Source organism: Nocardia mexicana NBRC 108244 (assembly GCF_001613165.1).
Classification (GTDB): Bacteria; Actinomycetota; Actinomycetes; order Mycobacteriales; family Mycobacteriaceae; genus Nocardia; species Nocardia mexicana.
Map to the genome: position 1 here is coordinate 57041 of NZ_BDBV01000050.1, position 57003 is coordinate 114043.

Here is a 57003-nt window from a genome sequence, read left to right on the forward strand (position 1 = left end):
AGTACTCTCGGCTGCATGCCTGTGCGACCGATCCTCATCGCCGGAGATCCCCGGCTCACCACACCGGCCGTTCCCGTCACCGAATTCGACGGCGAGCTCGCCGAGTTCGTGGACGTCCTGTTCGAGACGAATACCGCGGCCAACGGTGCGGGCCTGGCCGCCAACCAGATCGGCGATCCGCGGTCGGTATTCGTCTACGACCTGATCGACGGCGGCGTCCGGCACCGGGGCTACGTGGTGAATCCGGTGCTCGAGACGTCGGCGATCCCGGAGACGATGCCCGATCCCGATCTGGACGGCGAGGGCTGCCTGTCGGTGCCGGGGGAATGGTTCCCGACCGGCCGCGCCGACTGGGCGCGGGTCACCGGCGTGGACGTCGACGGGGCGTCGCTGCAGGTCGAGGGCACGGGATACCTGGCGCGCTGCCTGCAGCACGAGACCGACCACCTGGCCGGGAAGCTCTATCTGGATCGCCTCGTCGGGCGCAATCAGCGGGCCGCACGCAAGGTGGTGAAGCGGCGCGACTGGACGCGGCCCGGTCATTCGTGGCTGCCGGGTGCGGATATCGACCCGTTCCACGGCTGAGCCGGCCGCCCGGCCGATAGCTGGCAGGTAGCGGTGGTGCAAAGTAGGTTAGGCTGACCTATCTACCGCAGCCGACGCGAGTGAGGACGGGTATGACATCTGCCGATGTGGGGACGCGGCTGACCCGCCGCGGCCTGTTCGCGGCCGCCGGGGTCACGACCGTCGCGGCGGTGCTGGCCGCGTGCGGCCGCGCGCCGGACGATGCGACCGGATCCGGCGACTGGTCGTTCACCGACGACCGGGGTAAGACGCTGCGCGCCAACGGGATTCCCTCCCGCGTGGTCGCCTTCACGGGATCGGCGGCGGCGCTGGCGGACTACGGCGTGGCGCATCGGATCGCCGGGGTGTTCGGGGATGCGACGGCGGCGAACGGCGCCAAATCCGAACTGGCCGGGGACCTGGACCTGAACAACCTCACGGTGCTCGGCAACGCCTGGGGTGATTTCCCGCTGGAGAAGTACGCCGCCCTGGAACCCGACCTGCTGGTCACCGACACGTATACGCCGGACCAGCTCTGGTACATCCCCGACGACAGTCGCTCGAAGATCGAATCGATCAATCCGAACATCGCGGCCATCGCGGTGGCGAGGCAGCCGCTGCCGGTGACGATCGGCCGATACGAGCAGCTGGCCACGGCGCTGGGCGGCGACCCGAACGCTCCGGCGGTCGCGCAGGCGCGGGCGAGGTTCACCGCGGCGGGGCAGGCGGTGCGGGACGCGGTCGCGCAGCGGCCCGGCCTGCGCGTGCTGGCGGCCTCCGCGGCACCGGACACGTTCTATGTATCCGATCCGCGCGCCTCGGCCGACCTCCGATACTTCCAGGAGCTCGGAGTGGATCTGGTCGTGCCCGAACGCGTCGACAGCCAAGGGTTCTACGAGAGTCTCAGCTGGGAGAACGCCGACAAATATCGCGCCGACCTGATTCTGCTCGACGGCCGGTCCAACGCCCTGCAACCCGACGCCCTGGCCGGAAAACCGTTGTGGCGCACCCTCCCGGCGGTCCGCAGCGGCCAGATCACGCCCTGGAGCACGGTGTTCCGGTACTCCTACGCCGGGGTCGCGCCCCTGCTCGAGCGGTTCGCCGCGGCGCTGCGGTCGGCGCGCGCCGCCGCCTGACCGAAATTCCGTCCTCGAACCGCTCGCCGCGCGTAGCGAAACCCGCACGTGGTGCGATACATTCGCGAGCGGCAGTGCTGCCTCTCTCCGAACCGATGATCCGGGCTGCGACCGGGCTTGCGGAAGGACGACGAGCGTGGGCGAGGCCGGCGCGGGGGTGGGTGCCGAGAACATCCGGATACTCATCGAGAACGGCGAATACTGGCTGCGCAACCGCGGCGATATCGCCATGATGGCGGTCACCGTACAGCGGCTGCGGGAGCACTGGCCGGGGGCCCGGGTCGGGATGCTCACCGAGCAGCCGCGCGTGCTGCGCGCCCTGCTGCCGCGGGCCGAGCCGATCTACCTGGGCACCGGCGGGCACTGGGGACACCCGGGCGCACTGGACCGGATTGCCGCCGGAGCGGCACTGCGCTGGCGCGCCGCCACCGACGGGCCCAAGGCGCGGGTGCGAGCGGCGCGAAAGACGCTGCGCGGCACCGCCGGACAGCACGACCTGCCGGAACCGCCGCTACCCGCGGCCACCGTCGACGCGGGGCTGGTGCTCGCCCAGGGCGGCGGCTATATGACCGACGTCGACCTCTACCAGGCCCACCGCACGCTCAATCTGCTGGAACAGGCTCGGTCGCTGGGCATTCCGACCGCCATGATCGGCCAGGGGTTCGGCCCCATCGATGATCCGCGGCTGCTGGAGCGGGCCGCACAGGTGCTGCCGGGAGTCGGGTTCATCGGCCTGCGGGAGGGGCGGCGCGGGCCGAAACTGCTGCAGGAGCTCGGCGTCGCACCGGAGCGAATCATGGTCACCGGCGACGATGCGGTGGAACCGGCCTACCGGCTGCGGCAGGCCCGGATCGGCGGCGACCTCGGGGTCTGCTTGCGGATCACCTACTACGCCCGCGTCGGCGAATCCGCGCGATCGGCGCTGTCCGACGTGATCCGCACTCGCGCAGCTGAATTCGGGGCCGCGGTGGCTCCGCTGATCATCTCCGAATACGACTCCGAGGATCGTGACTGCACCCGGCGGCTGCTGGCCGGAGCCGGACGGACGCGCGCCCCGGTCGGGCGCGGCGGCACGGCCGAGGAGGTCATGCGGCAGGTATCGCGGTGCCGGGTCGTGGTCACCAGCGCGTATCACCTGGCGGTTTTCGCCCTGTCACAAGGAATTCCGGCCGTGGGGCTCACGGCCTCGCGCTACTACGACGACAAGTTCCACGGCCTGGCCGACATGTTCGGCACGGGCCTGCGCGTGGTCGATATGGACGATCCCGATCTGCGGCGCACCCTCACCGCCGCGGTCCGGGAGCTGTGGGAGTCCGCACCCGAACTGCGAGATCCGTTGCAGCACCGGGCCGTCGCCCAGATCGACGCCGCCCGCGCCGGGATGCGGCGGGTGTACCGCCTGGTCGAGGGCGAACACAGCGCGGCGACGCCGTCGGACACCGCACCAGCGCAGGGGAATCCATGAGTACATTGTCGGTCTGCGTGCCCGCCTACAACGCCGGGCGCACCCTCGCGACCACCATGCGGTCGATCCTGGAGCAGGACGCCGATTTCGAGCTGTCGGTGCTCGACAACGCCAGCTCCGACGACACGGCGTCCGTCGCGCTGTCGTTCGCCGATCCGCGGGTGCGCCTGCACCGCAACGAGACGGTGCTGCCGATCGGCGACAACTGGAACAAGGCCGTCGCCGTGTCCTCGGGCGAGCTGGTGAAGGTGGTGTGCGCCGACGACATCCTGCTGCCGGGCGCGCTGAAATCTCAGCTGGAACTGATGCGCGACACCGGCATAGCGATCTGCTCGGCCAAATTCCAGGTGATCGACGAGGCGGACGCCGTCGAGGAGGCGGACCTGGGCCTGCCCGGCCTGCTCGGCGCGCATTCGGTCCGGACCCTGATGCGCACGATCGTGCGGCGGGGGCCCGCCGATTTCGGCCCGACCGCCGCGGCGATGTTCCGGCGCACCGACTTCGAGCGCGTGGGCGGGTTCCGCGGCGACCTGGTGTTCCCGATGGATGTGGACCTGTTCGCGCGGGTGTGCGAGTTCGGGGAGTTCTATGGCATGCCGGAAATGGTTGCGGCCTGGCGCAATTCGTCGTTCAACCTGTGCAGCCGCACGTCCACGGTATCCAAGCTGACGGAGATGGCGCGCTTCCATCACCGGCTGGCGCGCGAATACCCGGACCTGATCACCCGGACCGACGTGCTCGCGGGTGATCTGCGCCTGGTGCGGCAGGCGGGGGAGCGGCTGCGGATCCGGACGATGGCGACGGTGCGCCGCCGCCCGGAGCTGCTGCGCTGAGTTCAGATCGTCCAGACCGGGCCGTAGGTGACCACCGTGTCACCGGCGGCGCTGACCACCTTCACGAACGGGCGGATCGTGGTCTGGCCGAGTACGCCGGTCACCGAGCCGTGGAAGCCGGACATCTGGATGAACCCGTCGCGGCCGAAGATATCGCCGCCCGCACACTCGATGGTTTGGATCCCCGGGCCGAAGCCCACCTCCAATTCGACACCCAGCTGCGGGATCAGGTCGAACAGCTGCAGTTTCGGCTCGTTGCCGAGCTCCACGCCGAGTCCCGGTGTGTAGTACTGGAATTTGATCTTGCCGTTGAACGTGGCCGGATAGCCGACCATGTAGCCGATCGTGATGTGTCCCTGCCAGTTGTCGGCGTCGGGTCCGGCGACGCGATAGCTGGCCCGACCGTGGTGGAACCACTCGCGGCTGAGCGGATTGCCGTCCAGCGGCGGCACGAAGTCGATCCGGGTGTCGGACTGGATGGCCTCCACGGACCGATCGCCACGGTCGACGATGCTGTTGACGCTGTCGACTCCGGCGCCCGCGGTGCCGCCGCCCAGTGCCACGGCGAGCGTGACGGCGGCAGCGGCGGCGGTAGCGCGGGCGACGGTGGCGGTGCGTACGGTGGCACGCCGAGATTTATCCCTCATGATTCCCCTGCTTCCCTCATCAGGTTTGATCGGATGCGCCGTAACCCCTACGGACGCAGTCGTATTCCCCTGTAATTCGTTGCGTGGCCACCCCCGGATCCTTCCGGCGACCAGCGTGTCGGGATTACGGCGGCTGCGGCACCTGCACGACCCACCGGCCGCTCAGCGCGGGCAGCCGGACCTGCACCTCGGGCAGCAGATCGGGCAGGGTGAGCAGGACCCGATGCGGCCGGGCCGCGACGAGCTCGGCCGGAGTGATGATGGGGATATCGGTGCCGGGCATGCGGCGGCCGTGTTTGGCGGGGGAGGCGTCGGCGACACCGGCCAACCTGCTCCGGTCCAGTCCGGCGCGGGCGAACAGTGCCACCGCCCGCGATGCGGCGCCGTAGGAATAGATCCGATTCCCCTGTGCGGCCTCGTATTCCAGCCACGTGCGCAGGTCGCGCACCTGCGAGTCGGCGGCCTCCTGCAAGGGCTCCAGCGCGGCCGGATCGGTGAGCGTGCGCTCGGTGGCGAGGATGCGCCGCACCGACTCGCCGGGTTCGGTGGGGTGGGGCACCGCGGCCACCAGCACGGTGCCGCCGTAGAGATCGAACTCCCACGCATCGGCCGGATGCAGCCCGGCCGTGCCGAGCAGGTGCCGGAGGGCGGTGAGCGAGTAGTAGGCGAAGTGGCCGTGCCGCAACGCATTCCACTGCCGCTGCGCGACGATCGTGCGCAGCGAATGGAACTGCAGCAGCAGTACGCCGTCGCGGCGGGTGGCGGCCGCCCGATCGGCGAGGGCGGCGCGCTGGTCCGGCTCGTGCATGAGCCCGAAGCTGTCGAGCACCACATGGGCGGGCCGGGAATGGATTTCGGTGAAGCCGTGCTCGGCCAGCAGCGGCAGCCAGGTGCCACCGTGTGGGCTGCCGAACTCGCGCGCGGTGGCACCGCGCAGCCAGCCGTCCCCGGCGACCCGGTGCACGGCCGCGGCGGCCTGATCGCGCAGCGCCTGCGGTTCCAGGCCGCGCGGTTCGGCGACGGCGGTGTCGTCGTCGGCCAGCTGCGCCAGCCCGCAGCCGCGGCACAGGTCCATCGCCAGGGCGTGGACGGGATCCACGCCGACCGGCTCGTCGACGAGCGGGAAATGATTGGCGGCCGGAACCTTCCCGAGGTCCAGCACCCGGGTGAGTTCCATGCTCCCGCAGGCACGGCAACCGAGCGCGCTCACGGTCCGACGTCCCCGAGCGCGGCGCGCAGCGCGGCCCAGCTTCCGGCCGCGCGGTCGCGGTCGGAGACCGCGGTCACCGGCTGCGGCCACGCGATGGCCAGCTCCGGATCGTCGAAGGCGACGGCGAGATCCTCGGCCGGATCGTGCGCTCGGTCGATCCGGTAGCACACGTCGGCGGTCTCCGTCAGCGCCTGGAAGCCGTGCAGGAATCCGGGCGGCACGTACAGATGCCGGAAGTCGTTGTCGTCGAGCAGGAATTGCTGCCGGTGGCCGAAGGTCGGCGAGCTGGGGCGGATGTCGACGAGGACGTCGTGGACGGCGCCGTGGGCGCAGCGCACCAGTTTCGCCTCGCCCCGCCCGGCCCGGCCGTGCAGCCCGCGCACCACGCCGCGCACCGATCGCGACTGCGAATCCTGGACGAACGAGGCCGCCGCGCCGCGCACGCCGAGCCGGGCGTCGAACTCCGCGGCGTCGAAGGTGCGGGTGAACACGCCGCGGTCGTCGCGGAACGGATCGGGTGTCAGCACCAGCACATCGGCCAGCTCGGCGCCCTCGATGCGCACGGCCTCACGCTCCGATCCGCACGCGGCGCAGGCTCTCGTCCAGCACCCCCGCATCCCGCAGCGCCCGCAGCCGCGCGAGCCGGGTGAACCGGTCCGAGAAATCGGCGGCGGTGAGGCCGCGCGCGACATACTCGCGGGCCAGCTCGACGGCCCCGTCGGCGACGCTCCAGCGCGCCGAGAAGCCCAATTCCTCTCGCGCCCTGCCGAAATCGACCCGGTAGGAGCGCGGATCGGCGCCGGTCTCACCGGTGATCGCCAGTCGCGACCGCGGCACCGCCGCCACCACGGCCTGCGCGATATCGGCGACGGTGAGATTGTTGGCTTCGTCGCCGATGTTGTAGGCGCGGCCGGAGATTCGCTCGGCCGGAGCGGTGAGGCAGGCCGCGAACGCCTCCGCGATATCGGCGGCGTGCACCAGCGGCCGCCACGGGGTGCCGTCGGAGAGCACCCGCACCTCCCCGGTGAGCACCGCGTAGCCGACGAGATTGTTCAGCACGATATCGGCGCGCAGCCGCGGCGAGAATCCGAAGGCCGTGGCGTTGCGCAGGAATACGGGGCAGAACCCGCTGTCGGCGAGCGCGGCCACCGCCGCCTCCACGCGCACCTTGCTCTCGGCGTACGGGGTGATCGGTCGCAGCGGCGCTCGCTCGCCGACCAGGTCCGGACCGGCCGCGCCGTACACCGAACATGTCGACGCGTAGAGGAATCGGTGTACCCCGGCGGCCTTCGCCAGCCGGGCCAGCCGCACCGAGGCGTGGTAGTTGATGTCGTAGGTGATCTGCGGCGCCAGGGCGCCGAGCGGATCGTTCGACAGCGCCGCCAGATGGATGACGGCGTCGAAACCGGTCAGCTGTTCGGCGGTCACGTCGCGGAGATCGGTGACGATCCCGGAGGGGTCCGCGGGCAGGGCGCCGAGCACGCAGTCGGCATAGTAGCCGATATCCAGGCCCACGACCTGATGTCCGGCCGCGCGCAGCACGGGCACCATCACGGTGCCCAGATATCCCTGATGCCCGGTGACGAGCACGCGCATGGGTCACACACCTCCGAAAACGACTGTGGCCTTGTCGATCACGAACGCCTCCGCATGCCCGGTGCGGCACTGGACACCGCGCAGCCGGGACAGGCCCAGGAAGGCGTGCTCGTCGAACCAGTCCCGATCCCGTTGCGAGGGATAGTGTTTGACGAGCAGTTCGGCCTTGTGCCGCGCGACCTCCGTGGTGAGCGGGACGTACATCGTGGGCTGTGGCGTATCGGTCTCCCACTTGAGGACCTCGTAACCGAGCACGAGGTGGTCCCGGAATTCGGTGGGTACCAGCTCCGCCAGCAGGCGGTGGTCCTGGTGGGCGTCGCCCCGCTGGGGTGCGAACACCAGATCGGGTTCGCCGCTGCGGCGCAGCCGTGCGACGCCGGTCTTCACCGACTCCCAGTGCGCGGGGGTGCGCCCGTCGGGCAGGTCCAGCACCGTCAGCCGCACATCCGCGCCGGGGCAGAAGGATTCGAGTGCGGCGCGCTCCTCGGCGGCGCGCTCGCCCCCGCCTCCGCACAGCACCAGCGCCCGAACCTTCAGTCCGGCAACGGATTCGGCGAGGGTGAGCAGGGTGCCGCCCGCCCCGATGGTGAGGTCGTCGCAGTGCGCCGCCAGCAGCGCGATCTCGCGAACGTGGGCGGCCAGCCTCAGCATGCCGCTTCCTTCAGGCTGCGCTCCCACACCATCCACGGCCGGTCGCCGCCGTGATAGGCCGCGTCGAGCTCGGCGCGCTCCTTGAAGGTATCGGCCGGTTTCCAGAATCCCAGGTGCTGGTAGCCGAACAGCCGCCGCTGCGCGGCCAGCGCACCGCACGCGTCCTCCACCAGGTCGCCGCCGGGCGGAAGCAGATCGAACACCTCCGGGGTGAGCACGAAATACCCGCCGTTCTCCCAGATCTGCAGCCGCGACACCGGCGTGATCTGCTCGACCTCGCCGGCGGCGTTGACGTCCACGCAGTGGAACGACGACTGCGGCGGGACGATCATCATCGACGCCGCGGCGCCGGACGCCATGCACTTGTCGATCATCTCGTCCAGCGGCGCGTCGGTGAGCACGTCGGCGTAATTGGCCAGGAAGTACCGCTCGCCCGCCAGGTGCCCGCGCACCCGGCGCAGCCGCTCGCCGATCGCGGACTCGACGCCCGTGTCGACGAAGGTGATGGTCCAGTCGCTGATATCGGACCCCAGCAGCTCGACCTGCCCGCCGCGGATGACGAAATCGTTGGAGGCCGACTCCTCGTAGGTGAGGAAGTAGTTCTTGATATGGGCGGCACCGTATCCCAGGCACAGGATGAAGTCCTTGTGCCCGAAGTGCGCGTAGTAGCGCATGACGTGCCAGATCAGCGGTCGCGGGCCGACCATCTGCATGGGCTTGGGCACCGGATCGCCGATGCCGCCGCGCATGCGCATGCCGTAACCGCCACAGAACAGGACAACTTTCATCTCCGGCCCCCGGATAAATCGGCGTGATGCAGGATGGGCAGCGGATACACCAGGTCCGCGCCCCGGTCGCCGAGATGCCGCAGCTGTGCGGTGATCTCGGCCTCGAGATTCCACGGCAGCGCCAGCACCACGTCCGGCCGGTCGGTGTCGAGGCGCTCGGGCGGGTGGATCGGGATGCGGGTGCCCGGGGTGTAGCGGCCGTGCTTGTACGGGTTGCGATCGACGGTGTAGGACAGCAGGTCCGGGCGGATGCCGCAGTAGTTGAGCAGCGTATTGCCCTTGCCCGGGGCGCCGTATCCGGCCACCCGCCGCCCCTCGGCGCGGCAGTCCAGCAGGAATCGCAGCAGCTCGTGGCGGACCTGCTCGGCGCGCAGGCGTAGGCCGGAATACCCTGCCGCACTGTGCAATCCGGCCTGACGCTCGGTCTCGAGGAGGCGGTCGACCCGCACCGTCGGGGTCGCGTCGGGCAGCGGCCGCGCCCACAGCCGCAGCGAACCGCCGTGGGTGGGCAGCTGCTCGACATCCACCACCGTCAGACCGCCGGACGCGAGCGCGCGCTGGGCCGACAGCAGCGTGTAGTACTGAAAGTGCTCGTGGTAGATGGTGTCGAACTGGCCGAGCCGCACCAGGTTCAGCGCGTGGTGCACCTCGACCGAGACCCACCCGTCGTCGGCCACGAGCGCGCGCAGCGACCGGGTGAACCCGCGCAGATCCGGCACGTGCGCGTAGACGTTGTTGGCCACGACCAGATCGGCGGCGCCGTGCTCGGCGCGGATCTTGGCGGCCAGCTCCTCGTCGAGGAAGGCGGTGACCGTCGGCACGCCGTGCTCGCGCGCGGCGGCGCCGACGTTGACCGAGGGCTCGATGCCCAGCGCGCCCACCCCGGCCGCGACCGCGTGCCGCAGCAGGTAGCCGTCGTTGCTGGCGACCTCCACGATCAGCGATTTCGGGCCCAGCCCGAGCGTGCTGATCGCCTGGGTCACAAAGGCATTGGCGTGGCGCACCCAGCTGTCGGAGTAGGAGGAGAAGTACGCGTACTCGGTGAAGGTCTCCTCCGGGGTGATCAGCGCGGGGATCTGCAGCAGCAGGCAGTCCTCGCACAGGCGGAGGTGCAGCGGATAGGTCGGCTCGGGCAGATCCAGCTCCGCGGCGGTCAGGAATTTCTCGCACGGCGGCGTGGCGCCCAAGTCGAGCACACTGGCCAACCGGCCGGAATCACACAGGCGGCATCGCACGAAGAATTCCCCACCTTTCGCCGGGACCGGGTCTCCGGCGGAAAATGCCGGGACGACCATCAGGTCGGCATCGACGATCCTTACGTTACAACACGATTCCCGGGATTTCGGGCATCTGTAGGGGAGCGAAGGAAGTGAATTCCGGTCGGTTTCATTCCTGCCGGAGATAGTGCCTCGAGAACTGACGGAAGACTCTTGCGGAGCGAGGGTTCTATGATCATGAAGCAAGGGCGACAGGGGGTTTCGCAGCAAACCGGTTGTTATGTTTCCGGCCGTTGTCGGGATATTGTGCGCCGCCGGAAATTCGCCGCGCGCGTCGATGATCGGCCCCGTAACATTCGCCTTCTGATCGGCGAAACACCGTCGAACCCATCGGGTTTGCCACGGTGTGCAGCCTGCAGGGGGACCGGTCACCGGGGATCGGAGTCGAGTTCTCCCGTGGGGGAGGTGTATTCATCATGAGTTTCGAACTTCGAGCCGGTGCGGCCACGCGCGCATCGGGGACACCGCGGTCCGAACGAGAACGCTGGCAGATCGAGTACGCGCGCCGATTGTGGGTGGGTGATCTGGTGGTCGTCGGCCTCGCGGTCGGCGCTGCGCAGGTGATCCGCTTCGGTGGGCCGGTCGATCCGCCGCTGGCCAGCACGCTGCCGCTGGAGGTCCGCTATACGGTGGTGTCGATCCTGCTGGGGCTGGTGTGGACGGCGTTCCTGGCCGTCTCCGGTGCCCGGTCGCCACGCGTAATCGGCAGCGGCACAGAGGAATACCGAAGACTGGTGGCCGCGACGCTGCGGCTGTTCGGCATGATCGCCATGCTCTCGCTGATCTTCCGATTCGATATCGCGCGCGGATATCTCGCGATCGCGCTGCCGCTCGGGCTGGCGGGTCTGATGGTGCAGCGGCGGCTGTGGCGGCGCTGGGTGGCCGGTCACCGCCTGAGCGGCCGGTACTCGGTCCGGGTGCTGGTCGTGGGCAGTCGCGGTGCCGCGGCGGCGATGGTCGCGGCGTTCTCGCGCGACGCCTCCTCGGGATACCACGTGGTCGGCATCTGCACTCCCGATGTCGACGCCCCCTCGCTCGAGGTCGACGGGCGCACGATTCCCGTTGTGGGAGACGACCGTTCGGTGCTCGATGCGGTGCGTGCCACCGGCGCCGACACCGTGGCGGTGACCGCCACCGACGACCTGGGCCCGGCCGACTTCCGGCACCTGGCCTGGGAGCTGGACCCACCGGGAGTGGAGCTGATCGTGGCGCCCGGCCTGGTCGACATCGCCGGGACCAGGCTGACGCACCGGTTCGTCGCCGATATGCCGATGCTGCACGTGGAGAAGCCCCAGTACGACCGCGCCAAATCCTTCGGCAAGGCGGTGTTCGACCTCTGCTTCGCCGGCGCCGCGGTGCTGGCCGTCGCGCCCGTGCTGGTCGCCATCGCCGTCGCGGTGAAGGTCACCAGTCCCGGGCCGGTGTTCTACCTGTCGGAGCGAATCGGCCGGGGCGGCAAGCCGTTTCGGATGATCAAGTTCCGCAGCATGTACGCCGACGCCGAGGCGCACGTCGCCGAGCTGATCGCCGCCGACGGCGGCAACCCGCTGTTCTTCAAGATGCGCGAGGACCCGCGGGTGACGCCGGTGGGCCGGGTGATCCGCAAGTACTCGCTCGACGAGCTGCCGCAGTTCTTCAACGTGCTGCGCGGCGATATGAGCGTGGTCGGCCCGCGCCCGCAGGTGCGCCGCGAGGTCGACAGCTACGACGGCACGATGCGCCGCCGACTGCTGGTCAAACCCGGGGTGACCGGCCTCTGGCAGGTCAGCGGCCGCTCCGACCTGTCGATCGAGGACGCGATGCGCCTGGACCTGTCCTACGTGGAGAACTGGTCTATGGTGCTGGACCTGCTGCTCATCGCCCGGACCATGGGCGCGGTCACGCGCGGCGACGGCGCGTACTGAAATGTGAACATCATTTAGTAAAGGGTGTTCACAAAACGAGTGTGGTGTGGTTCACTCCTGTGGAACGTGTTCCAAAGGAGGTACCGTGTCAGCCCCGTCCATCTCGCACGACTTCGATTTCACCGATCCTGACCTGCTCTCCACCCGCCTGCCCGTCGAAGAGTGGGCCGAACTCCGCCGCACCGCGCCCGTGTGGTGGGTCGACCAGCCCGACGGCGTCAGCGGTTTCGACGACGGCGGCTACTGGGTCGTCAGCAAGCTCGACCAGATCAAGGAGATCTCCAAGAACTCCCAGGTCTGGTCCACCAACGCCAATACCGCGGTGATCCGGTTCAACGGCGACATCACCCGCGACGAGATCGACATCCAGCGGGCCATGCTGGTGAACACCGATCCGCCCGCGCACGACAAGCTGCGCCGCATCATCTCCCGCGGCTTCACCCCGCGCGCGGTGCAGAGCCTGCGCGAGGCGCTGACCGAGCGCGCCGAGCGAATCGTGCACGAGGCCAAGAAGACCGGCGGCGGCGACTTCGTGCAGCAGGTGGCCTGCGAGCTGCCGCTGCAGGCGATCGCCGAACTGCTGGGCGTGCCGCAGTCCGACCGCGGCAAGCTGTTCGACTGGTCCAACAAGATGATGGGCTACGACGATCCGGAGTTCCAGGACAGCTACAAGATGGCCAACGCCGAGGTCATGGGCTACGCCTGGAACCTGGCGGAGGAGCGGAAGAAGTGCCCGGCCGACGATATCGTCAGCCAGCTCGTGACGGCCGACGTCGACGGCGAGGCCCTCGGCTCCGACGAATTCGCCTGGTTCGTCATCCTTTTGGCCGTCGCCGGGAACGAGACCACCCGCAACGCCACCACGCACGGGATGAAGGCTTTCGTCGACAATCCGGAGCAGTGGGAGCTGTACCGGGCCGAGCGGCCGCGCACCGCGCCGGACGAGATCGTGCGGTGGGCAACGCCGGTCGTCGCCTTCCAGCGAACGGCCCTGGAGGACACCGAACTCGAGGGCCAGGCCATCAAGAAGGGGCAGCGGGTCGGGCTGTTCTACGCCTCGGCCAACTTCGACGAGGAGCGCTTCGACAAGCCCTTCGAATTCGACGTGATGCGAAACCCCAACCCGCACGTCGGATTCGGCGGCACCGGCACCCACTACTGCGTCGGGGCCAACCTGGCGCGGCTGCAGCTGGACCTGATCTTCAACGCGATCGCCGACGCGATGCCGAACCTGCGCGAGATCTCCGAGCCGGTCCGGCTACGCTCGGGCTGGCTGAACGGAATCAAGAGCTGGCAGGTCGCCTACGAATGAGCGACCGGGACCGGCGGTGGCGGCGGATGCCGCCACCGCGGTCCCCGCGGCGGAGGACGGGTCGGGGAGCGCGGGTGCGCTCGTGTGACGGAGGCAGAGGATGAGTGAACCCGCGCGGCGGGGCCGGTTGCCCGCGGTGAGCGATGCGGACATCCGGCGGGTCGCCAGAACGCTTCTGGTGGAACAGGGCCCGGAGGCGGTAACCCTGCGCGCCATCGCGCGCGACCTGGGCATCACCGCACCCGCGCTGTACCGGTACTACTCCTCCCGCGACGATCTGGTCGCCGCGGTGCGCAGTGATATCTGCGCCGACCTGGCCGCCGAACTCGCCACGCAGGTGGCGGAGCTGCCCGACGACGGCGTGGTGCAACTGTTCGCCATCTGCAAGGGTTTCCGGCACTGGGCGCTGGCGCACGCGCGGGAGTTCACCCTGGTGTTCGCCTCGCCGACCGGCGCAGGCCCCAGTGCCCTGCGGCAGTTCGACGAGCCGTTCGGCCGCATCTTCCTGGAGGCGGCCGGTCGGCTGCTCACCACCTACGACATCGTCACCCCGGCGACCGACGTCATCCCCGAGGCGCTGCGCGAGGACCTGATCGGGTTCCAGACCGAACTGCTTGCGGTGCTTGCCGAATCGGGCCAGAAGTTCCCGGCGGAGAAGCTGGACCTGGGCGTCACCTATCTGATGATCACCTTCTGGGCCCGCCTCTACGGCCACGTGACCCTCGAGGTGTTCGGCAACTACCCGATCCCCGTGCGGGATTCGGAGGCGCTGTTCGACGCGACGCTCGCGGATCTGGTCCGCACGATCGGCCTCGAGGTCGCCTGAGCGCCGATCGCGCTAGGTCGCCGTCCGGACCACCGGACGGCGAATCCCCTGGAACCGCCGCAGGATTCGCGGCTGGCGCAGGTACCGTGCCATCCATTCGCCGAGGGTGACCCCGGCCGCGAGTGCGCATCCGATGCCGAACGCGGCCAGCATCTGGTTGAGGCCCAGCAGCTGCTGGTCGTTGAGCAGCGCCGACAGGCCCCGGTACACCTTCAGACCGGGCAGCAGCGGGGTGATACCGGCGACCGCCACGACCAGCGGCGGAGTCAGCGCGCGGCGGGCCATGAGACCACCGGCGAGGCCGACCACGGTCGCCGCGACGCCCGAGGACACCACCGGTCCGAAATTCGCGTACTGCACGAACAGGTAGCAGACCGTGGCCGCCATACCGCTGATGCCCGCGGCGGCCAGGGCGCGGCGCTCCGCGTAGCAGGCGAGCGCGAACGCGGCCGACGCCACGGCACCGGCGATCAGCTTCACCGGAAGATTGTTGATGTCGTAGGTCGACGCCGACATATCGATCGGGGGAGACGTCGCACCCAGCAGGGTGGCCGCTCGCAGGGCCAGCGCCACGCCGGCGATGATGCCGCCGGTCATCACCAGCAGCTCGAGCATGCGCGCCGCCGCCGTGATCGGTGCGCCGGTGATGGCGTCCTCGACCGAGCCGACCAGGCTCAGACCACTGAGCAGCACCGTGATCCCGGCCGCCACGATCAGGGACGGATTCGCCTCGATCTTCCCGCCGAAGGTGGCGAGCAGAATGGCCGGGACCGTGGCGATGGCGCCGCCCACCATGTGCTGGAAGAACAATGGCAGTCCGCGGCGGTTGAGATAGCGGTTGGTGCCGTAGATCGCCGCGGTCGCCACGAAACTCGCCCCGGCGAGCAGCACGCCGCCGCCGAGTAACAGGGCGATCGAGGCCGCCATCAGCGACCAGCCGAATGTCGCGATCCAGCGGGTGTACGGGTGCGGCGCCGTGGTGATCGCCTCGAGCGCCTCGAGCGCCTCCTCCGGCGGCATCAGCTCGCGGCGGATGCGTCGGGTGAGCCGGTCGACGGCGGCCAGCCTGGTGAAGTCCATCGAGCGGTAGTTCACGATGCGCATGGTGCTGGCGGGCGGCAGCGTCGGCCCCCGGTCGGCGGAGATTCGGATCGCGTTGTAGGTGACGTCGACGTCGACCTGCGACAAACCGTATGTGGCGGCGATGAATTCGACCTGGGAGGTGGTGTCGGTGACCGCGGTGCCCGAGGACAGCACCACCTCGCCCACCCGCTCGGCGAGATCCAGCACCTGGGTGACGCGGGCGTCGTCGGTGAGGTCGATCGGCTGCAGCGGGGCGGGCGCCTCCACCACCGCGTCGGCGGTGGCCTTCCGTTCCGCGACGAGGCGATCGACGACCCGATCCATGGCTTGGGTGACGTGTCGCAGTCGCGGGCGCCGCTCGGGCTCCTGCGCATACGGGATCGCCACCGTGTCGGCGTCGTCGCTCACACTGTGCACGGTAGATGCTGCCGCGGTATCCGTCAGCCGCGGCGCGCGCGATCGTGCGTCACCGGCGTCCGGGCGGACCTGCGGTTTCGCCGGTATCCGCGCAGTTCGGGCGGATTCGCCCAGTGGATCCGGCCCAGTCTCGGGCGTCGAGGGCTCGGCCCGTTCGCCATCCCGTTTCGGCGCCTGATCCCGGTGAATTCTCGGCAGCGAGTTCGGATGAACCGGCGCCGGGCGTTCGTCGCGGTTCGGACCCTCGGCGTCGGGGGCGGCGGAGACGGGAACGCCGAGACCAACCGGTCCGGTGTGTTCGTGATCAGGGGGCACCTGGTTCCCTTCGGCTCGGCCGTGTCGTGTGTTACGGATCGGCAATCGGACGAAATCTGCGGCTATGGTCGGGGGCATGGGCACCGAGAACTCTTCCGCGGACCAGCTACGAGCGGCCCTGGACGGCCCTTGGCGAGAGGTGCGCGAACAGGCGCGACGGCAACTCTGCGACGATCGGCTGTTCGGCGATCCGCACCTAGACTACCGGGCGGCCCGGGCGCGGGTCCTCGACCAGATGCGTCTGGTCTCCGAATTCGGTTATGCCGAAAAGGGTTTCCGGATCGATCACGGCGGCACCGGCGATCCGGGCGGCGCGGTGACGGGGCTGGAGATGCTGGCCTACGCCGATCTGTCGCTGTGGGTGAAGTGCGGTGTGCAGTGGGGACTGTTCGGTGGCGCGGTGGAGAACCTCGGTACCGAGCGTCACCGTGACGTTGTCAAGCAGCTGCTGCGGCTGGACCTGCTGGGCTGTTTCGCGATGACCGAATCGGGCCACGGCAGCGATGTGGCGAACCTGGAGACCACCGCCACCTACGATCCCGCGACCCACGAGTTCGTGGTGCACAGCCCCACCGAATCCGCGCGCAAGGACTACATCGGCGGCGCCGCCGAACACGCGCGGATAGCCGCCGTGTTCGCGCAGTTGATCACGCAGGGTGAGAACCAGGGCGTGCACTGCTTCCTCGTGCCGATCCGCGACGAGCAGGGGCGCGACCTCCCCGGCGTCACCACCTCCGACTGCGGGCTCAAGGGCGGCCTGCCCGGCGTGGACAACGGCCGGATCCGATTCGATCAGGTGCGGATTCCGCGGGAGAACCTGCTCAACCGCTATGCGGATGTGGATCCGGACGGCACCTACGCCTCCGAGATCGAGAACCCCAGCCGCCGGTTCTTCACCACGCTCGGCACGCTGGTGCGCGGTCGCATCAGTGTCGGCGGCGCGGCCGCGGCGGGTGCGCGGGTGGCCCTGAGCATCGCCCTGCGCTACGGCGATCAGCGCCGCCAGTTCGCCGATCCGGATTCCGGCGAGGAGACCGTGCTGCTGGACTACCGCAGCCACCAGCGTCGGCTGCTGCCGCACGTGGCGCGCGCGTTCGCGCTGTCGTTCGCGCAGAACGACCTGGTGCGCCGCATGCACGCGGTGCAGACCGGGCAGGACCTGGACCCGGCCGCGCAGCGCGCGCTGGAGAAGCGGGCGGCCGGGCTCAAGGTCGCCCAGACCCGGCACGCCACCCGCACGATTCAGGAATGCCGCGAATGCTGCGGCGGCGCGGGCTATCTCACCGAGAACCGGCTGGTGACCTTGAAGGCCGACACCGACGTGTTCACCACCTTCGAGGGCGACAACGTGGTGCTCACCCAGTTGGTGGCCAAGGAGCTGCTCACCGCGTACTCCGACGAGGTGCGCGACCTGGATGCGCTGGGCTGGGTGCGGTTCGCCGCCACGATGGGCCGCGACGTGGTGCGCCAAGGTACCGGTGTGCGCCAGCTCATCCAGCGGCTGCGCGACCGGTCCGACGAGAGCGTGGACGACGGCGACCTGTCGAAGCGCTCGGTGCAGCTGCAGCTGTTCGCCGATCGCGAGGACTACCTGGTGCGGACCGCCGCGCACCGGCTGCAGGCCCGCGCCAAGGACACCGGCCCCTTCGAGGCGTTCAACAACGCCCAGGACCACATCCTCACCGCGGGTGAGGCGCACATCGACCGCCTGGTGCTGGAGGCGTTCATCGAAGGCATCGCCGGGATCGACGACCCGGAGGCGCGAGCCCTCGCCGACACCGTCTGCGACCTGTTCGTGTTCTCTTCGCTGGAACAGAATCTGGCGTGGTACATCATGCACCGCTTCATGTCGGTGGAGCGGGCGAAGGCGGTGCGCCGCGGCGTGAACGAACTCGTCGACCGCCTCCGCCCGGACTCCGCGACCCTGGTCGAGGCCCTGGGCGTCCCGGAGCAGATGCTGCACGCCGCCATGCTGAACGACGCCAGCGTCCACCAGCGCGGTGTGGTCGACCACCCGCGGTAGCCGCCGGAAATAGCGGGAAGGGCGCACTCGCTATCGTCGAGCCGTGAACCGACCGCTCGTTATCGCAAGGCGCGAGATCGTTGCCCCCGTGGCGGTGGTCGTGGGCATCGTCGCAACTGTGCTGCTGCCGTTGACGTTTCCGGACGGTGGCGGGCCGACCGGGCTGGATCGGGTGGTGGGCGAGTGGGTGCGCTCGGCCCTAGGCGCGCATCCCGGGGTGTTCGAGGCGCTGGTGATACCGAGCAATGCCTACGTTCTGCTGCCGGTCCTGGCGGTCGGCGTCGTGTGGTATGCCGCGCGTCGGGAGTGGTGGAACGCCGGATTCCTGTTCGTAGCACCGGAACTCGCGGTAGTGATCAATACCTGGGTGCTGAAGCCGGTGTGGCACCGGCATCTCGAGGACTATCTCGCCTATCCGAGCGGCCACACCGTTCACTTCGTGGCCATCGCAACGGCTTTCGTGCTGGTGGCGGAGACCCGGCGCACCCGCGTGATCGAGATCGCAGTCGCCGCCGTGCTGCTGGCGGCCGTCGCCGTCGGGATGGTCGGGCTCGGATATCACTATCCCACCGATATTCTCGGCGGGATCGCGGCGGCGATCGCCCTCGCGACCGCGCTGTACGCGGCGACGGAGCGGCTCAGGCGGTGCCGTAGGTGAGCAGCAGCGCGAGCACGAACCAGAGCACCCAGGCGGCGGCGACCAGCATGCCGATGGCGAGGACGATGCGCAGCGCCGCCCGGCCCATATCAAGCCGGCCGACCTCGCGCGGATACAGCTTCCACGGGCTGTACCAGGGCGTCCGGATGGCCAGCGGCCCGGAATAGGCCTGCTCGGCCGCCGCCTTCTCCTCCAGATAGGCCTCGGCCTGCGCCTGCTGCGGCCCGCCGTACCAGAGCGTGATGTCCACCGGCCCGCCGAAACCCTCGTGCTCGAGGTCCTGCGGCGCCGGAAGGTACGGCAGGATCCCGAGGCCGCGGAAGGTCATCGCGACATCGTTGACCGTCCACTGCGCGCGACCCTGCGAGGCCAGCGTGTTCAGGTAGTCGGCGAGGCGGCGCGGATCGTCGCCGAGCACCACCTCGAAGCTGGGATCGCTCCACAGCTGCCGGATTTTCAGGTCCGCGCCGTGCGGCGGCACCACCAGCACCACCCCGTGCACGACGCGCTGCCCGAGGCTGCGCTCGGCGAGCCAGCTCTGCAGGGCGTAGGTGTGGTCGCGCGACTTGTCCAGCGGCGCCCGGCGGTCGCCGCCCTCCAGCGTCATCACCTGGTTGCCGACCCGCCAGGGACCGTTGAGCGGCACCTCCATCTCGCCGCTGGCCTTCTCCACCAGGGCCTCGGCCTCGATCACCACGCAGCTGGTCGGCGTCCACACCACCGCGTCGAACTGATGCAGCCGATCGTTGTGGAACAGGCTGCAGTTCACGGTGGCCACGCCGTGCGGGTCACCCTGGCCCTTCCAGGTGCGCAGCCAGTCGATCAGCGCGCGTTCGGCCAGGGTGCCGGCGGCATTCTGCACTCGCACGAGCATTGGCGACCAGCCCTTCCCGTCGACACTCGGTACCGAAAGCATATGTGCCCGCGCCGCTTCGAGTGGGGATGCACCCCCGCGTGTGGGCAATCGGGCGTGCGGGCCACGCGCTCCGGGTCGATTCGGCCCGCCGCTCCCGGTCGTTCCGGTGCTCTCAGGCCGTAGGCACCGCCGGATCGGCCGGGCGGATGGGCAGGCGCAGCGCGCCCGGCGCCGCCGCGGGCACCGTGGGCTGGTTCGGCGCGGTCGGGGCGATGCGCCGGTACGGCTGTCCCAGTTCGGGGCGGGCGTCGGCCTCGCCCTTGTTGGGCCAGAACGCCATCGCGCGCTCGGCCTGCGCGGTGATGGTGAGCGACGGGTTCACGCCCAGGTTGGCGGTCACGGCCGAACCGTCGGCGATGTGCAGGCCCGGATGACCGAAGACCCGCTGGTACGGATCCACCACACCGCTCTCGGGCCCCTCGCCGATCACGCAGCCGCCGATGTAGTGGGCGGTGGCGGGAATGTTGAACACATCCATGACCAGGCCCTGCACATCGCCGTTCACCTTCTCGCCGAACCGCCGCCCGACGTCGTGCGCGATCGGGATCCAGGTCGGATTCGGCTGTCCCGTACCTTGTTTCGTCTTCAGTTGACCCCAGCGCCGGAACGAGGTCAGCGAGTTGTCCAGCGACTGCATGACCAGCAGGATCACCGACTTCTCCGACGCGCGCCGGGCGTTGAGGCTGCGCAGGAACACCATCGGGTGCATGACCATCGCCAGCAGGAACCGCAGGAACCGGAACGCGCCGCCGTCGACGATCGGCGCCGACAGCGGGAACAGCGCGTTCTGCCCCTTGCCGTAGTGGCACACCTCGATATGGGTATCGGGCTCGGGGTGGATGGAGGAGGTGATGGCGATGCCCTCGGCGAAATCGGACCGCTCGCGGCTGACCACGTTGAGGATCGCCTCCGAATTACTGCGGGTCAGTTCGCCCAGCCGCGGCGACAGGTTCGGCAGCACGTCCGCGTCCCGCATCTTGTGCAGCAGCTTCTGGGTGCCCAGCGCGGCCGCCGCGAAGACCACTTGCTCGGTGGTGAAGGTCTTGCGGCCCTTGCGGATCCAGCGATCCGACCGCTCCGTCTCGATGGCGTAGCCGCCGCCGACCATCGGCCGCACGCTGCTCGCCGTGGTGAGTTCGAACACCTTCGCCCCGGCCTGCTCGGCGAGGTACAGGTAGTTGGTGGGGGTGGTGTTCTTGGCGTTGTGCGGGCAGCCGGTGAAGCACCGGGCGCAGTGGATGCAGCCGCTGCGGCGCGGCCCGACCCCGCCGAAGTACGGGTCGTCGACCTCGGTGCCCGGATCGGCCTCGTTGAAGAACACGCCGACATTGGTCGGGTGGAACGTATCGCTGACGTTCAGGTCGTCGGCGATGGAGCGGATCACCTCGTCCGCCGGGGTCATGCGCGGGTTCTGCGCCACCCCGAGCATGCGCGTGGCCTGGTCGTAGTACGGCGCGAGCTCGGAGCGCCAGTCGGTGATGTGCGCCCACTGCGGGTCTCGATAGAAGTTGGGCAGCGGTTCGTAGAGGGTGTTGCCGTAGATCAGCGACCCGCCGCCCACGCCGGAGGCGGAGAACACCGCGCACTTGCCGAGCACGCTGATCCGCTGCGGCCCGGTCAGGCCCAGCCGCGGCGCCCAGATCGACTTGCGCACATTCCAATTCGTCTTCGGGATGGACTCGGCCGGCCAGCGGCGGCCGGACTCGAGGACGGCCACCCGGTAGCCCTTCTCGGTCAGCCGGAGCGCGCTGACGCTGCCGCCGAATCCGGAGCCGATCACCACCACGTCGTAGTCGAAGTCGGGCATGGTCTTCCTCTCAATCCACCGCACTGCAATGACACGATTTCCGACTCATTCTTTCATCCCGTCGGAGATGGCTCGAAACATATCCTGCCCGCATGCCCGATCCGGCGCGCCCGTATGGCGCTGTTGTGCCGTTTCCGGTAAGCAACAGCTGTGACGAGCGAACCACCCGGACCCGCGGCCGACGGCCGCCAGGACCGCATTCTCACCGTGCCGAACGTGCTGAGCGTGCTGCGCCTGATCGGCGTCCCGGTGCTGCTGTGGCTGCTGCTGGTCGAACGCGCCGACGGCTGGGCGTTCACGCTGCTGATCGTCAGCGGTTTCACCGATTTCCTGGACGGCAAGCTGGCCCGGCTGCTGGACCAGTACTCGCGGCTGGGCGCGCTGCTGGATCCCTTCGTGGACCGGCTGTATCTGGTGGCGACGATCCTGGGCCTGCTGGTGCGCGGCATCCTGCCCTGGCCGTTCGTCGTCGTGCTGATCGGCCGCGAGCTCGTGCTGGCGGCGGTACTTCCCATCTACAAGCGCCGGGAACTGCCCCTGCCCGAGGTGATCTATCTGGGCAAGGCGGCCACCTTCGCGCTGATGTCGGCCTTGCCGTGGCTGCTGGCCGGACAGATGGACTGGGCACTGGCAGGTTTCAGCCGGGCCTTCGGTTGGGCATTTTTGATCTGGGGTACGGCCGCCTACGTCTGGACGGGCGTCCTGTATCTCGGCAAGGCCGTCGCCGTGGCCCGCGCGATACCGGCTGTGCCGCAGGGATCTCGCATCGAGACATAGCCCGGGGGTGTGCGGGGTAAGCATGTCCGCGCGAGCCGATACAGTGATCATCACGCCGGAGAGAGGATGCCCGTGAAAGGACTGCAGTCGTGAGTGACGTTCCCGAGGATCTGCGCTACACCGAGCAGCACGAATGGGTGCGGCGGACCGGTCCGACCCGGGTGCGGGTGGGCATCACCGATTACGCCCAGTCACAGCTCGGTGACGTCGTGTTCGTGCAGCTGCCCGCGGTCGACAGCGACGTCAAGGCCGAGGAGGGCATCGCGGAGGTCGAGTCCACCAAGAGCGTGTCCGATATCTACGCTCCGCTGAGCGCGAAAATCGTTGCGGTGAACGAGAATCTGGACACCGAGCCGGAGAACCTGAACACCGATCCGTACGGCGAGGGCTGGATGTTCGAGATGGAGGTCTCCGACGCCGCCGGCCTCGACGCAACACTCGGTGACCTGCTCGATGCCGCCGGTTATGAAGGAGTTATCGGGGCCTGAAGCGGCCTTCACAGTTCTACCTGCACGGGATCCCCCAGGCAGGGTACGGTCAATGCCAACAGATGTGCCGGCGGCCGGTGCCGGAATTTCCAAGGGCGCGACAGCCGGTCGCGTCGGTTGACGGCAAGTGCATCGGATGCTTGTACGGATAATCGGTTCGAGGAGGAGAGCAAGGGTGAGCGAGAACAAAGACCCGGGTTACGGGGAGAGCGCGGCCGAGACTACTTCGGTGTTCCGCGCTGACTTCCTCAACGAGGTCGACGCGTCGCGCACCGGTGAGCAGACCGGCGATCAGCCGGTCCAGGGGGTCGAGGGCCTGCCTCCGGGCGCTGCCCTGCTGGTGGTCAAGCGCGGTCCGAACGCCGGCTCGCGATTCCTGCTGGACCAGCCCACCACCTCGGCGGGGCGCCACCCCGACAGCGACATCTTTCTCGACGATGTCACCGTCTCCCGCCGCCACGCGGAGTTCCGCCAGGACGACGACACCTTCCAGGTCGTGGACGTGGGCAGCCTGAACGGCACCTACGTCAACCGCGAGCCCGTGGACTCCTCGGAACTGCAGAACGGCGACGAGGTCCAGATCGGCAAGTTCCGGCTGGTGTTCCTGACCGGACCGCGTCCCGCCCAGAACGATTCCGCCGGCGCTCTATAGCAGGTCGGTACGAGATGACAGGCGCAGCGCAGTGGACACGCGGAGGAATGTCGATCGGCTCCGTGCTGGACCTGCTGCGTCCGGATTTTCCGGACATCACCATCTCCAAGATCCGCTTCCTCGAATCGGAGGGGCTGATCAGCCCGGAGCGCACGCCGTCGGGCTATCGCAGGTTCTCCGTCGCGGACGTCGAACGGCTGAGGTTCATCCTGACGGCCCAGCGCGACCAGTACCTGCCGCTGAAGGTGATCAAGGAGCAATTGGAGGCGATCGACAGCGGCGCCGCGACGCTCGGGGTGCGCGAGGCGCGTGCCCGGGCGGACGGCGCCGGGGCGGACGGATCGGGGCAGGCATCCGGCGCCGCTCGCCCCTCCGGTGCCCTCACCCCGCCCCGGAGGCTCGGCGTGGTTCCCGGTGAGGTGTCGCCCGAAGAGCTGCGGTTCGACCACGAAATCCGCATCACCCGAGCCGATCTGCTGGAGCAGGCCGGTATCGACGAGAAGTTCCTCGCCGAACTGATCCGCGCCAATCTCATCACCCCCGGCGCGGCCGGTTTCTTCGATGCCGAGGCGGTGACGCTGGCGCGCACGGCCAGGGCGCTGAGCGAATTCGGCTTGGAGGCGCGGCATCTGCGCGCTTTCAAGCTGGCGGCCGATCGCGAGGCGGCGATGGTCGCCCAGATCGCCGCGCCGATAGCCAAGAGCCGGGACGCCGATGCGCGCGCCCGCGCCGAGGAGACGGTGCGTGAGCTCGCGGCCCTGTCCCTGACACTGCACACCAGCCTGGTGAAGACGGCGGTGCGCGGTGCACTCGGTAGCTGAAATCTTCGCCTAGACTCGGTGATACGGCCGACCCCATCGTGCCCGGGGGGAGGTCGGCGATGCATGGGAGGCAGTGCGATGAGTGAAATGCGTGTGATCGGCATCCGTGTCGAGCAGCCCCAGAACCAGCCCGTGCTGTTGCTCCGCGAGGTGGACGGCGATCGGTATCTACCGATCTGGATCGGGCAGGCGGAGGCGACCGCGATCGTCCTGGAGCAGGAGGGCGTGACGCCTATCCGCCCGCTCACCCACGACTTGATCAAGGTCCTGATCACCGAGCTGGGGCACACGCTCAAGGAGGTCCGGATCGTCGATCTGCAGGAGGGCACGTTCTACGCGGATCTGGTGTTCGACAACGACCTGCGCATCTCGGCGCGGCCGTCGGATTCGGTCGCGATCGCCCTGCGCGTCGGTTGCCCGATCTATGCCGAGGAGCCGGTGCTGGAGGAGGCCGGGCTGGTGATGCCCGACGAAAAAGAGGACGAGGTGGAGAAGTTCAAGGAGTTCCTCGAGTCGGTCTCGCCCGACGACTTCAAGGCGACTGATAGTTAGCTGCGCCGTAGCCTCGAAAAAGCTGCTTCGACCGGGCGATCTCTCTACCTCAGGTAGAGGGTGAGAAACACGCCGCGCGCGAAGCTTGGTCCGGTGCCACTGCTGCCGGGACAATCGAGGGAGTAGCCTCGACAGTTAGGCCGTTGTTCGCACCGGCGAAGCAGTGAGGGAGTAGTCAGTGGGAGATCAACCGCAGCAGACTGGACCGGGGGCGCGGCCCGCCACCGTGGTGCAGCCCGGGCTGTTCCCCGATGACACGGTGCCGGACGACCTGGTCGGTTACCGGGTTCCCAGCGCATGCCAGGTGGCCGGCATCACCTACCGGCAGCTCGACTACTGGGCCCGCACGGGCCTGGTCGTCCCGTCGATCCGCAGCGCCACCGGCTCGGGGAGTCAGCGTCTCTACTCGTTCAAGGACATCCTGGTCCTGAAGATCGTCAAGCGGCTGCTCGATGCGGGCATCTCGCTGCAGAACATCCGCATCGCCGTCGACCATCTGCGCAGCCGCGGCGTCGAGGATCTGGCCGGTATCACCCTGTTCTCCGACGGCACCACGGTCTACGAGTGCACCTCCCCGGAAGAGGTCGTCGATTTACTGCAGGGCGGGCAGGGCGTCTTCGGCATCGCCGTCAGCGGCGCCATGCGCGAACTGACGGGCGCCATCGCCAACTTCCCGGCCGAAAAGGCCGAGGTCACCACGGCCAGCGACCGCCCGGAAGACGAACTCGCCTTCCGCCGCAAGGCCCGCATGAACCGCAAGACGGGATAGTTCGCCCGCGTCCGGCGCGCTCGGTCTCCATCTCATGCCCGGCGCGCTCCGTTCTCATCTTGTTGCCTGGCGCGCTCGGTCCCCGTTCGACTGCCCGGCGCGCTCGGTCCCCATTCGACTGCCCGGCGCGCTCGGTCCACGTTTCATTGCCCGGCGCGCACCGTCCCATTTCATTGCCCGGCACGCTCTTGGCCGGGCAGGTAACACGCTGGACATCCGGGTACGCATAGACTGGGCCTTGCGTCGCCGCCGTGCGGGAGAGTTCCGGGTCCGACCCGGACGCCGAAGGAGCAGCACCTCCCCGTCAATCTCTCAGGCATCAGGGACCGTACGGACCATCGGCGCCTCTGGAAAGCGGTGGCTGCACACAATGCGGACCACCCGCCCATGGGGAAAGGGATCCCGCGTGCGGGACCTGAATCTCTCAGGCGCCACGACAGAGGGGGAGGGCCCGAAGATGTCGGCGCCGTGCGTTGCTCGCGCCGTGCCGACTCCGCCCTGACCCTGGGAGCTGCCGTGACCCGTTCCTTCGCCGATCGCCACATCGGACCCGACACCGACGCCATCGACCGGATTCTCGACACCGTCGGCGTCGGCTCGCTGGACGAGCTGGCCGAGCGCGCCGTCCCGGCGAGCATCCTCGACGCGACGGCGGCGAACGGGCTGGGCATACTTCCCCCGGCGGCCTCCGAACACGAGGTGCTCGACGAGCTCGCCACCCTCGCGCGATCCAATACCGTCGCCGCCTCCATGATCGGCCTCGGCTACTACGACACCCTGACCCCGCCGGTGCTGGTGCGCAATCTGCTGGAGAATCCGGCCTGGTACACCGCCTACACCCCGTACCAGCCGGAGATCAGCCAGGGCCGCCTCGAGGCGCTGCTGAACTTCCAGACCATGGTCTCGGATCTCACCGGCATGGAGGTCGCCAACGCGTCCATGCTGGACGAGGCGACCGCCGCCGCCGAGGCGATGACGCTGCTGCGCCGCGCCAATCGGAGCAGCAAGTCGAACCGGCTGCTCATCGACACCGATCTGTTCCCGCAGACCCGGACGGTGCTGTTCACGCGCGCCGAGCCGCTGGGCATCGAGATCGTCGAGGCGGACCTCGCCGCGAACGCGCTGCCCGACGGCGAGTTCTTCGGCGTGCTGGTCCAGGTGCCCGGCGCCTCCGGGCGCATCGTCGACCGGACCGATCTGATCGCGGCCGCGCACGAGCGCGGCGCGCTGGTCGCCGCCGGAGCGGACCTGCTGGCGATGACCTTGATCACGTCGCCCGGCGAGCAGGGCGCGGACGTATGTTTCGGCACCACACAGCGTTTCGGGGTGCCGCTGGGGTACGGCGGCCCGCACGCGGGCTATCTGGCGGTGCGCACCGCGCACGCTCGCCAACTGCCCGGCCGCCTGGTCGGCGTCTCGAAGGACGCCGACGGCCACCTGGCCTACCGGCTCGCGCTGCAGACCCGTGAGCAGCACATCCGCCGCGAGAAGGCGACCTCGAACATCTGCACGGCCCAGGTGCTGCTGGCCATCGTCGCGGCGATGTACGCGAGTTACCACGGCGCGGACGGGCTGCGCGCGATCGCCCGCCGGGTGCACGGGCAGGCCGAACGCCTGGCGGCCGGGCTCGGGGAAGCCGTTGTGCACGAACGGTTCTTCGACACCGTGCTGGTGCGGGTGCCCGGCGGTGCGGAGGCCGTGGTGGCCAAGGCGCAGGGGCGCGGGGTCAATCTGCGGCTGGTCGACGCGGACCATGTGGCGGTGGCCTGTGACGAGGCGACCACCGACGAGAATCTGGCGATCGTGCTGGACTCCTTCGGCGCCGACGGAGTTCCGAATAAGACGGCGCTGCCCTCGATCGAGACCCGCACCTCGGAGTACCTGACCCATCCGGCGTTCACCCGCTACCACACCGAAACCGCCATGCTGCGGTACCTGCGGCAGCTGTCCGACAAGGATATTGCGTTGGACCGCAGCATGATTCCGCTGGGTTCGTGCACCATGAAGCTGAATGCCACGGCGGAGATGGAGCCGATCACGTGGCCCGGGTTCTCCCGCGTGCACCCGTACGCGCCGGTCGAGGACGCCCCCGGCCTGCTGCGGGTGGTGGAGGATCTGGAGACGTGGCTGTCCGCGATCACCGGCTACGACCGGGTGAGCCTGCAGCCCAATGCCGGTAGCCAGGGGGAGTACGCCGGGTTGCTGGCGATCCGGCGCTATCACCTGGATCGTGGTGATACGCACCGGGATACGTGCCTGATCCCGTCCAGCGCGCACGGCACCAACGCCGCCTCGGCGGCCATGGCCGGGCTGCGGGTGGAGGTGGTCAAGTGCCGCGAGAACGGCGACGTCGACCTCGACGACCTGCGGGCCAAGATCGCCGATCACGCGGACCGGCTGGCCTGCATCATGATCACCTATCCGTCCACGCACGGGGTGTACGAGCAGGAGGTGGCCGAACTCTGCGCGCTGGTGCACGACGCGGGCGGCCAGGTGTACGTCGACGGAGCCAACCTGAATGCGCTTGTGGGACTTGCCCGTCCGGGTCGCTTCGGCGGTGACGTATCGCACCTGAACCTGCACAAGACCTTCTGTATCCCGCACGGCGGCGGCGGGCCCGGCGTCGGGCCGGTCGCGGTGCGCGAGCATCTGGCGAAGTATCTGCCGGGCGATCCGCTGGAGGCGGGGTCGCACGCGGTGTCGGCGGCGAAGTACGGGTCGGCGTCGATTCTCCCGATCACGTGGGCCTACGTCCGGATGATGGGTGCCGACGGGCTGCGCCGCGCCACCCTGACGGCCATCGCGTCGGCGAATTACATTGCGCGGCGGCTGGATTCGTACTATCCCGTGCTCTACACCGGCGAGAACGCCATGGTCGCCCACGAGTGCATCCTGGACCTGCGCGAGATCACCAAGCGCACCGGCGTCACGGTGGACGATGTCGCAAAACGCTTGGCGGACTACGGGTTCCACGCTCCGACGATGAGCTTCCCGGTGGCGGGCACGCTGATGGTGGAGCCCACCGAGAGCGAGAACCTCGAAGAACTGGACGCATTCATCGACGCGATGATCGCGATCAAGGGCGAGATCGACGAGGTCGCCGCGGGCACCTGGCCGCTCGAGAACAGCCCGTTGCGCGGCGCCCCGCACACCACCGCCTCTCTCGTAGGCGACTGGCCACACCCCTACACCCGTGAAACCGCCGCCTACCCGCTGGGCCTCACCTCCCCCCGCCCCAAGGTCTGGCCCGCCGTCCGCCGCATAGACGGCGCCTACGGTGACCGCAACCTCGTCTGCTCCTGCCCACCCCTGGACGCCTACACGGACTAGTACCACTCCTCGGGTAGCTCGAAGATGCGAGGATTGTGCAAGAGCGAGCGAGTATCGTTCTAACGTTGTCGCAGGTCAGCTTGTTTGAATGGTTCGTCCGTGTTCGTCGCGCCCCGGAAGCCCCGTGGGCGTTCATCGAAAGGCTGGAACCATGACCGCTCGTCTCGACGGAACCGTTGCCTTGATCACCGGGGCCTCCAGCGGCATCGGCGCCGCCACGGCATCCGAGCTCGCCCGTGCGGGCGCGGCGGTGGCGTTGGTCGGCCGGCGCAAGGATCGGCTCACCGATCTCGCCGCGGAAATTACCGACGCGGGCGGTCGGGCGCTGGTGGTGCCCGCCGATATCACCGACGCCCAGGCCGCCGCGGACGCGGTGGAGCGCACGGTGGCGGAACTGGGCCGCCTGGACACGCTGGTCAACAATGCCGGTCTGATGCTGCTGGGGCCTGCTCCCGGTGCGGATCTGGACGACTGGCGTCGCATGATCGATATCAATCTGATGGGCCTGATGTACTGCGCGCACGCCGCCACCCCGCATCTGGTCGCGGCGGCCGCCCAGGGGCCACGCCGGATCGCCGACATCGTCAATATCGGCTCGCTGGCGGGGCGGGGCGCATTCGCCATGTCCGCGGTGTACTGCGCGACGAAGTTCGGCGTCGGCGCCTTCAGCGAGGCGCTGCGCCAAGAACTCGCCCGTCAACACGTCCGGGTGTCGGTCATCGAGCCCGGCAGTGTCGATACCGAACTGCGCGACCACAATTCGGCCGCCGTCCGGGAGCAACTCGCCGGTGCCTTCGGTTCTATCGAGCGGTTGCAGGCCGGTGACATCGCCGATTCGGTGAGCTACATCGTGACCCGACCGCGGCACGTGGCCGTCGCCGAGTTGCTGGTGCGCCCGACCGAGCAGGTCTGACCGCCACACCAGGACAATGACGATGTCGGCGAATCGGACTGCGGGCACACTGCTGGAGGAACTGCGTGTGCTGCTGGGCCGCCACGCCCGCACCGACGCGACGACCGCTATCGCGGATCTACTGGTCGGCCGGGAGGAGACGGACACGCCGCCGCCACCGTCCATGGGCGGGACCCGCATGACGCTGATCGCCCAGGGCGCAAAGCAGCTCGCCTACGGCGAGCAGGTGTATGACTACCGGGCCGGGCAGTGCCTGGTGGCGTCGGTCGCGGTGCCGCTGAAGTGTCAGTTCATCGACGCCACCCCGCAGCGTCCGGTGCTGGGTCTGTGTTTGCGCCTGCAGCCCGCGCAGGTCGCCGAAATGATGGTGCACGCTCCGCCCGACAGCTTTCCCGACGACGAGGACAACACCGCGGCCGCGGTCGTTTTCGCCGATGCCTCCGTCGAACTGCTCGACGCCACGGTGCGGTTGGTGCGACTGCTCGATCAGCCCGGCGATCGGGACGTGTTGGCCCCGTTGGTCAAGCGAGAGATCCTGTGGCGCTTGATGACCGGCGCGCATGGCCCGACCGTCCGCCGGATCGGGCTGACCGATCCGCGCTTTTCTCCGATCGCCGAAGCGGTGCAGTGGATTCGGCAGCATTATCGTGAGCCGTTCCGGGTGGAGGACCTGGCCGAGCGCACCGGTATGAGCCCTTCGGCGTTCCATCGGAATTTCCAGGCCGTCACCGCAACCACGCCCATCCAGTACCAGAAGACGATCAGACTCCAGGAGGCGCGTCTGCTGCTGGCCGCCGATCCTGGAGATGTCGCAAGCATCGGATACCTCGTCGGATACGACAGCCCCTCCCAGTTCAGCCGGGAATACCGCCGCCTGTTCGGCACGCCACCCAGCCACGACGCAATCCGGTTCACCGCGCGAGCAGGCGACGACACCGATTGACCCGTCCCAGAACCCCATCCACGCCCGCGGGCGGCCTTATCCAGGAGCGAGATATGACATGGAGTGAGATCGGCGCAGGCAAATACGCGATGCTGACCACCTACAAGAAGGACGGCAGCCCGATCGGATCGCCGGTCTGGCTCGCTCCGCAGGACGGCCGAATCGTGGTGGCCGCCAACGGTGACAGCTGGAAGATCAAACGCATCCGGCGCAACCCGAACGTGACGCTGCAACTCTGCAACGCCCGGGGCACCACCACACGAGGTGACGTGGTCGACGGCCACGCCGAGATCATCGACACCGCCGAAACCCGGCAGGTGCGGGCATTGATCCGCCAGAAATACGGCATCGTCGGCGCACTCGTCGCCTGGGCGGGCAAGCTCCGGGGCCCGGACAACACAGTCGGCATCTCCATCACACCCGCTGCACCACGGGCCTAGCACGATCACGGGACGGCGAGGTGCAATCGGGGAGTCACAGGAGGGCGGGGTAGAGGTCGTCCCAATCCGGGTTGGTGGTCTCGATCAAGCGGATCTTGCGTTCCCTGCGCCAGGTCTTCAGCCGACGCTCCTGAATCAAGGCGGCTTCCAAGGTTCCGGCGGATTGGTACCAGACGAGCATGTGGACGCGAAATCGCTTGGTATAGCTCTCCACCACGTCGTTTCTGTGCTGCCAGGCCCGGCCGACGAGATTGCTCGTCGCGCCGATGTACAGCACGCCGTGCGGGTGACTGGCCATGATGTACACGCACGGCGGCGGCCGCCTATATCTCCTCCCCATGCCGCGATCGTGGCATGGGGCACCGACAATTACGGGGTGGTGAGGGCGTGGTTGACGGCGGTGCCGAAGGTGAGGTCGTTGGAGCTGGTGAGGCGGGTGTAGGTGCCGCCGGTTTTCTGGGCGAGGGTTTGCAGGGTCTGGGTGCCCTGGCCGCCGACGACGATGACGTCGACGCGGACGGGGTGGGCCGAATCGGTCGCGGCGGTGATCTTGGAGAGCAGTTGGTCGCCGGTCAGGGAGGAACCGTCGTTGGGGCCGCCGGTGATCAACAGCACCGAATTGGTGCGGCCCTGGGCGTGGCCGGTGACGGCGCTCTTGTAGGCCGCCTCCAGGGCGGGATAGGTGCGGTCCGACTGCGCCGAGGACACCGAGACGTTGCCGAGCGACTGGGCTAGTTCGGTGCGGTGCTGCCGGGTCAGCGGGGCGGTCTGGGAAACCACCTTGTACGGGTTGCCGTTGTCCTGATCACCGGCGTAGGTCCAGACGCCGAGCCCGAAGTCCGGCGGCATGGTGTCCATCGTCGACTGCAGCGCGCCGAGCGTGTTGGCCAGCCGGGTGAGCGAGCCGTCGGTGGCGCCCATGGCGGCGGAGGTATCGAGCAGAACCGTCGACTGCACGCCCAGCACCGGATTCGCCAGAACCGACTTCACTTGGTCGAGAACGGATTTCGGCGAGGCGGCGACCGACGCGGCGGCGGGCTGGAACCCGTTGTCGGCGAAGAGTTTCTGCTGTTCGGGGGCGCGCAGGTAATCGGTGAAGATTCCGGCGACGAGGTTCTGAGTCTTGTCCACCCACGGCCCGGTCAGCAGGGCGGCGGGGTAGTCGGCGACGGGGTTCGCTCCGTCGGGGCGGAACTCGGTGGTGCCGCCCGAGGTTTTGAGTTGCTGTTCGGTAACCGCAGTGGCGTGGATGGCGGCGTTCGCGGCCCCGGGGGCTCCGGTGAGGCTCGCCAACGCACCCGTCGTATCGCCGGATTCGGGTGCGCCCGCGGCAAGCTGCGAGATTCCGGAGACCACCTGCCCGGTGCGGGCCGCCTCGTCGGTGAGCGGTTCGGCTCCGGAGACATTCGAGCCCACGGCCAGGGCGGCGGCGAGCGCCTTGTCCCCGGCGGGCATCGCCATGCGCAGACCGCCCCAGCCGTCGAGCCCGACCTCCCCGAGCGAACCCTGCTGCAGCCGAGGCAGATCCGACCAGCCGACCTTCGCCTGGTCCAGCGCCTGACGCAGCTGTTCGGGCACGGCCAGCACGATCGGGCTCACCGCCACCGACGCGGGGACGCCGCCGATCAGGCCGGGCACGCGCATCTGCTCGACCGACCGGGTCGAGTCCGCGATCCACAGCGCGGGCTCGGGGCCCAGCTTGGAATCCCAGCCGCGTCCGGAGGTGAACGCGCCCACCATCGCCGCCGACGGCTGCGCGTTCACCGCCACCGTGACGCAGTGGTCGCGCACCTGCGGTTTGGTGGCGTTGTAGCGGTCGGCGGCCGCGCGCACGGGCGTGGCGATATCGGGATCGACGGTCACCGGCAGGGTGACCTGCCCCTCCACGCATTCTCCGGCGGCGCTACGGTCCGAGGACGCCGAATGCCCCCGCAGCCAGAACCAGCCACCCACCGCGGCCACCACGAGTAGCACCGCCACCACGGACACGACCAGACCCTTACTGACGCCCCGCGAACTGCTGGCGCTGCGATGTGTACCCACGGTTCACCAGTGTATGTTCACGCCGCATTTGCCGCTCCGTCGCTCGGCCCGCCCCACCCGCTGGGGCGGGTGGGGCGGGCTATCTATGGATCCAGTGGGGCGCGCTATCTATGGATCCAGCGGTGGGGCGCTGTTTCTGTGGATCAGGCGGGCGGGGCCCTGGTCCCTATAGATCAGGGCTTACCTGCGGATCAGATAGGTCAGGGCTTACCTGCGGATCAGGCGGCCGCGGTCGTACTCGTGGCCGCCCCAGACGCCGGACTGGCCGGTGTCGGCGGCGAACTCGCCGCACTGGCGGCGGATCGGGCAGCCGGCGCAGACGGTGCGGGCGTAGGCGAAGTCCTGCGACGGGTACGGGAACCACGCGTCATGATTCGGGTCACCCTTGCAAGCGGCACCCTCCCAGCTCTGCGAATCCGAGAGCGGAAGCAGATCCACCAGGGTGAGTTCCTGTAGTGCGTTGGTCATTTCGGATCCCCTCCTTTCTCGGGGCTCAGGTGGTGGCGGCCAGGTCCTTCCAGATCCGCCGTTGTCTCTTCTCCATCTCGTTGGGGGCCTTCGGCTCCCACAGCAGTCGCATACCGGCCTCTTCCGGCGTGCGATCCGCCTTGTGCGTGTTGCACGGCCCACACGCGGCGATCAGGTTGTTCCACGTGTTCGGTCCGCCCCGGCTGCGCGGCCGGATGTGGTCGACGGTGCGGGCCCATCCGGCGCAGTACCCGCAGCGGTGCTCGTCACGCCGCAGCACCCCCGCGAGGGTGGCGCGGCTCTCGTCGTGCACCAGCACCCGGTGTTCGAGGTAGACGTAGCGCAGCAGCCGAATCGTTTGCGGCAGTGCGAGTTCCAGGTGCTTGGACCGGATCGGAAAGTGCGGCTCCCACGCGGCGACGGTCTCGGCGGCGCCGGTGATGAGCAGCACCACCGCCCGGTCGGCGCCGATATCGGTGAGCGCCTCGTAGGAGGCGTTGAGTACCAGCACGCCGGTGTTTATCCAGTTGTCGGGGGTGGGGGCCGCGTCGGGGGCCCGGCGGAACAGCATGGGTGTCACCAGGTTTCGAGGAGTGAACGAACAGGGGGAGTGCGGGCGGGGGTCAGGCCTGGCCCGGGAGGCGGCGGCCGAGTTCGCTGCCGTCGAGCAGGGCGTTCGGGTCGAGTCGATCGGTGCTCGAAAGCCGCTGCGGGGCATAGTTGTTCATTGCCGGGCGGTTATTGTCCGGATGCATCAGCCACCTCCTCCTTCCTGGTGTTCGTCGAAAGCCTCGGCCCCGAACGGGACCGATTGATCATCGTCTTCATGGTGACACAGCGTTACGGCCGTTGTCGGGTCATTTTCGGCCGTGCGAGGTGGTGTGACCCCCCTCGTCGCGATCTACAACGAGGAGGCGCGCGATTTTGTTCCGGACCTGCTCGTCCGCGCCGGGCGCACGAACAGGAACAGCACCGGAACCAGGTACGCCGTCCACACGATCGCCTGCAGCACACTCGGTTTCGGCTGGAAGTTGAAGATTCCCTTCAGCAGGGTGCCGTACCAGCTGTCCGGGGGAATCGTGTCACTGATGTCGAAGAGGCGGTTGTTCAGGCCGGGCAGGATGTTCGCCTCCTGCAGGTCGTGCACCCCGTAGGCGATGACGCCGGCCGCGATGACGATCAGCATGGCGCCGGTCCAGGTGAAGAATTTCGCCAGATTGATCCGCAGCGCACCGCGATAGAACAGCCAGCCGATCACCACGGCCGTGATCAGCCCCAGTGCGGCCCCCACGACGGGCCGGACGCCGTCGTCGGCGGCCTGCACCGACGCCCAGAGGAACAGCGCCGTCTCCAGGCCCTCTCGGCCGACCGCGAGGAATGCGAGCAGCACGAGCGCGCCGGTGCCGATGGTCAGTGCCTGATCCAGCTTGCCGTGCAGTTCGGCCTTCAGATATCGGGCGGTCCGGCGCATCCAGAAGATCATCCAGGTCACCAGGGATACGGCCAGGATCGACAGGATTCCGCCCAGCGCTTCCTGCGCCTCGAAAGTCAGCTGGCGCGAACCGAATTGCAGCGCCGCCCCCGCCCCGAGACTGATGCATATCGCCGCGCCGACGCCGAACCAGATCGGGGGGAGCTTATCGGTGTTACCGGTCTTTACCAGGTAGGCGACGAGAATGCTGACCACGAGGCAGGCCTCGAGGCCTTCGCGCAGGCCGATCAGATAGTTGGCGAACACGGCGATCGTCCGGGTGCCCGGTCAGCCTTCCGGCTTCAGCTGGACGTTCTCGAAGGTGACGGTGGCGCCCTCGCTCAGCGCCGGTTTCTCCCCGCTGCCGCCGTGCCGCAGGAATGTCGGCGGCTGCAGCGTGGCGCGCAGCGTGTAGGTGCCGTCGGGGACGGAGAAGTTGTTGGCGTAGTGGAAGAACGGCGCGTAGTAGAAGTTCAGGTTCTGCCCCTGCACCACGGCACCGTCGGGGCCGATCACCTCGAGGCGGATCGGGACGTCGGGCACGATCCGGCCCGTGGACGCCTCCATCGGGATGATCTCGATGTGGTGCGTTTCGCCGGGTGCGGGCGGGCGGTTGACCTGTTTGCCGTCGACGACCTGGAACCAGGGTTCGGCCGCCTCGACGATATAGCCGACGCGATAGTCGCCCGCGGTGGCGCTGCCTCCGTTGGCGGCTATCTCGGCCTCGAGGACCGTGTACTGCTCGGCGACACCGGCCGGGATCGACTGTTGCGCGGGGGGCTTGTCACCGTCGGACTCGTCGTCGCCACAGGACGCCGACAGCAGTGCGAGAGGAACGAATACCGCGAGGGTGCGGAGTAACGCCTTTGAACTGGTCATTTGATCTAGCCGCTTCAATCGTCCATAAGGTGAGCCAAACCTAAAGTGTAATGTGCGTCACGTCAAGAGGTTCGGCAATCGGCACCCGCTCACCGGTCGAGAACGGTGCTACGGTGCTGCCATCGTCGTCCGTACCGCTCGCCCCCGGGAGCTGTCGTGAGAACTCGACTCCTTCGCCACGCCGTAATCGCCCTCGCCGCCGCGGGACTCGCGGTCGCCTGTACCGAGAAGGGCGGCGACGACGGCTCCGGCGCCATCGCCGTGACCAACACCGATGACAGCTGCGAGCTGTCCAGAACCTCGGCGCCGGTGGGGGCGATCACCTTCGAGGTGCGAAACAAGGGGACCAGGATTACCGAGTTCTATCTCTACACACCCGACGGGAAGGTGGTGAGCGAGGTGGAGGGCATCGGCCCGGGCCTGTCGCGCAGCATGACCGTTCAGGTCACCGAGCCCGGGACATATTCCACCGCTTGTAAACCGGGGATGGTGGGCGCGGGAATCCGGGGACAGTTCACCGTCACGAAGTAGCGCTTCCTCGCCCGTTCCGCGAAATATCTTGTAGTAGAACGTGTATCGGATCGTGAGTTCGCGGGCAGCTCCCGTGCAGAGGTTATCGACGCCGACGTCACGTGTCCAACCAGTGTGCGATCTCGTCGAGATGCTCTGCCGCGAAGAGGTCCGCGCCATCGACTGCGTCCAATAGTCGCCACACGGACGGTGTGTAAGGACCGTGCACCAGGCGGTAGCCCGCCCGTTCCGCACGGGCCGCGAGGTCTGGAGCGGCCCGCAACTCGGCGGCTTGCGCGTCGGCGGTCGCGGCGCTGTCCGGCTCGATATCCATGTCAGGCATCCACCCTGCCGAAGTCGGTTGCCTTCGCGGCCAATGTGTTCCGGCCCAGTTGAGTAATTTCGTAGCGGCCCCTGCGTGGCCCGGTCATAATGAGGTTGCGGCTGGCGAGATTCGCTACAGCCTGGCGGGCGGTCCATTCGGTGAGGCTCGCCGAAATTTTTATCTGATGTTCCGTGAGCATTCCTCCGCAGCTCAGGGCCCGAAGGACCCGGGCCTGGGCGATGGTGAGTTTTCCGTGTTGCTGGTTCATGCCGTTATGGTGCGCCGCGTGGTCATGGCGGGAGGTGCGAAACGGGCTGTGCCAAGCGATCTGCGCATGTGCCCTGCATGCTTCCTGATCCGGGCACAGCGCGATTCCCGCGGTGGGAAATGGCAGGTCAGGTCTTGAGAAACGAAAGGGGACAGGTGATGGGAGGCAAGCCGGAGCACGGCATGTCGACGCTCGTGCGACGCCAGCTGGGCCGAGCACTGCGGGACGCGAGGCAGGCGCTGGGATACACCCTGGAACAGGTTGCCGAGGCGATGGAAACGAGTCGATCGACGCTCGGTCGGCTCGAACTCGGGCAGAACGAGAAGATCAGGGGGCGGGAAATCGAGGGTCTGTGTCGGTTCTACGGGTTGTCCGATGAGCGGACCGAGTACTTGAAATCTCTGGTGGCGCAAGCACACACGAAGTCATGGTGGCAAGCGCACCGACAGCTGGTCCTGCCTGAGTTCAACGCATACCTCGAGATGGAGTCTGGAGCGTGCGAGCTGTCGTTCTATCAGCCCATGGTCATCCCGGGGCTATTGCAAACACTGGACTATTCGAAGGCGATGGAACGTCCCTTTCTCCCGACCGATGATCCGGCCCTGATGGACCAGCGAGCGGCGCTTCGAATACAGCGATCTGCGATCCTTACTCGGCGTCACAGGCCTGTGCGGGTGGAATTTCTTCTGCACGAAGCTGTTCCGCTCACATCGGCTGTACCCGATCGTATGATGGCGGCGCAACTCCGTCATGTTGCCGACATGGGCACCCGGGAGAATGTGACGGTTCGGATCGTTCCGTTCGCGGCGGGCTTCCCGACCGGGGCTCCGGTTTCTCCCTACATCATCCTCGACTTCGCGCCTGACCTGCGGGGAATTACGGAGCCGCCAGTCGTTTATACCGAAAACACCATCGGTACAATGGTTTTCGAAGAAGTCGACGATGTAGAACGATTTCGGCAGATACATGAAAGACTGCGGACGGCGGCGTTGGACGAGCGTGCGACTCGCGATCTGCTCAGAAGGCTAGCAAGGAGGTACGAACAGTGACGATCCAGCTGTCGGGGGCGGAATGGTTCAAGTCGTCGCGGAGCGCACAAGGCCGGGAGTGCGTCGAGGTCGCGTGGCTCGATGCCGGGCATGTCGGTGTGCGGGACTCGAAGAACCCCGAAGGCCCGGCGCTGGTGTTCTGCCCGGGCGAGTGGGATGCGTTCACCGTCGGTGTGCGGGAGGGTGAATTCGACCGGGCGTAAGCGTGGTTCGATTGCCACGCCGACAAGGGGTGCGGGAACATGTAAGGGGTGCGGGAATCGATCTTTGCGTGACGAAATGCGTTGTGGCCGAATATAATCGAACATGTGAACGAATTTTCCGTCTGCGCTGATTCCTCCGCCGAGCTGGTGGAGCAGTTGCGGGCTGCGCACCGGCGGGTGGCGGTCGAACAGGCGGAGAAGATTCGGCTGGAGACCATGCTGTATCGGTGGCGGCGCTGTCAGGAACTGGAGTTGCGGGTCAATCCCGCATTTGCCGGACAGTCGGCGGCTACCGAGATCGGGGTGGTGCTGAGATCCTCACAGCGGCAAGCGGATCGGGAGATCGATCTGGGGTTGGCTCTCGAACATCGGCTGCCCCACTCGCGCCGCGCGTTCGGCTGTGGCCGCATTGATCTGACGAAGGTCCAGGTGATCTGCACGGAGTTGCAGAATGTGGATGAGGAGCTGGTGGCCGAGCTGGAGCCCCGCATCGTCGCCTACGCCGAGACCGTGGACCCTGCCCGGTTGAAGCGTGCGATCCGTCGCTGGGTTCTCGAGGCCGACCCGGCCGGGCAGGCCGAGCGGCGCAAGCAGGCCGAGCAGGACCGGTACGTGAACGTGGCCGCGCAGGACAACGGTACCGCCCAGGTCGATGCCGTGCTCCCCGCGGCGGGTGGGCAGACCTTGTACGCACGACTGCGGGAGATGGCGAATTCACAATGCTGCGCCCGAGATCCGCGCACCACCGGCCAGCGTCGCGCCGACGCCCTGGTCGCGCTCGCCGACGGCAGTGGGCGGCTGACATGCCAATGCGGGCGGCGTGACTGCCCGCATGCAGACATGGTGGCAGACGAACCCCGTAAACCACTGGTGCAGGTGGGCGTATCGGCGGAGACCCTGGCCGGACTGCAGGACAACCCCGCCCTGCTCGCCGGATTCGGCGCCATCGATGCCGAATTGGCTCGCCAGATTGCGAGTCACGCCCGCTTCCAAGTGTTCCCGGAATACGAGGCAACCAGCGCGGAGCGAGGCGAGAGCGTTATTGAAGCGGAGCGAGGCGAGAGCGGTATTGAAGTAGCGCAGCGGAACGAGGGCGGTATCGACACCGGAGAGCGGGACGAGAGCGGTATCGATATTGCAGTAGCGCAGCACGGCGAGGGCGGTATCGACACAGCTCAGCGGGACGGGAACGGTGTCGAGGCAGCACAACGGAACCGCGGCGATACCGCAGCGACGCCACAGTCCGGCGGTCACGCCGGTGGGATGCGGTTCCCGCCCGATACCTCGCAACTCGACGATGACATCGGCGCGCCGGAGCAATCCGTCGGCGATGCTGGCCGGGCTCGGCGGCTTGGCGGTGATGCTGGTCGGGCTGGGCAGCGTGGTGGAGATGCTGACCTGGCTGCACAACCTGACGACGACGCTGATCGGACGGTGACGGCGGTGGGTGCTGCGGCACCTGCCTGGTGCAGTGCGGAGCCGGGTCGGGAGGGTGCCGAATCCGAATCGGGCACTCATTGTGTCGGCGGGCGAGATGAGCGATCACCCACCGCATCCGGCTCTGGCAACCTCCGGTACCGGCCCGGTGCGCGTTTGGCGGCTCGGGTTCGTGCGCTCGACGGTGTGTGCCGCGCTCCTGGCTGTCGAACGCCTGCCGCCGCGGCTGATCTGGACCACCACGTTCCGTTCGACCACTCCGATCCGGCGGGTGGCGGACACACGACCGAAGAAAACCTCAGCTGCCGTTGCCGACGCCACCACCGCCTGAAGACCCTCGCCGACAACGGCGCCAATGGCTGGCGCATCCGTCAGCACCCAGGCCGTCGCCACGAGTGGCGCACGCCCACAGGGGAAATCGCGATCACGGAGCCCGAGGGTGCGCCATATCTGTTTCCGGCTACGCCCGTTCCGCCTGCCGCGACAATCGATGTACCCGCTCGCGATCGGTACGCTCGATCACCGATCGACCCGGGCGCCGTCGAGGCGGAGCTCACAGAATTGGTGCACGTCTATGTCCCGCCCGCCAGGCGGCGCCCGCGTGTATCCGCGGAGGAACGGGTCGGCGGTGCGACCGCAGTATTGTCGAATTCTGTGACCCGCCAAGGCAATTCAGAATGTCCGCCGTTCTGAAGCCATCGGTGATGGTGCGTGGCCCCGACGAGTGGCCGGTGTGGCGGACGATGCGGCTGGAAGCGGGCCGCGTCGAATAGTTGTCCGCAAACCCAGCCGTGGGAATGCTCGCGCGGCGCCCCACGCGCGTCGGTTGCCATACTGGCCGCCCTGTTGGAGGCCGGGTGCGGCCGGTCTGCCGGAACGAGGAAGATGGTTGTCGTAGCGGTTCTGGGGTGGGGGTTTGTTGCGGGGCTTGTCAATTCGGCCGCGATGGTGCTGTTGTACCTCAGTCCGTGGGTGAAGCGAATACACGCCGCCCACGCTGCGGTCGCTACGCACAGCGCCGTCGGTGGTGCGGTGCGGGAAGCGCCGGAAAGACCGCACAGCCTCGCACGGCAATTCCTCGGTACCCAGGTCGAGGTCTACATCATGACAATCGGATTCGCCTGGTTGTTTCCGACGCCGGGGGTGACGGGACTTGAGGGCGCGATGCTGCTGGCGATCCTCTTCGGCGCACTGCGGGTCGTCGCCCCGGTCTGGGCCCTGTGGGAACAGGGGACGTACTCCCGCGGCTATCTGGCGGTGGAGATCACCAGTGGGCTGCTCGGCAGCATCGTCGTCGTGCTGACGCTTTACCTGCTCATGTGAGACTGTCCGGAATGTTCCGCACGAACGCCCGGTTACTACCCCCGGCCGATGCGGACAGGAGTGGACAATGGGAGCAAACGAGCAGGCGCGAGTCACGGTGATCGGCCTCGGGCAGATGGGTGGCACCCTCGCCGATGCCTTTCTGGCGGCGGGCCACCGGGTTACGGTGTGGAATCGCAGCGCGGACAAGGTGAAACCGTTCGTCGATCGCGGCGCTCAGGCGGCGGAATCGGTGCCGGAAGCCGTTCGCGCGGGCGATGTCGTGGTGGTGGTACTGCCGGATTACGAGGTGGCGCAGCGGGTTCTCGATCCGGTGGCCGCCGACCTCGCCGGAAAGACGGTGGTGCAGTTGACATCCGGGACGCCGGAGCAGGCCCGTACGGCCGGGAACTGGGCGCACGGGCATGGAATCGCCTATCTGGACGGTGCGGCCATGAGCGGGACCACGCTGGTCGGGCGGCCCGAGGCGCTGTTCGTCTTCGGCGGCGCCACCGCGACCTTCGCGGCACATCGGAATGTCTTGCGGGCCTTGGGAAATCCGGTGCACCTCGGTGACGACCCCGGACTGGCCGGGCTCTACGACACCGCGCTGTTCGGCCTGATCTGGGGCACCCTGAGCGGCTTCTACCACGGCACGGCGCTGGCCCGCGCGGACGGCGTCGACGCTCGATCCTTCGCCGAGGTGGCGGCCGAACACCTGTCCTTCCTCGCCTACCTGCTGCGCGAGCACGCCGGTCAGATCGACGACGGCGTCTATCCCGCCGAGGACGGCTCCCTCGACGTACACGCCGCGGCCATGGACCACCTGATCGACACCAGCAGGCAATTCGGCGTCGAGACCGCGGTGCCGGAGCTCTTCGCCGCGCTGATCCAGCGTGGTCGCCGCGCCGGACTGGGCAGCGAAGGGATCGCCTCGATCGTCCGGCCGGTCCTCGGCAATGCGGCGGTTCGGCCGGACGGGGTTTCGCGGTGACCGCCGTCGCCGCGGTCCTCTAATCTGGGCGGGCGCATCACATCGGAGGAGAAGGCGATGGCCAAGTACCTGCTGCTCAAGCACTACCGCGGCGCTCCGGCGGCGGTCAACGACGTGCCGATGGATCAGTGGACGCCGGAGGAGATCTCGGCGCATATGCGGTACATGGACGACTTCGCGGCCCGGCTGGAGCGGACCGGCGAGTTCGTCACCCACGCGGCGCTCGCAACCGAGGGGACGTTCGTCCGTTCCGACGGTGCGGGCCGCCCGCCGGTCACCGACGGACCGTTCGTCGAGACCAAGGACCTCATCGCGGGCTGGATGGTGATCGACGTCGACACCTACGAGCGCGCCGTCGAACTGGCCGGAGAACTGTCCGCGGCCCCCGGGGCGGGCGGGAAGCCCATCTACGAGTGGCTCGAGTTGCGGCCCTTCCTGACCGCGCCGCCGACGATCACGGAGTGACCTCGCCGGGGAACGGAGTGACGACCGGATGAACGAGACGCTGATCCGGAGCCTCACGCCGAGCGTGCTCGCGGTTCTCGTCCGCCGCGGAGCGGATTTCGCGACGGCCGAGGACGCCGTGCAGGACGCGCTGGTCGAGGCGGTCCGAGCCTGGCCCGCCGACCCGCCGCAGGATCCGAAGGGGTGGCTGGTCACCGTCGCCTGGCGCAAATTCCTCGACGCGACCCGGGCCGACGCCGCCCGCCGCAGGCGTGAGGACCGCGTCGACGACGAGCCGGTCCCCGAATCCGTGCCCGCGGTGGACGACACGCTGCAGCTCTACTTCCTCTGCGCGCACCCGTCGTTGACGCCGTCGTCGGCGGTCGCGCTGACGCTGCGCGCCGTGGGTGGGCTGACCACCCGCCAGATCGCCGAGGCCTACCTGGTGCCCGAGGCGACCATGGCGCAGCGGATCAGCCGCGCAAAACGCACGGTCTCGGGCGTGCGGTTCGATCAGCCCGGCGATGTCGCCACCGTGCTGCGCGTTCTCTACCTGGTCTTCAACGAGGGTTACTCGGGCGACGTCGATCTCGCCGCCGAGGCCATCCGGCTCACCCGGCAACTCGCGTCCGCGATCGACCATCCCGAGGTGGCGGGGCTGCTCGCGCTCATGCTGCTGCACCACGCCCGGCGCTCCTCGCGGACCGCGCCCGACGGCAGCCTGGTGCCGCTCGCCGAACAGGACCGCGGCCGATGGGATACCGGGGCGATCGCCGAGGGCGTCGAGATCCTGCAGGCCGCCCTCGCCCGGGACCGGCTGGGCGAATTCCAGGCCCAGGCCGCGATCGCGGCGCTGCACGCCGACGCGCCCACCGCCGCGGAGACCGACTGGGCGCAGATCGTCGAGTGGTACGACGAACTCGCGGCCCTGACCGACAGCCCGATCGTCCGGCTCAACCGCGCGGTGGCCGTGGGGGAGGCCGACGGGCCGCGCGCCGGGCTGGCGGCCCTTGCGGCACTGGACGATTCGCTGCCGCGCCACACCGCCGCATCGGCGTACCTGCACGAGCGCGACGGCGACCTGGCGACGGCCGCACGGATGTACGCCGAGGCCGCCCGGAAGGCATCCAACCTGGCCGAGCGCGACTACCTGACCCGCCAGGCCGCCCGCATCAACACCCGTCGCTGATCGGCCGCGCGTCTCTCCGACCGTCAACGACGGCGCAGGCGGCGGAACCTGGTGAGGGCGCGCCCGTTTCGCGGTCGGGGCCACAGCCGAATCCGAACCCCGCTCGGGCGACGGGGCTGCCGTCGCTGCTGATCGGTTCTCCGAAAACCGTTGTGGTGCTGGCACGTTCGCAATCAGGCCTGACGCGGCTCGTGCCCGACTGTCGTGGCGGTTGTGCGCCGAGTGGCCTGCGGCGGGTGGGTTTCGTACATGCGGAGGCCGACAATCAATGCCGCGGCGGCGCTGACGGCCGCGGCGGCCCATACCGCGGCGTGCAGGCCCATCAGGTCGGCGACGATGCCGCCCAGGATCGCGCCGGCGGCGTAGCCGAGGTCGCGCCAGACGCGGTAGACGCCGACCGCGCGGCCCCGCCAGGTGGGATGGGCGACGTCGCCGATCACGGCCAATAGTGTCGGGTAGACCATGGCGGTTCCTGCTCCCAGCAGTACAGTCCCGGCCGCCCAACCCGGAAAGCCTTGGGAGAGAGCGATAATCGTGAGCGCGGCGCCCTGGACGGCCATGCCGATGACGATGAGCCACTTGCGGCCGATGCGGTCGGACAGGCCGCCGGTGACGAGCTGGCCCGCGCCCCACACTCCGGGATACAACGCGAACAGCAGGCCGATCTGCCCGACGGAGAGGTCGGCGGTGGCGAACAGCAGCGGGAACAGTCCCCACGACAACCCGAAGTTGAGGTTGTTCACCAGCCCCGCGAGGCTGGCCGAGGCCAAAGCTGGTTCTTTCCACGTGGTTTGGGCAGCGATTTCCCGATCGGTCAGCTCGGCGCGCAGGCCCTCGGTGCGGGGCGTATGCCTCGCCGCCTCCAGGCGCGCGTGGTCGCGCGTCTCGCGCACGAAGGCTCCCGACAGCAGCAAAGCCAATGCCGCGTAGGCGATTCCGAGCAGGAACGGCGCCGGGCGCAGGCCGTACTGTTCGGCCAGCCAGCCCGCGAGGAGGGAGCTTATCGCGACGGCCCCGTAGCCCGCGGCCTCGTTGAAGCCCATGGCCAGGCCGCGGCGCGCGGGGCCGACCAGATCGATCTTCATCACCACCGTGGTAGACCAGGTCAGGCCCTGGTTGATGCCGAGCAGCACGTTGGCCGCCACCACCCACCACCAGTTCGGGGCGGCGATCAGCAACAGCGGCACCGGGAGCGCGAACAGCCAGCCGACCAGCAGGACCGGTTTGCGGCCGTAGCGGTCGGACCAGGTGCCCGCGAAGTAGTTGGCGGCGGCCTTGGTGATTCCGAACGCCGCGACGTAGGTGAAGATGAATGTGTAACCGGTGAGGCCGAATACGGAGTCGGCCAGCAGCGGCAGCACCGTCTGCTGCTGGCCGACCATCCCGCCGACCAGAGCGTTGACGGCCACGAGCAAGGTGAACTGGGCAGCGTTGTGCCGCAACCCCAGTACCGGCGGCGGGTGGCCGGTGCGGGCCAGGCTCACGGCTGAACCCGCAGTCGCTGTCCGCGCGCGCGGGCGTAGTCGGCGGGATGTCCGGCCAGCACCCGGACGTCGGTGCGCCCGGCCCGTTCGAGGATGCTGGCGGCACTCATCGCGCGTTCGCCGTGTCCGCACATGACCACCACCGGGCCCTCCGGCAGCCGAATCATGTTCTCCGCCAATGCTCCCAGTTCGATATTGCGTGCACCGGCGACGTGACCGGCGGTGAACTCGCCGTGCTGACGGATGTCGAGCACCAGGTCGGTGGATGCGGCGGCGGCCTGATCGGCCTCGACCAGGTCCACCGCGGCCGAGGCCACCGGCCCGGTCCATGCCGCCATGCCGCCCGCCAATTCTCCTGCGAGGGAATCGAATCCGACCTTGGCCGCCTCCCAGGCGATGTCGTCGAGACTCTGGTCGCGGCCACGGACGATGATCAGCGGCCGATTCGTGTCGGCCAGCCAGCCCAGCCACGTGGCGAAGACCGGACGCAGGGTGACGGACAGCGCACCCGGAATGTGCCCGGCGGCGAAATCGGCGGCCGGGCGCGCATCGATCACCTGCGCACCCTCGGCGACCAGGTCCTGCACCTCGGATGTGGTCAGCGCGGCGAGGTCGAGGGTGGCACCGAGCACGGCGGGACCCTTGTGGTTCACCTCGGCCAAGCGCAGGAAATAGTCGGGGAAGGTGCCCAGCGACCCGAGCAGCGCATCGACGAACGCATCCTCGCCGTCGACCTGCAGCAGGGGATTGGTCGCCCGTTCCTTGCCGATGGTGCTGGTCCGCTCCCCACCGGCCGCGGCCGAGCAGAACGACCCGGCTCCGTGGGTGGGCCACACGGGGGTCTCGTCGGGAAGTTCCATGAGTCGCTGCAGCGAGTGGTACTGGGCGCGCGCGAGCGGCACGGTCCGGTCGGGGCCGACCAGATCGGTGCGACCGGCGGTGCCGACCATCAGCGAGCCGCCGGTGAACACGCCCAGCAGCCGGTCGCCCTCGTGCAGGAGGTAGGAGAGGTGTTCGGGCGAATGGCCGGGCGTGGCCAGCGCTCGCAGTGCGAAGGGCCCCAGCTCGGCGACGTCGCCGTCGGTCATGCCCGTCACCGCGAACCCGCGCGAGCCGACCTCGGGTGCCAGGACGGTGGCGCCCTCGGTCTCGGCGAGTTCCCGGACTCCGGAGATGAAATCGGCATGCATGTGGGTCTCCACGGCGAACGCGATGGCCAAGCCGCGGCGGGCGGCTTCGGCCCGCACCGTGCGCAGGTCGCGCTCGGGGTCGAGGACCATCGCGCGCCCGTCGCCGAGGTCCAGCAGATAGGTGGAGTTGCCCAGCCCTTCGTCGATGACGGGCACAAGGGTGAGAGTCGACATGTGAAGCTCCTACTTCCTGTCCTGGTAGCGCTGCTATTCCGATAAACCATGGAATAACGTAAAATGAGTATTCCATAGATCCATGGAGAAACAAGGGTCGGAGTCTGCGGCCATCGCGGCGGTAGGTAGCGGGCCGTGGAGGGCCTGGATACGCTATTCCACAGAGGATTGGAGGATCGGGTGGATTCGTGCGGGACGGCGAACAAGTCGGCGCTCTACGACGCCTTCGCGGCCAGCGGTAAGGCGCTGGCGAGCGGCAAACGCCTCGAACTGCTCGATCTGCTGGCGCAGGGCGAGCGGACGGTCGAAGCGCTCGCCGCCGCGGCCGGGCTGAATCTGACGACGGCGTCGTCGCACCTGCAGACCCTCAAGCAGGCCGGGCTGGTGGCCACCCGCCGGGACGGCGTCCGCATCCACTACCGGCTCGCCGGTGCCGACGTCGCGCAGCTGCTCGCGCTGCTGCGGACCGTCGCCGCCGCGCACCAGGCCACCGTGGCACCGGCGCGGGATGCCTACCTCGGATCCGATGCGGGAGACGAGATGACGCGCGAGGAACTGATCCGCCGCGCCGCCGACGGCGAGGTGACGGTGCTGGATGTCCGCCCGCCCGAGGAGTATCGGGCCGGGCACATACCCGGCGCGATCAACATCCCGGTGGACCAGTTGGCCGATCGGATCGGCGAATTGCCCGCCGATGCCGAGGTCGTCGTCTACTGCCGAGGCGAGTACTGCGTGCTGGCCTACGACGCGGTGCGCCTACTGGCCGATCGCGGACGGCGAGCGGTCCGGCTGCACGACGGCATGCTCGAATGGCGCCTGGCCGAACTGCCCGTCGACACCGCCCCGGCCTGACCGGGGGCCGCCCGCACTGCCGACCGGCAACGCCTTCCGCAGAATTTGCCCGGTGATCACCGGGGCGCTACCCGCCGGTGGCACGGTGGGCGTGTGCGGGTCGAGGCGGAGTCGAACGGGGTGCGGCTGGTCGACCGGTTTCATCAGCTGTGTGAGGTGGTCACCGCGCGGCTGCCGTTCGGGCTGAACGCCGTTGTGGCGCCGACGTTTCTGGGTTTCGCGGTGATCAACGGGTTCACCTTCGGCGTCGATCTGCTGCTGCTCACCGCGCTGCACGGCGGGCTGGGGATCGCGCTGCCGGTCTCGGTGACGCTGGCCTACGCGGCGGCGTTCGGGCTGAGCTATCTGCTCAACCGGACCTTGAACTTCCGGTCGCACGCCGCGGTGGGGCCGCAGGTCGCGGTGTACGTGGTGGTGGTCGTGGTGAACTACCTGGCGTTCATTCTCGGAGTGTCCAGCGGTCTGTCCGCCCTCGGGGTCGAATATCACCTCGCGCGCCTGCTCGCGGGCGCCTGCGAGGCGATCTTCATGTACAGCGCGATGCGCTGGGTCGTGTTCCGCCGCTGATTCCGGAGAAGTCGCGCAGGACAACGTGATTGCGGTCGGTCAGGCCGCCCAGCGCGTGGTCGGGGTGCAGGCCGAAGAACTGGCGGCGGGTCCGGGTGCTCCAGCGCAGCGCGGCGTCGGATCGGGTCTTGTAGAAGTTGGCCATGTAGCCGCCCTCGTGAATGCGCAGCATCATGTAGCCGCCCGGATACTCCTTGATCGCGCCGACCTCGAGAAATTCGACGGCGATACCGGAATCGGGGCGGCCGAGACGGTTTCGGTGGGTATGCCCGCTGTGATGCAGGAAGACGCCGGGCGCACGACGGTACAGCGCGTGCAGCGCGGCCCCGCTCGCGCGATCGAGCACGAAACCGGGCCCGCACGGATTGCTCACCGCCGCCGACGAAGTCGCCGGATGATGTCCGAAAACCAGTGTGGGACGGTCCGGTTCGGCGGTCAACTCCTCGCGCAGACGTGCCAGCTGCGCGGCCGCCAGGGTGCCGCCGGAACCGCGCGGCCGGGTGGTGTCGAGCCCGACGAACCGCAGTCCGGCGGCGGTATGGCTGGTCAACCGCTGGTGGGCGTGGAACACCGAACCCCAGTCGTCGTGCTCGCGCGGTGCGTCGTGGTTGCCGCGGCAGGCGAAATAGTCGCTGCCCAGTTCGCCCCACGCGTCGAGGCGGGCCCGGACCGCCCGCGACTGTGGGAGGGTCCCGGAATCGGTGAGGTCGCCCGCCAGTACCAGATGATCGGCCGCCCGGTCGGGGCGGCGCAGGTCGTCCAGCAGGGCCTCGAGCATGACGGTGGCGTGATCGTCGGTGTCGTGCCGCAAACCGGTCGGCAGCCCCGGCAGCAGCAGGCCGCTGATTCGCTCACCGACATGCACGTCGTTGGCGAGGGCGACCGTGCGCAGCAGCCGGCCCGGCGGCGGCGTCAGCGTCGTGAAGATCCCGGTGCACTCCGGTGCGTCCCGTCCGCGCGTCACGAGGGTGCGGGCGGGCGTGGCGCGACGGCCGTCGGAGTACGCCTCGAACCGGTACGCGCGCCCGGGCTCCAGACCGCCGATCTCCGCGTGGTGAAAGGCGGTGCGCCGGGTGTCGAGGTAGCGCTGCCGAGGTGTGGCGCGCCCGTCGGCCGCCGCGATGCGGACCTCGGTGTCGGCCGGGACCGGTCGCGGTATCCCGGCGCGGTCGCGGGCCCGGGTCGTCCAGGTGAGCACCACCGACCGATCGGTGACGGTGACCACCTCGAGCTCGGACGCCACCATCGAATGCCGCAGTGTCCGAACGCGGCCGGAACGGTGCACGGCGAACACCGACGGCGCCCGCGCCGTCGTGCCCACCGCCACCGCCCCGGCCGCGACGTTGACCAGCCACCGACTCCGCAGTCCCGCATCGAGCATGGCAACCTCCGCCCGAGTTCCAGCCTCGTCCCCGACGGTAAACACGCAGGTTGAACACCTCGGTGCCGGTGCATGACGAATCAGCCGACGGGGCCGGACATCTCGGCGACCGGAGCGCGGCTCAGGCGACGTGCAGGTCGAAACCCCTCGAGCCCGGGCGTTCCAGGCCCTCGTGCAGGCGCAGGGTGCGGTCGTAGTCGCCGCCCGCCTGGGGGCGGTAGTTGATCGGGTCGATCTTGTCGATTTCCGACAGGCGTTGCCGCAGGGCGTGGGCGATCTCCTCGAAGCGCTCGTCGTTCACGCGGAGCGTGCCGTAGACGGGGAACGCGGGGAGGACGTCCATGCCGGGGTAGTAGAGGATGCCGTGATTGATGGGGTAGAGCAGGTCGTCGATATGGCCGTTGATGCCGCGATCGGAGTACGAGGGTTCGCGGCCGCCGATCGAGACGACCAGCATGGCGCGTTTGCCGCTGAGCACGCCCGCGCCGTAGCGGGGGATGGCAGTTCCGCCCGCGCCGTAGGCGAATCCACAGGTGAATACGCGGTCCACCCAGCCCTTCATGATCGCGGGCATGGAGAACCACCACAGCGGAAAATGCAGCAGCACGGTATCGGCCCACAGCAGTTTTTCCTGCTCGGCGCGGATGTCGGCGGTGAGCGTGCCGTTGTCGAAGGCCTCGCCCGAGGCGAGCATGAAATTGGTCTCGTCGACCTCGCCGAAGTCGTCCGGATCCGCGTGCGCCTTCCAGCCCATCGCATACAGGTCGCTCACGGCGACCTCGTGTCCATCGGACCGGAGCTGTTGCACGGCAACGTCCTTCAGGGCGCCGGTGAGGGAGTCCGGTTTGGGGTGCGCGTACACGATCAGAATGTTCACATTCGATGCCAACAGAGAGTCATATCGAAGTATTCCGAAGTATAGGTTCGAAGTTTGTTCCCAGTGATGGCGAACAATGAGACGCTGTCTCTTTTGTGCCATTACACTATGGAAGTTCAAGCCGCGGTTGGTGTCTCGGGGTTGGTTGCGCACGACGCCACGGTCGGATCGGTACTGGTGATCGTGGGGTGTGTGCCCATGTGGGCGTGGCGTGTCGTCATTGCGGTAGTGCTTGTCGCCGGGGGGCCGGTGGTGATCGCGCGCGCCGATCCGCCGCCGTCGGATGCGGCCGCGCCCGGTCCGGTGGCGCCAGGTCTGAATCTGCCCGGCCTGCAACAGTGGATCGATGCGGTGGTGCCGCGGCCGGTGATCCCGGCCGCCCCGACGGAGGCGGCTGGTCCCACTCTCACGGGAATTCCCGCGGAGACCGCGGCGCTGCGGGCGGCGGTGCTGCCCGACGACGTCGGCGATCCGCTCTTCGACGTGTGGCCGACGGCGCTGGAGAGCCTGGCGCCCGGTGCGGTCGTCGAGACCCGCGATGTCACGCCCGCGGCCGCGCCGCTGCTGACGATGCCCCTCTCCGCGCCGCCCCGGCAGGTACTGCAACTGAAGTACCGCACCACCGACGCACACGGAGCGCCGTCGTTCGCCACCGCCTCGCTGGTCCTGCCTCCGACCGCGTGGACCGGCCAGGGCGCCCGGCCCGTCCTGGTGAACAATCTCGCCGTCGACGGCCTGGGGCGTCGATGCACCCCGAGTTACACACTGGCGCACGGCTATTCGGAGACGACCAACTCCGCCGACTTCTTCCCGCCGCTGACCCAGTTGGCGCTGCTGCGCGGCTACGCGGTACTGATCCCCGACCACGAGGGCCCGAATATGGCCTACGCGGAACCGTACGTGGCCGGTCACGCCGTGCTGGATTCGGTGCGTGCCACGCGCACGCTGCTCCCCGGGGAACTCGGCGACAGTCCGTACGTGATGGCCGGGTACTCCGGCGGCGCCATCGCCACCCGTGCCGCGGCGGTGCTGATCGACTCCTACGCACCGGATCTGGCGGATTCGATCACCGGTGCCGCCGTGGGCGGCGTGCCCGCCGACTTCCGCATGCTGGCGCAGTCCATGAACGCCAATCTCGCCTCCGGCGTGTTCATGGCGGCCGTCTTCGGCATCGCCCGCGAGCGCCCCGAAATCCTGTCCCGCATGAACAATCTCGCCCAGCAGGTGACGACCTCGCCGCTGAAGAACGCGTGCATGAACCTCATCGAGCTGCCGGGCGCGGTGCTGGCGCCGATCGATATCGCGGCCAATACGCCCGATCCGCTGCGCAGCCCGGTGGCCGAGCAGGTCTTCCGGGCGACGGATATGTCCGGCCTGAAATCCGCCGTCCCCCTGCTGGTCTACAACGGCGTGCACGATATCTGGATCCCGGCCGCGGGCGCCGAACAGCTGATGCGGCAGCAGTGCGCGCTGGGCGTCGCGGGGATCTACCGCAATGTCCCCGGCGAGCACTTCCTCGCCGGGGACACGGGCTGGCCGCTGCTGATCGATTGGCTGGATCAGCGGCTGCGGGGGATACCGGCACCCGACGAGTGCTGACCGCCCCGCCTATACCCGCTTGCCGGACCCGGTGGTGGGGCCGGGCTTGATGCCGTCCCACTGGGTGACCGTGTAGGGCGGTTCCCCCGCCTTGCCGGGCCATTGGCTGATGATCAGTGTCAGCGAGTCGGCGGAGGCGCTTCCGGGGTGGATGTAGCCGCCGTAGAGGTTGGGCAGGTGTGGCTTGCCCCAGTGGCCCATCGGCCAGGCGTTCTTGCCGACGACCTGGGTTTCGGGCTCGGACCAGGTTCCGTCCGGGCGCGGCGACGTGCGGGTGCGGATGCTATAGTCGTCGACGTCGAAATACGCCATGCAGTACATGCCCTGGATGTTCTTGACGCTGAACTCCCCGATGGCGTTGCCCGGGCCGAACATCGGGCTGGGTGCGGCATCCCGGGTCCACTGCCACTTGTCGTCGAGGAACGCCCAGTTCTCCTGTCCGTCGAACCGGCCGTGGAAGAAGTCGCGCGGGTCGAACCGGAACAGTTGGATGAGCCCGGCGTCGGCGGCGTAGTGGTGGCTTCCGTTCCACGCCTTGGAGAAACAGTAGAGGTGGCCGTCCGCGTCCACGCCCGCGAAGCTCCACATCGAATACAGCGAGCCGTTACCGCCGAGCGCGTCGCCGTTCCAGATGTGGTCGAAATCCTTCCAGCTCGCGCCGTGGTCGTCGGAATAGGCGATGCCGCCGAATGCGGAGCCGTCGTTGGGACTGCCCTCCGGCACCCACGCGTGCACCGACGTGTACTGGATGAACAGTCGATCCTGCCCGTCGACCTGTAATGCGGTGGCGTCGTTGGGAATTCGAGTGAACTCCACGACGCCGCGGCCGTTGTCCGCCTGGTGCTGGTAGTCGAACAGCTGGGCGCAGGTCGGGCTGGGCTGGCTGCCGGTGAATTCGATCGCGGTCTCGCCGGAGCTGTCGAACCTGTCCTGGTACAGCAGGACGGGCGAGCCGATATAGGGCTCCGTAGCCGCCCGGCCGACGTTGGCATCACCGAACACGTAGCCCCAGCCGCCGTCGTGGCGCCGATAGGGGATGGCCAAATCCCCTGAGCCCAGCCCGAACCGGCTGGCCGAGTCCCCGTCGTTGTCACACAGCATCGTCCCCCGTTGGGGCATGGTGGATTTCCTCCCTGACGTCCGATCCATGTCGAACCCCCACCTTCGCACGAGGCCCTACCCTCCGCGCAAGACGCGAAATCCCCTGGCAGGGAAGGATCTGCCAGGGGATTCGCTCGGATTCTATTGCCGACCAGCGGTTTCGGTGGTCGGGAGCACGCTCAGTTCTTGTCGGCCAGGGCCTTGGCCTCGCGGCGGCGGCGGTGCAGGATCGGCTCGGTGTAGCCGTTGGGCTGCTTGGTGCCCTCCAGGATCAGCTCCTTGGCGGCCTGGAAGGCGACGCTGCCGCTGAAGTCCGGGGCCATCGGCTTGTAGCTCGCGTCGCCGGCGTTCTGGCGGTCGACGACCGGGGCCATCCGCTCCAGGCTCTCGACGATCTGGTCGGCGGTCACGATGCCGTGGCGCAGCCAGTTCGCCATCAGCTGGCTCGAGATGCGCAGGGTCGCACGGTCTTCCATGAGCGCGACATCGTTGATGTCGGGCACCTTGGAGCAGCCGACGCCCTGATCGATCCAGCGGACCACGTAGCCGAGGATGGACTGCGAGTTGTTGTCCAGCTCGTTGCGGATCTCCTCCGGCGTCCAGTCGGTGTTCGCCGCGAGCGGGATCTCCAGGATCTGGTCGACGGTGGCGCGCGCGCCGCCCTTGGCGATCTCGGTCTGCCGCTGGAACACGACCACCAGGTGGTAGTGGGTGGCGTGCAGGGTGGCGGCGGTGGGTGAGGGCACCCAGGCGGTGGTGGCGCCGGAGCGCGGGTGGCCGATCTTCTGCTCGAGCATGTCGTGCATCAGATCCGGCATGGCCCACATGCCCTTACCGATCTGCGCCTTGTGCGGCAGCCCGGTCGCCAGGCCCGTGTCGACGTTCCAGTCCTCGTAGGACGCGATCCACTGCTGCTTCTTCATCTCGGCCTTGCGGACCATGGGCCCGGCCTCCATGGAGGTGTGGATCTCGTCGCCGGTGCGGTCGAGGAAGCCGGTGTTGATGAACACCACGCGATCCCGCGCGGCCGCGATGCAGGCCTTCAGGTTCACCGTGGTGCGGCGCTCCTCGTCCATGATGCCGACCTTGAGTGTGTTGCGGGGCAGGCCCAGCACGTCCTCGACGCGGCCGAACAGCTCGTTGGTGAACGCCACCTCGTCCGGACCGTGCATCTTCGGCTTCACGATGTAGACCGAGCCGGTGCGCGAGTTGGACACCCGGGCATCGCCGCGCAGGCTGTGCACCGCGATCAGGGAGGTGAACAGGCCGTCGAGGATGCCCTCGGGCACCTCGTTGCCGTCGGAGTCGAGAATCGCGTCGCTGGTCATCAGGTGGCCGACATTGCGCACGAACAGCAGCGAACGGCCGTGCAGCGCAATCTCTTCGCCGTCCAGGCCGGTGTAGACCCGGTCCGGGTTCATGGTGCGGGTGAAGGTCTTGCCGCCCTTGCTGACCTCTTCGGCCAGGTCGCCCTTCATCAGCCCCAGCCAGTTGGTGTAGCCGAGCACCTTGTCCTCGGCGTCGACCGCGGCGACCGAATCCTCGAAGTCCATGATCGTGGTGACCGCGGACTCCAGCAGCAGGTCCTTGACCCCGGCGCCGTCGGTCTTGCCGATCGGCGACTCCGGGTCGATCTGGATGTCGATGTGCAGGCCGTTGTGGCGCAGCAGCACCGACGTCGGCGCGTCCGGCGTCCCCCGGTAGCCGACCAGCGCCGAGGCGTCGGCCAGGCCGATATCGGTGCCGTCCTCGAGGGTGACCTCCAGCTCGCCGTCGACGATCTTGTAGGCCTGCGAGCCCACGTGCGAGCCGGTGATCAGCGGCACGGCGTCGTCGAGGAAGTTGCGGGCCCACTCGATGACCTTGTCGCCACGGACCTTGTTGTAGCTGGTGCCCTTCTCGGCGCCGCCGGTCTCCGGGATGGCGTCGGTGCCGTACAGGGCGTCGTAGAGCGAACCCCAGCGCGCGTTGGCGGCGTTGATCGCGAAGCGGGCGTTCATCACCGGCACGACCAGCTGCGGGCCCGCGGTGGTGGCGATCTCGTCGTCGACGTTCTGCGTGCCGATCTGGAAGTCGGCGGGCTGCTCGCGCAGGTACCCGATCTCGGTGAGGAACTTCTTGTAGGCGGCCTTGTCGTATCCGGTGCCCGGGTTCTCGGCGTGCCAGGCGTCGAGCTTGCCCTGGATCTCGTCGCGCTCGGCCAGCAGGGCGCGGTTGCGCGGAGCCAGATCGTTGATGACTCCTTCCGCACCGGACCAGAACGCGGCGGAATCTACGCCGGTCCCGGGCAGCGCCTGATTCTCGACGAAGTCGTGGAGAACGCTCGCAACCTGAAGCCCGCCGATCTGAATCCGCTCTGTCATCTACTGCCTCATTTCGAGATAGCCGGATCGAAAAAGTACGCCTGTCATGTTACTCGGCGGTAGAAATCGGCGAGGGCGCGGGCCTTGATTGTATCGCTCGGTACATTTAATGTACTGGGCGGAACATTTCGGCGGAGAGGGTGTGGCTGTGGGTCGGTTGTCGGATCGGGTCGTCGTGGTGACCGGCGGAAGTCGCGGGCTGGGGCGGGAGATGGTGCTCGCGTTCGCCGAGGCCGGTGCGGATGTGGTGATCGCCAGTCGCAAGATCGATTCCTGCGTGGCGCTGGCCGAGGAGGTCCGCGAGAAGTACGGGCGGCGCGCGCTGCCGGTCGCGTGCAATGTCAGCGACTGGTCGCAGTGCGACGCGCTGGCCGAGACCGCGTACGCGGAGTTCGGACGGGTCGACGTGCTGGTCAACAACGCCGGGCTGTCGCCGCTGTACCCCAGCCTGGATCAGGTGAGCGAGGCCCTGTTCGACAAGGTGATCGGGGTGAATCTCAAGGGCCCGTTCCGGCTCTCGGCGCTGATCGGGGCGCGGATGAAGGAGGCGGGCGGCGGGTCGATCATCAACGTCTCCTCGATCGAGGCGGTGCGGCCGGAACCCCTCGCGGTGCCGTACTCGGCGGCCAAGGCCGGATTGAACGCGCTGACACTGGGTCTGGCGCAGACCTACGGTCCGTCCGTGCGGGTCAACACGATTCAGTGCGGGCCGTTCGCGACCGATATCTCCGCCGCCTGGCCGGACGGCCTACGCGAGGAGCTGAGCAAGCACAATGCCGCGGCCCGCGTCGGCGAGCCGCACGAGATCGTCGGTGCCGCACTGTTCCTCGCCGACCCGTCCGCCTCAGCATTCTGCTCCGCCGCCACCCTCGCCCTGGACGGCGGTTGGCGATGACCACACTTCGCGCACCACTTACACGTTCCCGCACACCCTGCAGAGGCTTGAAAGGGGTGCGGGAACACGCAGGGGGTGCGCGGAGTTCGGTGGTGCGCGGTGGGGGGTGGGGATGACGGCGGTGCCGGTGCGGAGACGGGGGCGGCCGCCCGCGTCCGCGGGGGTGGAGACTCGCGGACGGATTGTGCGTGCGGCGCTGGACTTGTTCGCGGAGAAGGGGTTTCACGGCACGGGTGTGGCCGAGATCGGCGACCGCGCGGATGTGCAGCGCGGGGCACTCTACTATCACATCGGCTCCAAGGAGGAGCTGCTGTTCCAGATCCTGCGCGACTACATCGACCTGATGTACGCCGAGGCCCGCGCGATCGCCGACGGGCCCGACGATCCGGTCGCCAAGCTGCGCAAGCTGATTCACAGCCACGTCCGCCTCATCGTCGCCCACCGGCGCGAGGTGGCCATCCAGCTCCGCGATGTATCGGCGCTGACCGGCGACCGGGCCGCCGACCTGCAGGAGCTGCGCGACCGCGTGCAGGAGTGCTGGCAGCGGGTGATCGACGCCGGGCACGCGGAGGGTGCGTTGAGCACCGCCGACCACGTCGTCACCAACAGCATTCTGGGGATGCTCAATATGGTGACTTTCTGGTACCGCCCGCACGGTGACCACACCCCGGACGAGATCGCCGAGATCCTGGCCGCCACCGTGCTGGACGGGATCGTCCAGACGCCACACCCCGCCGACAACAACCGCACGAAAGGCTGATCATGGCTTGGGATTTCGAGACCGACCCGGAGTATCAGAAGCAACTCGACTGGGTCGCCGAGTTC

General features: G+C 68.5%; 58 protein-coding genes and 1 riboswitch (1 of these 59 running past the window's edge). Of the genes, 33 read left to right on the top strand and 25 right to left on the bottom strand.

The genetic code is table 11. From position 1 onward, the window contains the following. Positions 1-15 precede the first annotated feature (15 nt). From NM1_RS20285 to NM1_RS20300, 4 genes are all read left to right on the top strand, one after another. A complete protein-coding gene (locus NM1_RS20285; RefSeq protein ID WP_068021914.1) occupies positions 16-585 on the top strand; it encodes a peptide deformylase in 570 nt (189 codons plus the stop codon). A gap of 92 nt (positions 586-677) precedes the next feature. Next, a complete protein-coding gene (locus NM1_RS20290) occupies positions 678-1700 on the top strand; it encodes an ABC transporter substrate-binding protein (protein ID WP_068021921.1) in 1023 nt (340 codons plus the stop codon). Between the two features lie 136 nt (positions 1701-1836). Further along, positions 1837-3165 (top strand): polysaccharide pyruvyl transferase family protein, encoded by a 1329-nt coding sequence (locus NM1_RS20295; RefSeq protein WP_068021923.1) that lies wholly within the window; start codon positions 1837-1839, stop codon positions 3163-3165. After that, complete coding sequence (locus tag NM1_RS20300; protein ID WP_068021925.1) at positions 3162-3998, top strand: glycosyltransferase family 2 protein; 837 nt, start codon at positions 3162-3164, stop codon at positions 3996-3998. The genes NM1_RS20295 and NM1_RS20300 overlap by 4 nt, the downstream gene beginning before the upstream one ends. Before the next feature lie 2 nt (positions 3999-4000). On the opposite strand, the gene NM1_RS20305 is transcribed toward NM1_RS20300, so the two are convergent. The 7 genes from NM1_RS20305 to NM1_RS20335 form a co-directional block, all read right to left on the bottom strand. Continuing rightward, the gene (locus NM1_RS20305) at positions 4001-4645 is read right to left on the bottom strand and encodes an MspA family porin (RefSeq protein WP_084519825.1); all 645 of its coding nucleotides are present in this window, start codon (positions 4643-4645) and stop codon (positions 4001-4003) included. Positions 4646-4769: 124 nt separating this feature from the next. Continuing rightward, positions 4770-5855: a transferase gene (locus tag NM1_RS20310; protein ID WP_084519826.1), complete on the bottom strand. Its 1086-nt coding sequence runs from the start codon at positions 5853-5855 to the stop codon at positions 4770-4772. Beyond that, positions 5852-6418: a dTDP-4-dehydrorhamnose 3,5-epimerase gene (gene rfbC / locus NM1_RS20315; protein ID WP_068021928.1), complete on the bottom strand. Its 567-nt coding sequence runs from the start codon at positions 6416-6418 to the stop codon at positions 5852-5854. Before rfbC ends, NM1_RS20310 begins: the two co-directional genes overlap by 4 nt. A 4-nt stretch (positions 6419-6422) precedes the next feature. Next, complete coding sequence (locus NM1_RS20320; RefSeq protein WP_068021931.1) at positions 6423-7451, bottom strand: NAD-dependent epimerase/dehydratase family protein; 1029 nt, start codon at positions 7449-7451, stop codon at positions 6423-6425. 3 nt (positions 7452-7454) lie between these two features. Continuing rightward, positions 7455-8102: a PIG-L deacetylase family protein gene (locus tag NM1_RS20325; RefSeq protein WP_068021934.1), complete on the bottom strand. Its 648-nt coding sequence runs from the start codon at positions 8100-8102 to the stop codon at positions 7455-7457. Then, a complete protein-coding gene (locus NM1_RS20330; RefSeq protein WP_068021936.1) occupies positions 8096-8890 on the bottom strand; it encodes a glycosyltransferase family protein in 795 nt (264 codons plus the stop codon). The genes NM1_RS20325 and NM1_RS20330 overlap by 7 nt, the downstream gene beginning before the upstream one ends. Then, entirely contained in the window at positions 8887-10125 is a 1239-nt protein-coding gene (locus tag NM1_RS20335) for a class I SAM-dependent methyltransferase (RefSeq protein ID WP_068022148.1), read from the bottom strand. The genes NM1_RS20330 and NM1_RS20335 overlap by 4 nt, the downstream gene beginning before the upstream one ends. 458 nt (positions 10126-10583) lie before the next feature. On the opposite strand from NM1_RS20335, the gene NM1_RS20340 reads away from it, so the two are divergent. The 3 genes from NM1_RS20340 (at position 10584) to NM1_RS20350 (ending at position 14209) form a co-directional block, all read left to right on the top strand. Then, positions 10584-12071 carry a sugar transferase gene (locus NM1_RS20340; RefSeq protein WP_068021938.1) on the top strand — a complete coding sequence of 496 codons (1488 nt, stop codon included), beginning with the start codon at positions 10584-10586 and terminating at the stop codon, positions 12069-12071. Between the two features lie 85 nt (positions 12072-12156). Further along, positions 12157-13383 (top strand): cytochrome P450, encoded by a 1227-nt coding sequence (locus tag NM1_RS20345; protein ID WP_068021940.1) that lies wholly within the window; start codon positions 12157-12159, stop codon positions 13381-13383. Positions 13384-13483: 100 nt separating this feature from the next. Continuing rightward, positions 13484-14209: a TetR/AcrR family transcriptional regulator gene (locus NM1_RS20350; protein ID WP_068021946.1), complete on the top strand. Its 726-nt coding sequence runs from the start codon at positions 13484-13486 to the stop codon at positions 14207-14209. Between the two features lie 12 nt (positions 14210-14221). Here the strand turns inward: NM1_RS20350 and NM1_RS20355 are convergent, their stop codons facing one another. Beyond that, positions 14222-15616, bottom strand: coding sequence for a threonine/serine exporter family protein (locus NM1_RS20355; protein WP_068022150.1), 1395 nt, complete (start codon positions 15614-15616; stop codon positions 14222-14224). A 484-nt stretch (positions 15617-16100) separates the two neighbouring features. On the opposite strand from NM1_RS20355, the gene NM1_RS20360 reads away from it, so the two are divergent. Together NM1_RS20360 and NM1_RS20365 are read left to right on the top strand one after the other, a co-directional pair. Then, positions 16101-18047 (top strand): acyl-CoA dehydrogenase family protein, encoded by a 1947-nt coding sequence (locus tag NM1_RS20360; RefSeq protein WP_068022154.1) that lies wholly within the window; start codon positions 16101-16103, stop codon positions 18045-18047. Between the two features lie 43 nt (positions 18048-18090). Continuing rightward, complete coding sequence (locus NM1_RS20365) at positions 18091-18705, top strand: phosphatase PAP2 family protein (protein ID WP_084519827.1); 615 nt, start codon at positions 18091-18093, stop codon at positions 18703-18705. Here NM1_RS20365 and NM1_RS20370 read toward each other — a convergent pair. Together NM1_RS20370 and NM1_RS20375 are read right to left on the bottom strand one after the other, a co-directional pair. Then, positions 18686-19567: a nuclease-related domain-containing protein gene (locus NM1_RS20370; protein WP_246010734.1), complete on the bottom strand. Its 882-nt coding sequence runs from the start codon at positions 19565-19567 to the stop codon at positions 18686-18688. The genes NM1_RS20365 and NM1_RS20370 overlap by 20 nt on opposite strands. A 166-nt stretch (positions 19568-19733) precedes the next feature. After that, entirely contained in the window at positions 19734-21428 is a 1695-nt protein-coding gene (locus NM1_RS20375; RefSeq protein WP_068021951.1) for a GMC oxidoreductase, read from the bottom strand. A gap of 150 nt (positions 21429-21578) precedes the next feature. Here NM1_RS20375 and NM1_RS20380 point away from each other — a divergent pair, with 150 nt between their 5' ends. The 10 genes from NM1_RS20380 (at position 21579) to NM1_RS20425 (ending at position 31113) form a co-directional block, all read left to right on the top strand. Further along, positions 21579-22205: a CDP-alcohol phosphatidyltransferase family protein gene (locus NM1_RS20380; protein ID WP_068021953.1), complete on the top strand. Its 627-nt coding sequence runs from the start codon at positions 21579-21581 to the stop codon at positions 22203-22205. An 89-nt stretch (positions 22206-22294) separates the two neighbouring features. Next, the gene (gene gcvH, locus NM1_RS20385) at positions 22295-22693 is read left to right on the top strand and encodes a glycine cleavage system protein GcvH (RefSeq protein WP_068021957.1); all 399 of its coding nucleotides are present in this window, start codon (positions 22295-22297) and stop codon (positions 22691-22693) included. Between the two features lie 175 nt (positions 22694-22868). Next, positions 22869-23345 (top strand): oxoglutarate dehydrogenase inhibitor Odhl, encoded by a 477-nt coding sequence (gene odhI, locus NM1_RS20390; protein WP_068021958.1) that lies wholly within the window; start codon positions 22869-22871, stop codon positions 23343-23345. 14 nt (positions 23346-23359) lie between these two features. Continuing rightward, a complete protein-coding gene (ftsR, locus tag NM1_RS20395; protein ID WP_068021960.1) occupies positions 23360-24166 on the top strand; it encodes a transcriptional regulator FtsR in 807 nt (268 codons plus the stop codon). A gap of 78 nt (positions 24167-24244) precedes the next feature. After that, on the top strand, positions 24245-24718 hold the full coding sequence (locus tag NM1_RS20400; RefSeq protein ID WP_068021962.1) for a bifunctional nuclease family protein: 474 nt from the start codon (positions 24245-24247) through the stop codon (positions 24716-24718). Between the two features lie 178 nt (positions 24719-24896). Next, positions 24897-25487 carry a MerR family transcriptional regulator gene (locus NM1_RS20405; protein WP_068021965.1) on the top strand — a complete coding sequence of 197 codons (591 nt, stop codon included), beginning with the start codon at positions 24897-24899 and terminating at the stop codon, positions 25485-25487. Positions 25488-25731: 244 nt separating this feature from the next. After that, a riboswitch (glycine riboswitch) is annotated at positions 25732-25826 on the top strand. A gap of 177 nt (positions 25827-26003) precedes the next feature. Beyond that, entirely contained in the window at positions 26004-28817 is a 2814-nt protein-coding gene (gene gcvP, locus NM1_RS20410; RefSeq protein ID WP_373864057.1) for an aminomethyl-transferring glycine dehydrogenase, read from the top strand. Positions 28818-28968: 151 nt separating this feature from the next. After that, a complete protein-coding gene (locus NM1_RS20415; RefSeq protein ID WP_068021968.1) occupies positions 28969-29730 on the top strand; it encodes an SDR family NAD(P)-dependent oxidoreductase in 762 nt (253 codons plus the stop codon). Between the two features lie 22 nt (positions 29731-29752). After that, positions 29753-30673: an AraC family transcriptional regulator gene (locus NM1_RS20420; RefSeq protein ID WP_068022161.1), complete on the top strand. Its 921-nt coding sequence runs from the start codon at positions 29753-29755 to the stop codon at positions 30671-30673. Positions 30674-30726: 53 nt separating this feature from the next. Next, the gene (locus tag NM1_RS20425) at positions 30727-31113 is read left to right on the top strand and encodes a PPOX class F420-dependent oxidoreductase (protein ID WP_068021971.1); all 387 of its coding nucleotides are present in this window, start codon (positions 30727-30729) and stop codon (positions 31111-31113) included. A gap of 34 nt (positions 31114-31147) precedes the next feature. Here the strand turns inward: NM1_RS20425 and NM1_RS20430 are convergent, their stop codons facing one another. The 7 genes from NM1_RS20430 to NM1_RS20455 all read right to left on the bottom strand — a co-directional run bounded on the left by NM1_RS20430 (position 31148) and on the right by NM1_RS20455 (position 35974). After that, the gene (locus NM1_RS20430; protein ID WP_068021974.1) at positions 31148-31453 is read right to left on the bottom strand and encodes a GIY-YIG nuclease family protein; all 306 of its coding nucleotides are present in this window, start codon (positions 31451-31453) and stop codon (positions 31148-31150) included. 29 nt (positions 31454-31482) lie between these two features. Further along, entirely contained in the window at positions 31483-33156 is a 1674-nt protein-coding gene (locus NM1_RS20435) for a substrate-binding domain-containing protein (RefSeq protein ID WP_068021977.1), read from the bottom strand. A gap of 207 nt (positions 33157-33363) precedes the next feature. Continuing rightward, positions 33364-33624, bottom strand: coding sequence for a WhiB family transcriptional regulator (locus tag NM1_RS20440; protein WP_068021980.1), 261 nt, complete (start codon positions 33622-33624; stop codon positions 33364-33366). 25 nt (positions 33625-33649) lie between these two features. After that, positions 33650-34195: an HNH endonuclease gene (locus NM1_RS20445; RefSeq protein ID WP_068021983.1), complete on the bottom strand. Its 546-nt coding sequence runs from the start codon at positions 34193-34195 to the stop codon at positions 33650-33652. A 52-nt stretch (positions 34196-34247) separates the two neighbouring features. Next, entirely contained in the window at positions 34248-34379 is a 132-nt protein-coding gene (locus tag NM1_RS44065; RefSeq protein ID WP_255286200.1) for a hypothetical protein, read from the bottom strand. A 146-nt stretch (positions 34380-34525) separates the two neighbouring features. Then, positions 34526-35362, bottom strand: a complete 837-nt coding sequence (efeU, locus tag NM1_RS20450; protein WP_068021985.1) for an iron uptake transporter permease EfeU — start codon at positions 35360-35362, stop codon at positions 34526-34528. Between the two features lie 21 nt (positions 35363-35383). Next, positions 35384-35974, bottom strand: a complete 591-nt coding sequence (locus tag NM1_RS20455) for a hypothetical protein (protein WP_068021988.1) — start codon at positions 35972-35974, stop codon at positions 35384-35386. A 156-nt stretch (positions 35975-36130) separates the two neighbouring features. Here NM1_RS20455 and NM1_RS20460 point away from each other — a divergent pair, with 156 nt between their 5' ends. After that, on the top strand, positions 36131-36505 hold the full coding sequence (locus NM1_RS20460; RefSeq protein ID WP_068021990.1) for a cupredoxin domain-containing protein: 375 nt from the start codon (positions 36131-36133) through the stop codon (positions 36503-36505). Between the two features lie 97 nt (positions 36506-36602). Here NM1_RS20460 and NM1_RS20465 read toward each other — a convergent pair whose 3' ends face one another. Together NM1_RS20465 and NM1_RS42385 are read right to left on the bottom strand one after the other, a co-directional pair. Then, the gene (locus tag NM1_RS20465) at positions 36603-36818 is read right to left on the bottom strand and encodes a hypothetical protein (RefSeq protein WP_114699389.1); all 216 of its coding nucleotides are present in this window, start codon (positions 36816-36818) and stop codon (positions 36603-36605) included. Between the two features lies 1 nt (position 36819). After that, positions 36820-37077, bottom strand: coding sequence for a hypothetical protein (locus NM1_RS42385; protein ID WP_147288814.1), 258 nt, complete (start codon positions 37075-37077; stop codon positions 36820-36822). A gap of 119 nt (positions 37078-37196) precedes the next feature. Between NM1_RS42385 and NM1_RS20470 the strand changes: the two genes are divergently transcribed. The 7 genes from NM1_RS20470 to NM1_RS20505 all read left to right on the top strand — a co-directional run bounded on the left by NM1_RS20470 (position 37197) and on the right by NM1_RS20505 (position 43695). Further along, the gene (locus tag NM1_RS20470) at positions 37197-38126 is read left to right on the top strand and encodes a helix-turn-helix domain-containing protein (RefSeq protein ID WP_169814297.1); all 930 of its coding nucleotides are present in this window, start codon (positions 37197-37199) and stop codon (positions 38124-38126) included. After that, entirely contained in the window at positions 38123-38329 is a 207-nt protein-coding gene (locus tag NM1_RS20475; RefSeq protein ID WP_068021998.1) for a DUF397 domain-containing protein, read from the top strand. The genes NM1_RS20470 and NM1_RS20475 overlap by 4 nt, the downstream gene beginning before the upstream one ends. Before the next feature lie 177 nt (positions 38330-38506). Beyond that, the gene (locus NM1_RS41335; protein WP_157123967.1) at positions 38507-40459 is read left to right on the top strand and encodes an HNH endonuclease signature motif containing protein; all 1953 of its coding nucleotides are present in this window, start codon (positions 38507-38509) and stop codon (positions 40457-40459) included. 411 nt (positions 40460-40870) lie between these two features. Beyond that, the gene (locus tag NM1_RS42390; RefSeq protein ID WP_147288813.1) at positions 40871-41089 is read left to right on the top strand and encodes a hypothetical protein; all 219 of its coding nucleotides are present in this window, start codon (positions 40871-40873) and stop codon (positions 41087-41089) included. Between the two features lie 67 nt (positions 41090-41156). Then, the gene (locus NM1_RS20495; protein ID WP_068022010.1) at positions 41157-42062 is read left to right on the top strand and encodes an NAD(P)-dependent oxidoreductase; all 906 of its coding nucleotides are present in this window, start codon (positions 41157-41159) and stop codon (positions 42060-42062) included. A 57-nt stretch (positions 42063-42119) separates the two neighbouring features. After that, positions 42120-42527, top strand: coding sequence for a YciI family protein (locus tag NM1_RS20500; RefSeq protein ID WP_068022012.1), 408 nt, complete (start codon positions 42120-42122; stop codon positions 42525-42527). A gap of 28 nt (positions 42528-42555) precedes the next feature. Next, on the top strand, positions 42556-43695 hold the full coding sequence (locus tag NM1_RS20505; protein WP_068022015.1) for an RNA polymerase sigma factor: 1140 nt from the start codon (positions 42556-42558) through the stop codon (positions 43693-43695). A gap of 173 nt (positions 43696-43868) precedes the next feature. Here the strand turns inward: NM1_RS20505 and NM1_RS20510 are convergent, their stop codons facing one another. Both NM1_RS20510 and NM1_RS20515 read right to left on the bottom strand, forming a co-directional pair. Then, a complete protein-coding gene (locus NM1_RS20510) occupies positions 43869-45179 on the bottom strand; it encodes an MFS transporter (RefSeq protein ID WP_246010728.1) in 1311 nt (436 codons plus the stop codon). Then, positions 45176-46543 (bottom strand): MBL fold metallo-hydrolase, encoded by a 1368-nt coding sequence (locus NM1_RS20515; protein WP_068022017.1) that lies wholly within the window; start codon positions 46541-46543, stop codon positions 45176-45178. The genes NM1_RS20510 and NM1_RS20515 overlap by 4 nt, the downstream gene beginning before the upstream one ends. A gap of 180 nt (positions 46544-46723) precedes the next feature. On the opposite strand from NM1_RS20515, the gene NM1_RS20520 reads away from it, so the two are divergent. After that, the gene (locus NM1_RS20520) at positions 46724-47395 is read left to right on the top strand and encodes an ArsR/SmtB family transcription factor (protein ID WP_068022166.1); all 672 of its coding nucleotides are present in this window, start codon (positions 46724-46726) and stop codon (positions 47393-47395) included. Between the two features lie 93 nt (positions 47396-47488). Beyond that, positions 47489-47962 carry a GtrA family protein gene (locus tag NM1_RS20525; protein WP_068022020.1) on the top strand — a complete coding sequence of 158 codons (474 nt, stop codon included), beginning with the start codon at positions 47489-47491 and terminating at the stop codon, positions 47960-47962. Here NM1_RS20525 and NM1_RS20530 read toward each other — a convergent pair. Then, complete coding sequence (locus NM1_RS20530) at positions 47922-49343, bottom strand: metallophosphoesterase (RefSeq protein ID WP_068022023.1); 1422 nt, start codon at positions 49341-49343, stop codon at positions 47922-47924. The genes NM1_RS20525 and NM1_RS20530 overlap by 41 nt on opposite strands. Before the next feature lie 121 nt (positions 49344-49464). Then, positions 49465-50220 carry an NAD(P)H-dependent oxidoreductase gene (locus tag NM1_RS20535; RefSeq protein WP_068022025.1) on the bottom strand — a complete coding sequence of 252 codons (756 nt, stop codon included), beginning with the start codon at positions 50218-50220 and terminating at the stop codon, positions 49465-49467. A gap of 108 nt (positions 50221-50328) precedes the next feature. On the opposite strand from NM1_RS20535, the gene NM1_RS20540 reads away from it, so the two are divergent. After that, positions 50329-51819: a lipase family protein gene (locus NM1_RS20540; protein ID WP_068022032.1), complete on the top strand. Its 1491-nt coding sequence runs from the start codon at positions 50329-50331 to the stop codon at positions 51817-51819. A 9-nt stretch (positions 51820-51828) separates the two neighbouring features. On the opposite strand, the gene NM1_RS20545 is transcribed toward NM1_RS20540, so the two are convergent. Both NM1_RS20545 and NM1_RS20550 read right to left on the bottom strand, forming a co-directional pair. Next, the gene (locus NM1_RS20545; RefSeq protein ID WP_246010721.1) at positions 51829-52938 is read right to left on the bottom strand and encodes a DUF4185 domain-containing protein; all 1110 of its coding nucleotides are present in this window, start codon (positions 52936-52938) and stop codon (positions 51829-51831) included. Positions 52939-53099: 161 nt separating this feature from the next. After that, positions 53100-55283, bottom strand: a complete 2184-nt coding sequence (locus tag NM1_RS20550) for a malate synthase G (RefSeq protein WP_068022034.1) — start codon at positions 55281-55283, stop codon at positions 53100-53102. A 148-nt stretch (positions 55284-55431) separates the two neighbouring features. On the opposite strand from NM1_RS20550, the gene NM1_RS20555 reads away from it, so the two are divergent. The 3 genes from NM1_RS20555 to NM1_RS20565 all read left to right on the top strand — a co-directional run. Then, complete coding sequence (locus NM1_RS20555; protein ID WP_281278058.1) at positions 55432-56178, top strand: SDR family NAD(P)-dependent oxidoreductase; 747 nt, start codon at positions 55432-55434, stop codon at positions 56176-56178. Positions 56179-56290: 112 nt separating this feature from the next. Then, positions 56291-56938 carry a TetR/AcrR family transcriptional regulator gene (locus NM1_RS20560; RefSeq protein ID WP_068022038.1) on the top strand — a complete coding sequence of 216 codons (648 nt, stop codon included), beginning with the start codon at positions 56291-56293 and terminating at the stop codon, positions 56936-56938. A 2-nt stretch (positions 56939-56940) separates the two neighbouring features. After that, a protein-coding gene (locus NM1_RS20565; protein ID WP_068022041.1) for an acyl-CoA dehydrogenase family protein crosses the window boundary here: on the top strand, positions 56941-57003 show its start. The gene runs 1230 nt beyond the window's last position; only the first 63 of its 1293 coding nucleotides appear in the window; the start codon lies at positions 56941-56943; the stop codon falls past the right edge of the window.

Coding starts and splice junctions, on each gene's coding strand:
- ftsR (WP_068021960.1), top strand. CDS start 23,360: ATGACAGGCGCAGCGCAGTGGACACGCGGAGGAATGTCGATCGGCTCC.
- NM1_RS42390 (WP_147288813.1), top strand. CDS start 40,871: ATGACAATCGGATTCGCCTGGTTGTTTCCGACGCCGGGGGTGACGGGA.
- NM1_RS20325 (WP_068021934.1), bottom strand. CDS start 8,102: ATGCTGAGGCTGGCCGCCCACGTTCGCGAGATCGCGCTGCTGGCGGCG.
- NM1_RS20465 (WP_114699389.1), bottom strand. CDS start 36,818: ATGGATATCGAGCCGGACAGCGCCGCGACCGCCGACGCGCAAGCCGCC.
- NM1_RS20320 (WP_068021931.1), bottom strand. CDS start 7,451: ATGCGCGTGCTCGTCACCGGGCATCAGGGATATCTGGGCACCGTGATG.
- NM1_RS20300 (WP_068021925.1), top strand. CDS start 3,162: ATGAGTACATTGTCGGTCTGCGTGCCCGCCTACAACGCCGGGCGCACC.
- NM1_RS20340 (WP_068021938.1), top strand. CDS start 10,584: ATGAGTTTCGAACTTCGAGCCGGTGCGGCCACGCGCGCATCGGGGACA.
- NM1_RS20455 (WP_068021988.1), bottom strand. CDS start 35,974: ATGACCAGTTCAAAGGCGTTACTCCGCACCCTCGCGGTATTCGTTCCT.
- NM1_RS20330 (WP_068021936.1), bottom strand. CDS start 8,890: ATGAAAGTTGTCCTGTTCTGTGGCGGTTACGGCATGCGCATGCGCGGC.
- NM1_RS20375 (WP_068021951.1), bottom strand. CDS start 21,428: ATGCCCGACTTCGACTACGACGTGGTGGTGATCGGCTCCGGATTCGGC.
- NM1_RS20285 (WP_068021914.1), top strand. CDS start 16: ATGCCTGTGCGACCGATCCTCATCGCCGGAGATCCCCGGCTCACCACA.
- NM1_RS20495 (WP_068022010.1), top strand. CDS start 41,157: ATGGGAGCAAACGAGCAGGCGCGAGTCACGGTGATCGGCCTCGGGCAG.
- NM1_RS20500 (WP_068022012.1), top strand. CDS start 42,120: ATGGCCAAGTACCTGCTGCTCAAGCACTACCGCGGCGCTCCGGCGGCG.
- NM1_RS20305 (WP_084519825.1), bottom strand. CDS start 4,645: ATGAGGGATAAATCTCGGCGTGCCACCGTACGCACCGCCACCGTCGCC.
- NM1_RS20420 (WP_068022161.1), top strand. CDS start 29,753: ATGTCGGCGAATCGGACTGCGGGCACACTGCTGGAGGAACTGCGTGTG.
- NM1_RS44065 (WP_255286200.1), bottom strand. CDS start 34,379: ATGCATCCGGACAATAACCGCCCGGCAATGAACAACTATGCCCCGCAG.
- NM1_RS20425 (WP_068021971.1), top strand. CDS start 30,727: ATGACATGGAGTGAGATCGGCGCAGGCAAATACGCGATGCTGACCACC.
- NM1_RS20445 (WP_068021983.1), bottom strand. CDS start 34,195: ATGCTGTTCCGCCGGGCCCCCGACGCGGCCCCCACCCCCGACAACTGG.
- NM1_RS20560 (WP_068022038.1), top strand. CDS start 56,291: ATGACGGCGGTGCCGGTGCGGAGACGGGGGCGGCCGCCCGCGTCCGCG.
- NM1_RS20550 (WP_068022034.1), bottom strand. CDS start 55,283: ATGACAGAGCGGATTCAGATCGGCGGGCTTCAGGTTGCGAGCGTTCTC.
- NM1_RS42385 (WP_147288814.1), bottom strand. CDS start 37,077: ATGAACCAGCAACACGGAAAACTCACCATCGCCCAGGCCCGGGTCCTT.
- NM1_RS20440 (WP_068021980.1), bottom strand. CDS start 33,624: ATGACCAACGCACTACAGGAACTCACCCTGGTGGATCTGCTTCCGCTC.
- NM1_RS20470 (WP_169814297.1), top strand. CDS start 37,197: ATGGCAGGTCAGGTCTTGAGAAACGAAAGGGGACAGGTGATGGGAGGC.
- NM1_RS20430 (WP_068021974.1), bottom strand. CDS start 31,453: ATGGGGAGGAGATATAGGCGGCCGCCGCCGTGCGTGTACATCATGGCC.
- NM1_RS20545 (WP_246010721.1), bottom strand. CDS start 52,938: ATGCCCCAACGGGGGACGATGCTGTGTGACAACGACGGGGACTCGGCC.
- NM1_RS20400 (WP_068021962.1), top strand. CDS start 24,245: ATGAGTGAAATGCGTGTGATCGGCATCCGTGTCGAGCAGCCCCAGAAC.
- NM1_RS20360 (WP_068022154.1), top strand. CDS start 16,101: ATGGGCACCGAGAACTCTTCCGCGGACCAGCTACGAGCGGCCCTGGAC.
- NM1_RS20515 (WP_068022017.1), bottom strand. CDS start 46,543: ATGTCGACTCTCACCCTTGTGCCCGTCATCGACGAAGGGCTGGGCAAC.
- NM1_RS20355 (WP_068022150.1), bottom strand. CDS start 15,616: ATGGATCGGGTCGTCGATCGCCTCGTCGCGGAACGGAAGGCCACCGCC.
- NM1_RS20540 (WP_068022032.1), top strand. CDS start 50,329: ATGGAAGTTCAAGCCGCGGTTGGTGTCTCGGGGTTGGTTGCGCACGAC.
- NM1_RS20415 (WP_068021968.1), top strand. CDS start 28,969: ATGACCGCTCGTCTCGACGGAACCGTTGCCTTGATCACCGGGGCCTCC.
- NM1_RS20505 (WP_068022015.1), top strand. CDS start 42,556: ATGAACGAGACGCTGATCCGGAGCCTCACGCCGAGCGTGCTCGCGGTT.
- NM1_RS20290 (WP_068021921.1), top strand. CDS start 678: ATGACATCTGCCGATGTGGGGACGCGGCTGACCCGCCGCGGCCTGTTC.
- NM1_RS20350 (WP_068021946.1), top strand. CDS start 13,484: ATGAGTGAACCCGCGCGGCGGGGCCGGTTGCCCGCGGTGAGCGATGCG.
- NM1_RS20530 (WP_068022023.1), bottom strand. CDS start 49,343: ATGCTCGATGCGGGACTGCGGAGTCGGTGGCTGGTCAACGTCGCGGCC.